This is a genomic window from Streptomyces sp. NPDC003379, assembly GCF_053589195.1.
Genome location: NZ_JBSFRK010000001.1, coordinates 1 through 57,289, shown reverse-complemented (window position 1 = coordinate 57,289; position 57,289 = coordinate 1). Strand labels below are relative to the sequence as shown.

Sequence of the window (57,289 nt, the reverse complement as noted above, 5' to 3'; positions counted from 1 at the left end):
TCTGCGGCAGCGGCACCAAGGGCGCCCACTCCGAGGTGATGGAGTTCGCCGAGAAGATCAAGTCCCCGGTGGGCCACGCGCTGCGGGGCAAGGAGTGGATCCAGTACGACAATCCGTTCGACGTCGGCATGAGCGGCCTGCTCGGCTACGGCGCCGCGTACGAGGCCACCCACGAGTGCGATCTGCTGATCCTGCTCGGCACGGACTTCCCGTACAACGCCTTCCTGCCGGACGATGTGAAGATCGCCCAGGTCGATGTGCGCCCCGAGAACCTCGGGCGCCGCTCGAAGCTCGACCTCGCGGTCTGGGGCGACGTACGCGAGACCTTGCGCTGTCTGACCCCGCGCGTCTCGCCCAAGACGAACCGCAAGTTCCTCGACAAAATGCTCAAGAAGCACGCGGACGCCCTCGAAGGCGTCGTCAAGGCGTACACCCGCAAGGTCGACAAGCACATCCCGATCCACCCGGAGTACGTCGCCTCGGTCCTCGACGAACTCGCGGCGGACGACGCCGTCTTCACCGTCGACACCGGCATGTGCAACGTCTGGGCGGCCCGCTATCTCACCCCCAACGGCAGGCGCCGCATCATCGGTTCGTTCAGCCACGGCTCGATGGCCAACGCCCTGCCGCAGGCGATCGGCGCCCAGTTCGCCGACCGCGGACGCCAGGTCGTCTCGATGTCGGGCGACGGCGGCTTCTCGATGCTGATGGGCGACTTCCTCAGCCTCGTCCAGCACGATCTGCCGGTGAAGGTCGTCCTCTTCAACAACTCCTCCCTCGGCATGGTGGAGTTGGAGATGATGGTGGCCGGGCTGCCCTCGTACGGCACGGCGAACCACAACCCCGACTTCGCCGCCGTCGCCCGCGCCGCCGGGGCGTACGGCGTCCGCGTGGAGAAGCCCAAGCAGCTCGCGGGCGCCCTGAGGGACGCCTTCGCGCACAAGGGTCCGGCCCTGGTCGACATCGTCACCGACCCGAACGCCCTCTCCATCCCGCCCAAGATCAGCTCGGACATGGTGACCGGTTTCGCGCTCTCCGCCAGCAAGATCGTGCTGGACGGCGGGGTGGGCAGGATGGTGCAGATGGCCCGCTCGAACCTGCGGAACGTGCCGAGGCCGTAACCCCGAGGCCGTAACCCTGACCCTGACCCGGGCCCCGGCACGCGGACGGGCTCAGGCGGGCCGCAGCCGCAGCGTCACGATCTGGAACGGCCGCAGCGCCAGCCGCAGACCGGCCTCGCCCGTCTCCGCCTCCCGGAGCGGCCGCTCCAAGAGGTCGGTCAGCTCGGCCCGCGCCACCGGGAACGACGTGCTGAGCGTGGCCGCGGCCCGGCCGCCGCGCGACTCGTAGAGCCGTACGACGACATCGCCGCTCCGGTCGTCGGCGAGCTTCACCGACTCGACGGTGACCGCCGGATGGTCGACGCTCACCAGCGGCGCGAGGACGGGCGCGTCGGCGACCCGCAGCGGCAGATTGAGTGCCAGCCCCTCCGCGACCGCGTCACCCGGCGTGCCGCCGGGCAGCAGCGCGTACGTAAAGCGGTGCGTGCCCCGGTCGGTCTCCGGGTCCGGGCTGTGCGGGGCCCGCAGCAGCGTCAGGCGCACCGTGGTGCCGAGGGCGCCGCCGTGCTCCTCGCGCGTCACGTCATGGCCGTACGTCGCGTCGTTGAGGACCGCGACGCCGTACCCCTCCTCGGCCACCCGCAGCCAGCGGTGCGCGCAGATCTCGTAACGCGCCGCGTCCCACCCGGTGTTGGCGTGCGTGGGCCGGTGCACATGGCCGAACTGGATTTCGGCGGCGGACCGTTCGGCGTGCACGTCCAGCGGGAAGGCGGCCTTGAGCACCTTCTCCGACTCCCGCCAGTCGACGTCCGTGACGACGTCGACGCGCCTGCCGCCCGCCGCGAGCCGGATCTCCTGGGTGATCCGCGACGCCCCGAACGCGCGCGTGACGCGCACCGCCACCCGCAGCGGGCCCTCCTCCACCAGCTCGACCGACTCGGCGTCCGTGAGGTCGGTGTGCCGGTGCCGGTAGTGCCGGTCGAGGTCCCAGGCGTCGTAGTGCGTGGGGTGGTCGGGGTGCAGCTGGAGGAGGTTGCCGGGGGCCGCGAGGACCTCGCGGCCCGCGTCCAGATCCTTCACGGAGGTCAGCAGCCCGGCGGCGTCGATGGTCACGCTCAGGTGCTCGTTGGTCAGCAGGATCGTGTCGCCGGTCGTGTGCGCGGCCACTCCCGGGCCCGGCGTCCCGGCACTGTCCAGGCTCCGCGTCCCGAGCGCGGGGACGTCGACGCGCACCAGCGTGCCGTCACCGCTGTCCACGACCTCGCTACGGGCGTACGGCGAGGCGTTCAGCACGGCGGGCCCGCCCGCGCCGAGAGAACGTACGGCCGACGTGGTCAGCCCGTCCAGCTCGGCCAGGACACGCTCGTACGTCTCCCGCGCCTCGCGGTGCACCCAGGCGATCGACGAGCCCGGCAGGATGTCGTGGAACTGGTGCAGCAGGACCGTCTTCCACAGGCGGTCCAGTGTGTCGTACGGATAGACGTACGCCGGATCGCGCACCGCCGCCGCCGTGCACCACAACTCCGCCTCCCGCAGGGCGTGTTCGCTGCGGCGGTTGCCGCGCTTGGTCGCCGCCTGGGTGGTGTACGTCGCACGGTGCAGCTCCAGATACAGCTCGCCGGACCAGACGGGGGCGTTGGCGCCGTACTCCTCTTCGGCCGCCGCGAAGAACGCCGAAGGCCGCTCGATCTCGACGCGCGGCGAGCCCTCCAGGGACTTCAGGCGCCGCGCCCGCTCCATCATCTCGCGGGTGGGCCCGCCCCCGCCGTCGCCCCAGCCGAACGGCACCAGGGAGCGGCTCGCCCGGCCCTTGTCGGCGAAGTTCCGCTCGGCATGGGCGAGTTCGGCCCCGTGGAACTGTGAGTTGTACGTGTCGACGGGCGGGAAGTGGGTGAAGACCCGGGTGCCGTCGATGCCCTCCCACCAGAAGGTGTGGTGCGGCATCTTGTTGGACTGGTTCCAGCTCAGCTTCTGGGTGAGGAACCACCTGATGCCCGCGAGCTTCGCCAACTGCGGGAAGGCCGCGGTGTATCCGAAGGAGTCCGGCAGCCAGATCTCCTCCGTCTCGACGCCGAGCTCCTCCCGGAAGAACCGCATGCCGTGCGTGATCTGCCGCGCGAGCGCCTCGCCGCCCGGCATGTTGGCGTCCGACTCGACCCACATCGAGCCCACCGGCGCCCAGGTGCCGTCCGCCACCGCCTTCTTGATCCGCTCCCAGATGTGCGGCTGGTGCTCCTTCACCCACGCGTACTGCTGGGCCTGCGAGCAGGCGAAGACCAGCTCCGGATACTCCTCGGCCAGAGCCGTCACATTGGCAAAGGTCCGCGACGCCTTGCGCACCGTCTCGCGCAGGGGCCACAGCCACGCCGAGTCGATGTGCGCGTGACCGGCCGCCGACACCCGGTGCGCGCTCGCGTGCGCGGGCTTCGCGAGGACTTCGGCGAGCGCCCCGCGCCCCGCGGCGGCCGTGCCCGGCACGTCGTGCAGATCGAGCGCGTCGAGCATGTCCTCAAGGGCCCGCAGGATCTCGTGGCGACGCGGACGGTCGGCGTCCAGTTCTGCCATGAGCTCGGACAGGACCTCGATGTCCAGGACCAACCGCCAGACGTCCTCATCGAGTACGGCGAGATCGGCAGACGCGAATCGGTAGATCGGCCCAGTACCCGCGGTCAGTACGTCGCCCAGCGGCGTCGGCACGAAGTCGTGCAGAACGGCGGGATTGGCCGCCGCTTCCAGGAGTAGGTGCACCGGCTCACCACCCCGCGCGGGGGAGGCCACCGGAATATGCCGATTGCGCGGGTGAACTCCTTTCAGCGGCACGCCCGCCGCGTCGTACACCAGACCCTCCGCCTGGAACCCCGGCCCGTCCCCCGTGAAGCCGGGGTCGACGACCACCTCGACCCGGCGGCCCCGCCACTCATCGGGCACCCGCCCCTGGAGGCGGAACCAGCTGGTCGACCAGGGACTTCCCCAGTCCGTGCCGGTCTCGAAGGGTTCGTACGACGCTTCCAGAGCGGCCGAGACGGGCACCGGCTCGCCCGGCGCGTGCCAGACGGAGAGCGCGAGCGGCGCCCTGTGCGGGTACTGGGCGGGGCGGATGAACTGGCGCAGCGCCCGTTCCAGGCGGCCTTCCACCAGCAGTCTGTCGTCGTGCACTCGGGCTCCTCGGAACGGTCGGTGGCGGGGGTCCACCGCTTCACTTCCCCCCAGGTCTTCGGCACACCCCTGGCATTGGTTGACGATTCGACAGGAGTGCCGTCTGTGGGCCGGGGCATGCATTCCGTGAAGTTGTTCGAGCAGGGAGGCAAGGTCATCGCTTTGTGGGCGGGGGTCATGACGAGGCAGTCACGTGGAGGCGGCCCCGGGGGAATCGGGGCCTCTTCGCAGAACGTACGAGACGAGATCGCCGAGGGGGCGCCGGCCGAACCGGACCGGGCCCAGCTCAGGCGCAGACTGGGGAGGGCCGATCTGTCGGCGGTGCCCGAGGTCAGGGGCGCCCTGAGGGAATTCTTGAGGCGCTGGGGAAAACCGGCACGGGCCGACATAGCCGAGCTGCTCACCAGCGAACTCGTCACCAACGCACTGGTGCACACCGACCACGACGCGATCGTCACCGCGACCCTCGGACCGCGCGGCCTGCGCGTCGAGGTGCGGGACTTCGTGGGGCGCCGCCCCCAGCCGCGCGTACCGAACGCCGACGACGGTACGAACGGCAGGGGCCTGATCCTGGTGCAGTCCCTCGCCGACGCGTGGGGCGTGCGCGCGCACGGGGTGGGAAAGGCGGTGTGGTTCGAGCTGAACGGCGGCGGCATGGCGTGAACGCTGCCGCCACCCCCGCCTGTCCGCGATGACGTGTCCGCAGCGATCAGCCGAACTGCTGCTCCAGGTTCTTCAGCTTCTGTTCCAGCGAGTCGAGCCGGGGCAGGGCCTGGGTGTCGTCCTCCGCCGTGAGGTCGACGGTGACGGGAGTGATCCGCTCGTCACCGTCGCTCCCCACGGCCTGGAGGGAGGGCCGGGCGCCCGACGGCAGCTGTTCCGACGCGGCTATGACAGGGTCCGCGCCGACCTGCGCGGACCCGGCGGCCGTGGAGACGGCCTGCACGTCGACCTGTCGGCCGCCCCGGTTGTAGCCCCGGTGGCCGCGGCTGATCGCCTTGAGCCGGGCGCGCTCCAGCTTCTCCCGGTCGCGCCGGTGCAGCCGGGTGCGCTCCTTCTCGCGGCGGTCCTCCCGCACCTCCTCGACGGCCTCGTCCAAAGTGCGTACGCCTTCGAGGAGCATCAGCGACCAGGCGCCGAAGGTCTCCCGGGGCGCGCGCAGCCACCGCACGATACGGATCTGCGGCAGCGGACGCGGCACCAGACCCTGCTCGCGCAGCGCCGCCCGGCGGGTCTGCTTCAGCGCGCGGTCGAAGAGGACCGCCGCCGACAGCGACATCCCGGCGAAGAACTGCGGGGCGCCCGCGTGGCCGAGGCCCCTGGGCGCGTGCACCCAGTTGAACCAGGCCGCGGCTCCGGCGAACGTCCACACGAGCAGGCGCGAGCCGAGCGCCGCGTCGCCGTGGCTGGCCTCGCGCACGGCGAGGACGGAGCAGAACATGGCGGCGCCGTCGAGGCCGAACGGGACGAGGTACTCCCAGCCGCCGGAGAGGCTGAGGTTCTGCCGGCCGAAGCCGACCAGGCCGTGGAAGGAGAGCGCGGCGGCGACCGCCGCACAGCAGAACAACAGCACGTAGGACGCGGTGCCGTAGATGGCTTCCTTGCGCCTGCGGCGCTCCTCGTTGCGTTCCCACGAATCGTCACCGGCGGCGGACTTCGCCGCCTTGGGGTGGCCTCGCTTGCCGCGCGTCAGCACCGCCACCGCCACCAGCACGCCCAGGAGCAGGACGCCGCCGGGGAGCAGCCAGTCCAGCGATATGTCGGTCAGTCTCATCGGGGGTCCCTTGCGTCGCGGTAGGGCGTTTCGGGCGCCATAGTGACCCGATCCGGACGGCCCTCAGGAGGGTTTCCGGGCAAGAGAACGCCAAGGGGGTGAGAGACAGCGCGCGGAACGCGTTTTTGCTCGAACTGACTGCGGGGGAATGGCTGTCGAGTTCGATTAACTGTGCACCGAAGGGGTGGTTCAGCCGGAAGTGGCGGCGGTGGCGCTCAGCCGTGCGACGCGTTCCGTGTCACAGGTGCGGGGGCAGGTGACGCAGGTGTCCTCGGGGCGCAGGGTGTAGAACATGCAGCAGCTCGCCCGGTCGCGGGTCGGCAGCGACTCGCCGTTCGGCCCCGTCAGCTCGCGGAAACCGGCCGTGCCCACGTACGGCTTCGTGGCGCCGGGCAGCAGCCGCTCCAGCTCCGTCATCGCGCGACGCTCCTCGCCGAGGAGGTGCGCGATGTACCAGAGGCCCTCGACGATCTCGTCGGTCGCCACGCTCCACAGGGCGCGCGAACGGCGCCGCATCCGGGGGCCGAAGCCCTCCAGGAGCGGGCCCAGATGGTCGGCGACCGCCGCCCGCACCTCCGCGCGCAGCGCCTCCTCGTCCGCCACGACGCGGGCGCCGGGCAGTGCGGCGGCCGGGTCGCCCGGCAGACAGGCGAAACCGTCCGCGCGTACGGCCATCCGGCCGAGGGTGCGCTGGAAGGAGACGTTCGCCACCGGGAAGCGGGGGACGCGGCGGTGCAGGAACCACGGGACCGTGATGAGCAGGGTGGCCGGCCAGGCGTAGCGGTGCAGTCCGAAGCTCGCCACCACGTCGGGGCGCGCCCGGGTGCCGTAGTCCTTCAGGACCTGCGCGTCGTCCCACGCGAGGAAAGCGTCGAGGTCGGCCCCGCCCTCCGCGAGCCGGTCGGCGGTGACCCAGCCGCTGTCCCGGGGGGTCTCTTCCCCGGCGCTCAGCTCGGTGATGCGCAGTCCTGGGAACACCTCGTTGAGGCGGGCGTAGGAGTCCGCTACGGCGCTGGAGACGCTCTGTGCGGGCGCGGCCAAGGTGGGGACGGACATGCGGGGACCACCGAATCGCGATCGATTGCAGGTAAGCCTTACCTTACCCGACGTGATCGAGGTTTCAACCGCGGTCCTGTCCGCCTATGGTGCCTCTCGTACCTTTCACAGCAGTCGCAAGCGGGGCGGAGCGGGCACGGGTGGACGTCGTGGGGCAGAGCGGAGGGCGTGCGGCGGAGCCCTCCGCCGGGGCGCCGCCCGTCCGGGTGCCGGAGCAGGCGCCGCGTCGGACGGTACGGCGGAACTCCGTACGCGGGCAGATCCTCGACGCGCTGCGGGCCGCGCTCGTGGGCGGCGAGCTCACGCCCGGCGAGGTGTACTCGGCGCCGGTGCTCGGCGAGCGCTTCGGCGTCTCCGCGACGCCCGTGCGCGAGGCGATGCAGCAGCTGGCGATCGAGGGCGCGGTGGAGGTCGTCCCCAACCGTGGCTTCCGGGTCGTCGAGCGGGGTGCGCGGGAGCTGGCGGAGCTTGCGGAGGTGCGGGCACTGATCGAGGTGCCGGTCATGCTGAGGCTCGCCCGTACGGTGCCGCCGGAGCGCTGGACCGAGCTGTCGCCGCTGGCCGAGGCGACGGTGCTGGCGGCGGCCGGCGGCGACCTCGCGCGCTACGCCGAGGCCGATCGCGCCTTTCACGGCGCGGTGCTCTCGCTCTCCGGCAACCGGCAGTTGGTGCGGGTCGCGGATGACCTGCACCGGCGGGCGCAGTGGCCCCTCGTCAGTGGTCCCGTCCCGGGCCGACGGGCGGATCTCGTCGCGGACGCGGCGGAGCATATGGCGCTCCTTCAGGCGCTGGTCGATCAGGACCTGCCGGTGGTCTCCGCGTTGGCCCGCGAACACTTCACGGGGGCCTGACCTTTTTGCGACATCCGGTGGGGGTGTCCTGGCCCGCCGCTACGCGGCGGATGTTTCCCACCCACCCGCCCGTTGCCCGGGTTGGGCCCGAGGCGGACGGGCCTAGGTCGCGGGTGTGAGGTGGGGCGAGAGCCAAGTGGGGACTCCGCCCAGGAGGCGGAAGAGGCGGGCGGCCTCGGCGCGGAGGCGGCCGGCCTCCGGCTCCGGCTCCGCGTCGGCGAGCGCGGCGAGCGCCGGCGCCGTGCCCACGAGGTAGCCCAGTTCCTCACGGAGCCGCAGCGACTCCGCGAAACCGTGCCGCGCCTCCGCCAACTCCCCGTCCCGCAGGGCGAGTCCGGCCAGGTGCCGCCAAGTGAAGGACAGGAGAAGGGAGTCGGCGCGCGCGGTGGCCCCCGCGTGCGCCCGCCGGTACGCCGCCTTCGCGGCCTGCGGCGAGTCGGCGACGTGCTCGGCGATCAGCCCCCGGCGGAAGTCGAGAAGGGGCCGGCCCGCCGCGTTGGGGGCGAGCAGCGCGGCCGCCCTGCCGAGCGCCGTACGTGCCTCGTCGGCCCGGTCGCGTACCCCCAACACCGTGGAGGCGTACGCGAGGTGGCCCCGCTCGCAGGCCGCCGCCCCGCGGTCGTCGTCGTCCTCGGCCAGCGCCTCCGCGGTCCGCAGCCCGTCCTCGGCCTCGGCCCAGCCGTCCCCGGTGAACAGGCAGCGCTCGACGAGCAGCGCCGCCCGCTGGAGCGCCGGCGCCGCCCCGGCCCGCGAGGCGAGCAGCGCGGCCGCGTCGGTCCAGCAGCCGCGCGAGCGCAGCCGCCATACCGCGGTCTGGAGTGGATCGTCCCCTGCAATCGTTCCGGTACCAGACATGGCGGTATGCGCCACGTTGCCCTCCCCGAGCACACCATTGAGCTGTTGAGTCGTGGGCGCATCTCAGCATGGATGGCGGTGTCCGGCCAAGAGGCTGGGTGAAAGAATTCACAAAGGGCGGGCCCGGGGAGGGCGCCCGGCCGACCGGTGTTCCGTCGGTCCCGTCCGGCCCCCGCCCGATTTCCTCAGCTCATCCGCAGCGCGAGGAAGAAGTCGAGCTTGTCCTCCAGGCGCGAGAGGTCACGGCTCGTCAACTGCTCGATACGGCCCACGCGGTAGCGCAACGTGTTGACGTGGAGGTGCAGCCGCGCCGCGCAGCGCGTCCACGAGCCGTCGCAGTCGAGGAACGCCTCCAGGGTCGGGATCAGCTCCGCCCGGTGGCGCTGGTCGTACTCCCGCAGCGGGTCCAGGAGACGGGCCGTGAACGCCCGGCGCACGTCGTCCGGCACGAACGGCAGCAGCAGGACGTGCGAGGCCAGCTCCTGGTGGCCGGCCGCGCAGACGCGGCCGGGGCGGGCGGCGGCGACCCGGCGGGCGTGCCGCGCCTCTTCGAGGGCGCCGCGCAGCCCCTCCGCCGAGTGGACGGACGCGCTGACGCCCAGCGTGAGGCGGCCGTCGCCGTCGAGACCCGCGGACAGCGGGTCGCGTACCGACTCCAGGAGCGCGTCGGCGAGCAGGCCCGTCTCCGAGCCGTCGTGCTCCGCCGAGACCGCGGGGAGCGGCAGCAGCGCGATGGCCTCGTCGCCGGTGTGGGCGACCGCGATCCGGTCGGAGGGCTCCGGTCCGGAGGAGAGGGGGTCGACGAGGATCTCCTCCAGGAGCGACTGGGCCACCGGGCCGCCCGCGATGTCGCCGCCCTCCCACTCCACGCGGGCCACCACGACCTGCCAGTGCGGGGCCGCGCCGAGCCCCGGCAGCAGCACGGGCGCCGCGACCCGCAGCCGCGCCGCGATCTCCGCCGGTGCCGCGCCGGTCTGCACCAGCTCCAGGACCTCCTGGGCCAGGCGGCGCCGCACCGTGCGGGCGGCGTCGCGGCGGTCCCGCTCCACCGCGATCAGCTGCGTGACGCCCTGGAGCAGGTCCAGCCGCTCCTCGGGCCAGTCGCCCGCGTCGGCCTCCACGGCGAGCACCCAGTCGGAGAGCAGCGTCTCGCGCACGTCGCGCGCGGCGCCGCCCGCTCCGCGGCCGCTGGGCCGAACGGGGAACAGCGAGTACGTCACCCCGTCCACCGCCACGCGGTGCGGGCCGCGCCGCCCGGTGCGCGTGGCCGCCAGGTGCTCCCCGGCCAGCCGCGCGCAGACGGGCCCGGACAGGGCCGTGCCGTCCGCGCCCGACCCGGCGATGGGGCGCCCGGCGGGGGAGAGCACCCAGGCCCGCAGGTCCAGGTCGGTGCCGAGCAGGTCGAGTACGACGTCGGGGCCGCCGCCCGCCGGGCCCGAGGTCATCAGGCGGCGGTGCCGGTCCACCACGGCCGCCAGGTCCCCGGCGCGCTCGCCGGAGACCTGACGTACGACGTGTTCGGTGATGGTCGCGAAGGCCACGGATTCGTTGACCGCGAAGAGCGGCAGACGGTGGCGGGCGCAGGCCTCGACGATGTCGGCGGGGACATCGCCCAGCTCGGCCTCACCGGCCGCCAGCGCCGCCACCCCCGCGCTCGCGAGGATGCGGACGAAGGGTTCGGTGTCCGAGGCGTCGCGGCGCCAGGCGAGCCCGGTGAGGACCAGCTCGCCGCCCGCCAGATAGCGGCTGGGGTCCCGCAGGTCCGTGGTCATCACACCGCGCACGGTGCGGTCCAGCTCGTCCTCGCCGCCGAGCAGCCGCAGGCCCAGCGCGTCGGTGTCCAGGAGTGCGCGCAGCCGCATGGTGTCGTCGCCGCCGATCTGTCTCGAAAGTGGTGTACAGGCAGGAGGGCTCTGCAGGGCCGGGGCCCTGTGCCGCCGGGTGTCCGCGGTTTCCGGGGGGATTCCGCGAGGTTACTGAGACCCGTTCTTCATACGAATCTACAAGACGCGCGGCTTGGCCAGCCAACTCCTTCATGGTTTCGGTGACTGACCCCATCGGAGGACCGGGCGGTGTACTTGCCCCACTCCGCGTTAACAGCAGATGAACGAGCAGTCGAGGGACGAACGGCCCGAGTGGCCGATACGGAATCCCTCGCAGCGAACGACCCTCGACACGAAGAAGAGAGCCTCATGGACTTCCTTCGCCCCGCCAGCTGGGAGGAGGCGCTCGCCGCCAAGGCCGAGCACCCCACGGCTGTGCCGATTGCGGGTGGCACCGACGTGATGGTCGAGATCAACTTCGACCACCGTCGTCCCGAGTACCTGCTCGACCTCAACCGCATCGGCGAGCTGCGCGACTGGGAGGTGGGCGAGGAGACGGTCCGGCTCGGTGCCTCCGTCCCGTACACGCAGATCATGGAGGAGCTGCGCACGGAGCTTCCCGGCCTGGCGCTCGCCTCGCACACGGTCGCGTCCCCGCAGATCCGCAACCGCGGCGGCGTCGGCGGCAACCTCGGCACGGCGTCCCCGGCCGGCGACGCCCACCCGGCGCTGCTCGCCGCCGACTGCGAGGTCGAGGCGGAGTCGGTGCGCGGCTCGCGCCTGATCCCGATCGACGACTTCTACACCGGCGTGAAGCGCAACGCGCTGGCCGCGGACGAGCTGATCAGGGCCGTCCACATCAAGAAGGCGGACGGCCCGCAGCAGTACTCCAAGGTCGGCACCCGCAACGCCATGGTCATCGCCGTGTGCGCCTTCGGCATCGCGCTGCACCCCGAGACCCGGACCGTGCGGACCGGCATCGGCTCCGCCGCGCCGACCCCGATCCGGGCGAAGACGGCCGAGGAGTTCCTGAACGCGGCCCTCGAAGAGGGCGGCTTCTGGGAGAGCAAGAAGATCATCACCCCCTCGATCGCCAAGCAGTTCGCGGAGCTCGCCTCCGGTGCCGCCAACCCGATCGACGATGTGCGCGGCACGGCGAGCTACCGCCGTCACGCCGTCGGCATCATGGCCCGCCGCACGCTCGGCTGGACCTGGGAGTCGTACCGCGGCAAGGGCCGCAGCATTGAGGGAGTCGCATAATGCGCGTGAACTTCACGGTCAACGGCCGTCAGCAGGAAGCGGACGACGTCTGGGAGGGCGAGTCCCTTCTGTATGTGCTGCGCGAGCGCATGGGCCTGCCGGGCTCCAAGAACGCCTGCGAGCAGGGTGAGTGCGGTTCCTGCACCGTCCGGCTCGACGGGGTGCCGGTCTGTTCGTGTCTGGTCGCGGCCGGTCAGGTGGAGGGCCGTGAGGTCACCACCGTCGAGGGCCTCGCCGACTACGCCAAGCACCGCGAGAGCGCCCACCCGGGCGGCGGCTGCGCCTCCGGCGCGTGCGGCACCTCGCTCCAGGACGCCCAGCAGTGGAAGGCCCAGGGGACGGACTCGCAGACCGGCGAGGGCGGCGAACTCTCCCCCATCCAGGAGGCGTTCATCGACGCCGGCGCCGTCCAGTGCGGCTTCTGCACCCCGGGTCTGCTCATCGCGGCCGACGAGATGCTGGAGCGCAACCCGCAGCCGACCGACGCGGACATCCGCGAGGCGCTCTCCGGCAACCTGTGCCGCTGCACCGGTTACGAGAAGATCCTGGACGCGGTGCGCCTCGCCGCCGCCCGCCAGGACCGTCAGGGACTCCAGGAAGGGGCGGTCTGACCATGGGCTCCACCCGTACGACCGGCGTACCCACCAAGCTCACCCAGGGTTCGCAGACCAAGGGCGGCATCGGCGAGTCGACGCTGCGGCCCGACGGCACCCTGAAGGTCACCGGCGAGTTCGCGTACTCCTCGGACATGTGGCACGAGGACATGCTGTGGGGCCAGACCCTGCGCTCCACGGTCGCGCACGCCGAGATCGTCTCGATCGACGTCTCCCAGGCCCTCGCGATGGACGGCGTCTACGCCGTCATGACCTACGACGACCTGCCGGCCGAGATGAAGAACTACGGCCTGGAGATCCAGGACACCCCGGTCCTCGCCCACGGCAAGGTCCGTCACCACGGTGAGCCGGTCGCCCTCGTGGCCGCCGACCACCCGGAGACCGCCCGCCGCGCCGCCGCGAAGATCGTCGTCGAGTACAGGGAGCTGCCCCTCATCACCGATGAGGCCTCGGCGACCGCCCCCGACGCCGTGCTCGTGCACGAGGGCCGCACCGACGACCACATGAAGCACGTACCGCACCCGAACATCGTGCACCGCCAGCCGATCATCCGCGGCAACGCGGACGAGGCGGCCAAGAAGGCCGACGTCATCGTCAAGGGCGAGTACACCTTCGGCATGCAGGACCAGGCATTCCTCGGCCCGGAGTCCGGCCTCGCCGTGCCCGCCGAGGACGGCGGTGTCGACCTCTACGTCGCCACCCAGTGGCTGCACTCGGACCTCGAACAGATCGCCCCCGTCCTCGGCCTGCCCGAGGAGAAGGTGCGCATGACGCTCTCCGGCGTCGGCGGTGCCTTCGGCGGCCGCGAGGACATCTCGATGCAGATCCACGCCTGCCTCCTGGCGCTGCGCACCGGCAAGCCGGTGAAGATCGTCTACAACCGGTTCGAGTCCTTCTTCGGCCATGTGCACCGCCACCCGGCGAAGCTCTACTACGAGCACGGCGCCACCAAGGACGGCAAGCTCACGCACATGAAGTGCCGGATCGTCCTGGACGGCGGCGCGTACGCGTCGGCCTCCCCGGCGGTCGTCGGCAACGCCTCGTCCCTGTCGGTCGGTCCGTACGTGATCGACGACGTCGAGATCGAGGCCATAGCCCTCTACAGCAACAACCCGCCCTGCGGCGCCATGCGCGGCTTCGGCGCGGTCCAGGCGTGCTTCGCGTACGAGGCCCAGATGGACAAGCTGGCCGCGAAGCTGGGCATGGACCCTGTCGAGCTGCGCCAGCTGAACGCCATGGAGCAGGGCACGCTCCTGCCGACCGGGCAGGTGGTCGACTCGCCCGCCCCGGTCGCCGAGATCCTGCGCCGCGTCAAGGCGCGTCCGCTGCCGCCCGAGCGCCAGTGGGAGTCCAGCGAGGGCTCCGACGTGCGCCAGCTGCCCGGCGGCCTCTCCAACACCACGCACGGCGAGGGCGTCGTACGCGGTGTGGGCTACGCGGTCGGCATCAAGAACGTCGGCTTCTCCGAGGGCTTCGACGACTACTCCACCGCCAAGGTGCGCATGGAGGTCATCAACGGCGAGCCCGTCGCGACCGTGCACACCGCGATGGCGGAGGTCGGCCAGGGCGGTGTCACGGTCCACGCGCAGATCGCGCGGACCGAGCTGGGCGTCGCCCAGGTGACGATCCACCCCGCCGACACCCAGGTGGGCAGCGCCGGTTCGTCGTCCGCGTCGCGTCAGACGTACGTCACCGGTGGCGCGGTCAAGAACTCCTGCGAGCTGGTGCGCGAGAAGGTCCTGGAGATCGGCCGCCGAAAGTTCGGCTCGTACCACCCGGCGTGGGCCACCGCCGAGCTGCTGCTCGAAGGCGGCAAGGTCGTCACCGACGGCGGCGAGGTCCTCGGCGACCTCGTGGACGTCCTGGAGGACGAGAGCGTCGAGATCGAGGCCGAGTGGCGCCACCGCCCCACCGAGCCCTTCGACCTGGTCACCGGGCAGGGCAACGGCCACGTCCAGTACTCCTTCGCCGCGCACCGCGCGGTCGTCGAGGTCGACACCGAGCTGGGCCTGGTCAAGGTCATCGAGCTGGCCGTCGCCCAGGACGTCGGCAAGGCGCTCAACCCGCTGTCCGTCCTCGGCCAGATCCAGGGTGGCACCACCCAGGGACTGGGCGTCGCGGTCATGGAGGAGATCATCGTCGACCCGAAGACCGCGAAGGTGAAGAACCCCTCCTTCACGGACTATCTGATCCCCACCATCCTCGACACGCCGACCATCCCCGTCGACATCCTCGAACTCGCCGACGAGCACGCCCCGTACGGGCTGCGCGGCATCGGCGAGGCCCCGACCCTGTCGTCGACCCCCGCGGTCCTCGCGGCCATCCGGAACGCGACCGGTCTCGAACTCAACAAGACGCCGGTACGGCCCGAACACCTCACCGGCACCTGAGCCCCGCGGGGGCCCCGGCCCCCGCGCGGTCCACCCCAGTTCTCCGAGCGGTGTGTGCCTCCCAGGAACGTCACACTTCCCTTCGCCCACACCGCTCGGTTCCCAACTCCCCCTCGTTCTGAGGGAGAAGTAGTCCGTCTCGGGCCGTCCCCCGGGTCGTGCAGCCCACGCACCATCCCAAATCCCGCAACTCCGCGGGTGCCCCTGTGAACCTTGGGAGTAGGCACCATGACCCAGTCGTCAGTGGAGCCCAAGACCACCGCAGAGGACGCGGGCCACGGCTCTCGCGTCCCGGCCGGCCGGTCTTGGCTCGATCGGTACTTTCACATATCCCGGAGAGGATCCACGGTCGCGCGCGAGGTGCGCGGCGGCGTCACCACCTTCATGGCGATGGCGTACATCCTCCTGCTCAACCCCCTGATCCTGTCCGGCAAGGACGCGGCGGGGGACACCATGGCCACCAAGGCCGTGATCACCGCGACCGCGTTCGCCGCGGCCCTCACCACGCTCCTCATGGGCTTCGTCGGCAAGGTGCCGCTCGCCCTCGCCGCCGGACTCTCCGTGTCCGGTGTGATCTCCTCGCAGGTCGCGCCCGAGATGACCTGGCCGCAGGCCATGGGCATGTGCGTGATGTACGGCGTGGTGATCATGCTCCTGGTGATCACCGGGCTCCGCGAGATGATCATGAACGCTATCCCGCTCGCCCTCAAGCACGGCATCACCATGGGCATCGGCCTGTTCATCGCCATCATCGGCCTGGTCAAGGGCGGCTTCGTCCACCCGGGCAAGGCGACCCCGCTCTCGCTCGGCCCGGCGGGTGAGCTCTCGGGCTGGCCCGTCCTGCTCTTCGCGGGCACCCTGCTCCTCATCTTCATGCTGCAGGCGCGCAACATCCCCGGCGCGATCCTGATCGGCATCGTCACCGGCACGATCGTCGCGGTCATCCTCAACGCCCTGGATGTCATCGACCCCAAGCAGTGGGCGAACGGCGCCCCCGAACTGCACGGCGGCGCGGTCTCGTCACCCGACTTCTCGCTCTTCGGAGACGTCGAGTTCGGCGGCTGGGACGAGGTCGGCGCGATGACCGTCGGCATGATCGTCTTCACGCTGGTGCTCGCCGGCTTCTTCGACGCGATGGCCACCATCATCGGCGTCGGCACCGAGGCCAACCTCGCCGACGACAAGGGCCGCATGCCGGGCCTGTCCAAGGCGCTGTTCATCGACGGCGCCGGCGGCGCCATCGGCGGTGTGGCGGGCGGCTCCGGCCAGACCGTCTTCGTCGAGTCCGCGACCGGCGTCGGCGAAGGCGCCCGCACCGGCCTCGCCTCGGTCATCACCGGCCTGTTCTTCGCGGCCTGCCTCTTCTTCACGCCGCTCACCGCGATCGTGCCGCAGGAGGTCGCCTCCGCCGCGCTCGTCGTCATCGGAGCGATGATGATGATGAACGCCCGGCACGTCGACTGGGCCGACCGCGCCACCGCCATCCCGGTCTTCCTGACCGTCGTGCTCATGCCCTTCACGTACACCATCACCACCGGTGTCGCGGCGGGCGTCATCTCCTGGGTCGCCATCAAGATCGCGCAGGGCAAGGCGCGCGAGATCGGCGCCTTCATGTGGGGCCTGACGGTGATCTTCATCGTCTACTTCGCCCTCAACCCCATCGAAGGATGGCTGGGCGTCCACTGAGGCGCTGAGCCCTCCGCACACCCGTAGAGCCTGAGGAGGCCGACATGCTGGACATCGCCGACGAGCTGAACCGGTGGGTCGAGCAGGGACGTGACTTCGCCGTCGCCACCGTGGTGGCGGTCGGCGGGAGCGCGCCCCGGCAACCCGGCGCCGCGCTCGCGGTCGACGCGGCCGGCACGGCCATCGGCTCGGTCTCCGGCGGATGTGTGGAGGGCGCCGTCTACGAACTGTGCCAACAGGCACTGGAGGACGGCGAGACCGTCCTCGAACGCTTCGGCTACAGCGACGAGGACGCCTTCGCCGTGGGCCTGACCTGCGGCGGAATCATCGACATCCTCGTCACCCCGGTCCGCGCGGACTCCGCGTCCCGGCCGGTGCTCGCCGCCGCACTCGCCGCCGCCTCCTCGGGGGAGGCCGCGGCGGTCGCCCGCATCACCTCCGGGCCCGCCGAACTCGTCGGCCGCGCCCTTCTCGTACGTCCTTCGGGCGTCTACGAGGGTGGGCTCGGCGGACATCCGGAGCTGGACCGCACAGTGGCGGGGGAGGCCCGCGCCCTGCTCGACGCGGGGCGCACCGCGACCGTGGAGATCGGCGAGGACGGCTCGCGGTGCGGCCGGCCGCTGGTGGTGCTCGTCGAGTCGAGCGTGCCGCCGCCCCGCATGATCGTGTTCGGGGCGATCGACTTCGCCTCCGCGCTGGTGCGGATGGGCAAGTTCCTCGGCTACCACGTGACCGTGTGCGACGCGCGGCCCGTCTTCGCGACGCCGGCCCGCTTCCCCGACGCCGACGAGATCGTCGTCGAGTGGCCCCACAAGTACTTGGAGAACACCGGCGTCGACGGCCGCACCGTGCTGTGCGTGCTGACGCACGACGCCAAGTTCGACGTGCCGCTGCTGCGCCTCGCGCTCCGGCTGCCCGTCGCCTACGTCGGCGCGATGGGTTCGCGCCGCACCCACGAGGACCGCAACAAGCGCCTGCGTGAAGTCGGCGTCACCGAGCTGGAACTGACGCGGCTCAGGTCACCCATCGGGCTCGACCTCGGCGCTCGTACGCCCGAGGAGACGGCCCTGTCCATCGCCGCGGAGATCGTCGCGGGCAGGCGGGGCGGCAGCGGGGTCTCCCTCACGGGGGCGCACACGCCGATCCACCATGACGGAACACGCGCTCCCTCTGGGCGGCTCGGGTCGGTGGCCTGACGTCCGGTGCGGACGGCGCTCAGCATGCTTCCGGCGCCGAGCTGAGGAGACGGTTCACGACCCGGGTGAACATTCGGCGGGCGGCCGCCGAGAGCAGGCCGTCGAGCAGGGTGGGCATCAGGCGCGGGCGCAACTCCTCGCGCCAGGCGATCCGGGAACCGGCGGGGCCGGGGCTCACCTCGATCTCCGCCCAGCCCGCGATGGCCGTACCCCGCTTCTCCAGGCGGCACCGCCCCGGGGCGGTGCCCTCCGGTGGCCGCCAGTCGACGACCTCCATGACGTCGTCGAAACCGAGGGGGCCGAGCCCGCTGCGGGCCACGAAGACCGTGCCCACGCGCGTGGGCGGGGCGGTGCGCACCGTGACGCGGGTCAGCGGGACGACCTCGCCGTGCCGCTCCCACGCGGTCAGGCGCCGCCATGCCTCGGCGGCGGGCAGGGACGTTTCCCCGGCGAATGCGAAGTGGGCCACGCCTCCGAGCCTAAGTCGTGTCCGGCCCAGGGGCTCAGCGGTAGATCTTGCCGGGCTCGGCCTTGCCCGGCGCGAGCAGCTGGGACACCGTCACGAAGACGTATCCCCGCTTCTTCAGCTCGGCGATGACGCCCGGCACGGCGGGCACCGTGCCCTTGTAGATGTCGTGCAGCAGGATGATGCCGTCCCGCTCCGTCTGGTCGATGACCCGCTTCTCGATCAGCTTGGAGTCATTGGTCGTGTAGTCCTTGGCCGTGACGGTCCACAGGACCTGCGAGAGGCCGAGCTCCTCGGAGATCTTGTTGACGTCGTCGTTGGTGCGGCCCTGCGGCGGGCGCATCAGCGTCGGCTTCTTGCCTATGAGCTTCTCTATCGCCTCGTTGGGCCGCTCCAGCTCCCGCCGCGCCTCGGCCGGGTCGATCTTCGTCAGGATCTTGTGCGACCAGGTGTGACTGGCGACCTCGTGCCCCTCGGCGTCCATCCGCTTCACGAGCTCGGGGTACTTCTCGATGTGGTTCTTGCCGAGCGTGAAGAAGGTGGCGGGCACCTTCCCCTTCTTGAGGATCTTGAGAAGTCCGGGCGTGTTCTCGCTGGGTCCCGCGTCGAAGGTCAGTGCCACGCACTTGGCCTTGCGGCAGTCGACCGTGCCGAACTCACCCTGATCCGCGGCCTTCGCCCCCGCGGCCGCCTTGCGGACGGCGCTGGGCGAGGTGGTGTCGAACTTGGCGCACCCGCTCAGGGCGAGGACGAGGGCCGCCCCCGCCGCGATGACGGATCCGGCGCGACCAGGCAACCTCTTCGGGGCGCGGGTCGTCTTGATGGCAGCGGTAGGGATGTTCACGGCGGGCATACAATCACTATACACACCGCGTATACAGCGAGTTTATAGAGGGCTGTGGGGAGGGCCTGTGTCCCGTCGCCTGTGCCGGTCGCCGAGGTAGTCGATCTCGGGGGAGAGCCGTTACGGCCGCCTACCGCTCGCAGGTCCGTAGTTGGCGGTCAGGGTTGCGGCGTACTCGTCCGGGACGGTCCGACCCGCGAAGGTCGGCGGGAGATGCGACTCCAGAGCGCCTGACACCTCCAGGAAGGGCCCGAACTGTGCGCGCCATTCATTGCGTGCGGCCACGTTGGGAAATCCCCCGAAAACTGCGACCTCGGGATCCCTTTCACCCCAACACCCCCATCTTCCGGAAGGCCCGGTCGCAGCAATGACGTTCGCAGAGATCGCAATAGACCCCATGGTGTCGCCGTCCGGCTCGTGACCGATCGCCGCCCAGTAGCCGTCCACGTCGGCCTCGACAGACAACGACAACGCTGGATACATCCGATACTCCGGAAGGTAGAACGCATCGCAATCCGGCTCAAGTACGAGCAGTTCGACGTGACTGTCGCCATGCCACCGAGCCATCGTGCAGAGCGCCGGCCAGAATTCCGGGGTGAGGACCGCATCGAACTCACAGAACAGCGAGCCCCCCACACTCTCATTGAAGACCCGGTCGGGCAGCCTGGCATCAAGATCGAAAGTGACTGCACTACGGGAGCGTACGTCCAGATAGTCGTTGCGATCCAGCACTATCGAACCAGCCTCTGTCATTGGTCCTTGCCCAGCCTGATCTTGATGTCGGCCTTCTTGGACCCAGGATTGTAGTAGTCAGCCGTCCATCCCTTGTAGCTGCTCGCCTCTGCCGATTTGTTCAGCATGCGGGCGCCGGGACTCGTGATGTCCTCATATTTCGATGCGGGCGGGCAGTTGCTGTTGTGAACGAATACCGGAGCCTTCCCCGCCAGCACGTAGTACGTGTGCTGCGCGGCCCCACTCTATCTGCGTATTCGCAGATCAGCGGTGGTTTCGGGTTCCGCTGGTGTCCGTGGTTGTGCGGGGGAATCCGTGGGTGTTGCCGTCGCTATTGCCGTTAGGAGTCGGGCGGCTGGCACTGGTGCCATTTCTCGCCTCGCCGGTCACCGCGCAGTTTGTCGGGCCACCGTGTACGCGGTTGGGCCGGTGAGCCCTCCATCTGCGCCGTCCCTCATGTCCAGGACATCGAAGCCGGCACCTTCCGCGTAGCGTTCCAGTTCGCGGGGGAACAGGACGCGCCTGCGGATCTCGTCTCGCGCCTCGTCGCCCGAGGGGAGCACCCAGTGCCGATGCATGGTGTTGATCTGGGTCCGCAAGTCCCAAGTGTGGCGGATGGCGACGGTGGCGGGGCCTCTCGGGGTGGCCACCGTGGCAGTGGTCGGCTCGCTCCGGGTGATTGAGGCGACGGGGGAACACAGCACGAGCAGCGCTCCTGGCTGGGCATGTGCCGCGAAGGTGGCGAAGACCTGGCTGATCGCCTCGTTGTCGTGTACGTAGGCGAGGCTGTTGCCCATGCAGGTCACCACGTCCATGCGCTTGCCGAGTCGCACTGCGCGCATATCGCCAGTGCGGATGTCCAGTCCCGGCCGGGCCTTGTGGGCGTAGTCGACCATGCCGGGCTGGAGGTCCACGCCGATGCACTCGAAGCGCTTGGCCAGGATTTCCAGGTCCCGGCCGGTACCGCATCCGAAGTCGACCCGCATCGTAAAGTGCCGAATCGCGGTACAGGAGGTTTGTGGCTTCCACGTGCTCGGCTTCCGTGTTGGGGCTGGTCACAGGCTTCGCAGTCCGACCTCCAGGGCGAGCACACCGCACAGCAGGTCGGGGACGACCGGCGCGGAGTCGGCGTTCCTCCCCGCCTTGGCGAGAGCCTTGCCGTCAACGTAGCCGAGGTCCACCAGGATGGACTCCTTCAGCCTGTCGTCCAGTACGGGCAAACCGTAGGGGCCGGTGTTGCGAGAAGCGGCTGTCGCCGCTGACCGTGACGTACGTCCACGCGGTCCTCAATTCCGCCCTGGAACACGCCGTCCGCGAGGACGAACTGACACGCAACGTCGCCCGGGACGTCAAGACCGCGACGCCCCGGCCAAGACGCTTCCAGCCCCTCACTGCGGCCGAGGCGCGGCAACTGCTTCAGGCGGCCAACAACGACCGGCTCCACGCCCTGTACGAACTCGCCCTGCGCACCGGACTCCGCAAGGGCGAACTTTTCGGCCTCCACTGGGAAGATCTCGACCTCGACGGCGGCACCGCCAGCATCCACCGCTCGCTCCAGCGGAGCCACAGCCAGGGTCTGACCGTCCTGCACACCCAGTCCTTGGCCTCCGAGCGCCGCATCGCCCTCCCTACCGAATGTTTCAGCTCCCTCAAGAATCCCCAGGAACGGCGGCAGGGAGAGCGCCAGGCGGCCGGAACGAGCTGGACGGACAACGGCCTCGTCTTCACCACCCCGAAGGGCAGGCCACTCGACCCCACCAACCTCACCCGCCGCTTCCGCCGCCTCCTCCACAGCGCGGAACTCCGGACGATCCGCTTCCACACTCAACCGCCACCCTGCTCCTGGAACAAGGCATCGACCTCGTCGTCATCAAGGAACTGCTCGGCCACGCCCACATCGGCGTCACCGCCGGCGTCTACGCCCACGTCCGACTCCGCCTCCAACGCCAAGCCATCGACACCCTGAGCGATGTACTGGCTGAGGGCGGCGACTCCGAAGAGCCGCCGCCCTCAGCGGTGGTCGTCCGCTGACGTTGCCGTCAGCGTTGCCGTCAAACGGCGTTATGCAGGACTCTGACCATCGGCTTCCACAGGAATACGGGCCACAGTCACTACGCCAGAGAACGAACTCTCCACCACAATGCGGTCACCGGGCGAATATACCCAGAGTTCCGGTACGGATTCCATGACGTCCGGCAGGTGAGAGATAGCAGATTCAAGCCCCATCTCTACACTCGGAACTGCCAGGCTCTCCCAGAAGAAGATTAGGCTGCTAGCTTTCGGGGCGAACTGTTGGATTACGGTGCTCAGCTCGATGGAACCCGACTCCATCGAGCTGAGCACCAAACCATCAGCCACCGCGCCCCAGACGATCGCACCGTCAGGGCTGCGCGGGTAATTGCCGAGGCTTTCACGCTCGTACTGGAGATGCTGATCCAGGTTCAGCAACTGCACACCCGGCCGCCCAACCCAAGTCAGCCGTCGGCCACCCTGCTGATCTGCACGAACCACTCGAACCATAGATCGGGGCAGGAGGTCCGGCCTGGTTCCGTATACACCGTCGAGCGTCACGAATTACCGCCAAGCATTCTCGCGAAATCGTCTTCTGTTCCATTCCATGGCACTGCCCATTTACGTGCAGAGTCACCCTTGCCGACTTCCACGTTGATATGGGGACCCTTCACCGGATCGTAATCCATCCTAAACCTCTTGAATTCGCCGTTCACCCGAGTGGTGAATCCCACTACCTTGCCGTAGGTCGTCGGCGCAGATTCGAGACGGCCGATGTACGGCTGCCGAGTAGCTGGATCAACCTCACCCAGCAGATCGAGCGCCTTGTTGCGAGCTTGTTCGAAGCTTTCAGAGCTAGGCAGGGTTATTTCCTTGCACGCTCCTCCGGAATTGTGAACAAGAACCGGAGTCTCACCCGCCAGCACATAGTACGTGTGGACGCCCTCGACGGTCAGGTTGTAGGTGCGCTGGTGGTCCTGGTACTGGCGAGCTGCCGTCACGACGACGCTGCGGCCGTCGTTCGTGCGAAGCGTCGTGCCCGGCTTGAGCTTTCCGGCTTCTACCCACGCCTTCTTGTTGGTCGACCAGAAGGGGTGCTCGTGTGTGGCCGTCAGCTTTTTGGTGCCGTCGGGTGTAGCGATGGTGAGCTCGGTGAACTGCTTGTCGTCATCGGTGACGATCGTCGCGGTGACTTCCCGTTTGCCGGTCTTCCCGGTTCTTGGGTCAGTTGCCAGGACCTTATCGCCGACCTTGACGTCCTCGATGTTCTTCTCTGCGCCGTCTGCCATACGGACTTCTGTGCCGGCGAGGAAGCATTTGCAGCCGGGGGGGAGTCCTTTCCCCGTCTTCTTTGATGCTTCTCCGCCCTCCTCTAGCGCTTTGATGCCCTTCTTGATCTGCTTCTTGAATGGCTTGAGAACCTTCAAGAACGGCAGATCCAAGAGCGTGCTGCCGCAAGCTACGCTGACTCCGGGATGGCGCCCGCATTCCTGCCATGACTGCACATCGGGGAGGATCGTCTCCTTCACTACTTCAGCTGCACCGCCGCCTGTGAAGAATTTCCGGAGATTGGGGTATATTCCTCTGTCCATAAAGCCGAATGGGTTGGGCATGCCAGCTTGAGTCATACGGCTGCTTCTGCTGGTTCTGTAGTGCACCGAGTTGTTTGCGCGCCCGCTGACGCGGTTCGACGAGACCACCTTGTTATAGGCGTTGATGCCGGCTTTGGCGGCCTGGTAGATGGCACAGGGAATGCAGCCGAAGAGACGCCCGGTCGGGTCACTGAAGGTGGCCGGGTTGCTGTTGCTGTAGGTGTAGCCGTTCATCTGCTGGGGGTCCGTCAGGTCCATGACGGGGTCGACAGACAGGAAGCGGCCGGTGGTCGGGTCGTATTCGCGGGCGCCGAGGTGGGTCAGTCCGGTGGAGGCTGTGTCGTCGGTGCCGCCGACGAAGCCCTTGGTGCCGGGCCAGGTCTTCGGGCTTTCGCCTCTTGGTCCGCCGAAGGGGAGGGCGCGGCGCTGGGCCAGCTTCAGATCAGCTGCGGCAATGGAGAGTTGTCCGGTGCCCTGGTGGTCCGCGGTGGTGAAGCTGATCGTTCCGTTGTCCTCCTTGACGGCCTGGTGGCCGCCGCCCAGGGGGGCGTAACGGGTGGCTTTGGCCTTCGTGGCGCCCTTGGGCAGGGTGACTTCGGTGTGGCCGAGGTAGAGAGTGGTCTCGGTCGGTGTGCGGCCGATCAGGCGGTTGCCCTCGGTGTCGTAGAGGTACTCGGTGACCTTGTCCTTGCCGCCCTGGACGGGTTCGCTGATCTTGGCCAGGTGGCCTTCGGCGTCCCAGGTGAGGGCCTGGGTGTCACCGCGCAGGGTACGGCTGGTGGTGTTGCCGGTGGGGTCGTAGCCGTAGGAGTCCTTGGTGGTGGTGCCTCCGGGCAGCTCTGTGGTGACCGAGGTCAGGGTGTGCGGCTGTGCGGTGCCCGGCTTGGGGTAGTCGTAGGTGCGTTCGGTGTTCTTGTTGCTGTCTCCGCCGACGTCATGGAGGGTTTCCGTGAGCCGGTTGCCGGCCTTGTCGTAGGTGTAGGAGTGCCAGTACGGGGCGGGTCCGCCGGTCTTGCCTGCGACCGGGGCGGTGGCGCATGTCTTGTCGCCCTGGGTCCAGGCTTCGGTCATCCGCCGCAGGTAGTCGTAGGTGAAGCACTGGGTGTCGGTGCCGGTGCGGGAGGCGTCCGAAACCGAGAGAATGTTGCCGGCTTCGTCGTAGCTGTAGGTGTTGTGCTGGTCGACTCCGCTTTGGTCCTGGCGGTCGACCCGGGACGTGGCCAGGCGCTGGGTTCCGTACTCGTAGCTGTAGCTGACCTTGGTCTTTTTGCCGTTGGTGCCGCCGAATTCATTCCATTGGGGTTTGCCGGTGAATGTGTAACCGGTGTCGGCTTTGAAGCCGTCGCCCAGAACGGATATGGGACGCAGTGTCTGCTTCTCGTAGGTGGTCGAGAAGCTGCCGGCGGGCAGGGAACCTGCTGCGGAGTAGCTCACGCCACCCACCAGCCCGGAGGGCAGATACGAGGTGCCGCTCTGATAGGTGCCGGCCAGCCCCTTCTCGCTGTCCGGGATGACTACGGCGGTCCTGGTCGGCCGGTACTGGGAGTCGTACTGGGTGACCTTTGAGGTGTAGGGGTTGCCGCCCACATAGCGGGTGGTCTCGGCCAGCTGGCCCTTGGCGCCGGAGATGGTGTCGTAGACCCACTTGGCGCGCAGGTCGCCCGTGGCGCTGCCTTCGCGTAGTTCGGTCTTGCGTCCCAGGTTGTCGTAGACGCTGGCCAGGGTGGTGCCGCGCTGGTCGGTGGTGGTGGTCAGCTGGCCCCGGTCGTCATAGAAGCTCTTGGTAGTGCCTCTGTCCGGGTCGCTGGCCTCTGTCTGGCGGCCCAACTGGTCGTACTTGTATGCCCAGCTGTTGCCCGCCGGGTCGGTGACCTTCTTCAGTTCGCCTGTGGGCGTGTAGGCGTAGGAAGTGGTGTCGTAGGCCGCGCTCGCGCTGCGGGTGTGGTGCTGGCGCAGCTCGGTCGCCTTGCCCTCGGCGTTGGTGAGGGTGGTGGTGGCGGTGTCGCCTTCGGGCGGAATGACGGTCGTACGGTCTCCGCCGTAGATGGTCTTGGTAGTGGCCAGGACCTTGCCGCCGTCACCGTTGCCGGCGACCAGTCGCTCTTCGACGGGGCGTTCCAGTCCGTCGTAGGTGATGTGGGTCTGGGACTCCACGCTCCAGGCGTTGTCCGGCTTGAACAGTTCGCGCTCGGCGGGCTTCAGCGCGTAGTAGGGGGCGAAGGCCTTGGCGGGCAGACCGCGTTCGTCGTAGAAGGTGTCAGTGAGAATGCGGCCGCCGTCGGGACCGGGAGCCTGTGTCTGACGCTCGCGCAGGAAACCGTCGTAGATCGTGTAGGAGGCGACCTGGCCGCCCTCGTTGTTCAGCGTCTGGGCGCGGACCGCGACAGGTTTGTTCTCCTCCATGAGGTAGGCGAATTCGTAGGTGGGTGTCTGGCTCGTCTTGCGGTCGGCCAGCCAGACTTTCGCGGAGCGGCCCAGCGCGTCGTACGTCATCGCGATGCGCTTGTTGTTGGTATCCACCCTGGTCATGGGCTGGCCGCGCAGGGGTTCCAGCTCGGTGACCGTGGTCTGCGCCGAGGCCGGGTCGGCTGCCTTGGCCGGCGGGCTGCTCTCGGTGACCTTTGTGGCGGTCCCGGTGGCCGGGCTGTAGGCGGTGGTGGTGGTGCGGCCGTCCTTGCGCGGGGTCCGTACGGGATCTGCGGTGCCGGTGACGGTGACGTCTGCCGTGAGGTCGGTGGTGGTCAGCTTGCGGCCGTAGCCGTCGAAGGTGGCGCCGGCTTCCAGGTAGGTGGCCTTGGCGCCGTCGTGCTTCTTCAGGGTCGCGGACGCGGTGGCATCGCCCTTGGTGGGCGCGGCCCCATATGCGCCGCCGTCGTAGGCGGTGCGGACATCAGAGATGACGTCCTTCGTCCGGTCGGGGGTGTCGGCGCACTTGACGGCGACACTCTCTTCCCGGGAAGGCAGCGTAAGGATGTTGTCGGCGGTGTTGGTGGCGTAGGTGGTGCGGGTGCACTGGTTGTCATCGGCCGTGCTGCTGTCGCCGAGGTCGTCGACCTGGGTGGGGCGGCCGGCGACGGTGTCGTAGTCCGTCGCGCTGGAGGTGACGCGCCAGTCGGTGCCCGCGCCGTCGTCCAGGGAGGTCCACTTCTTGGTGTGCGCGGTGCCGCTGAAGTTGGCGGTCACCGTGCCCCATTCACGGGTCTTCTTCGCGGTCTCGTGGTGCCAGGGCCGGTTCACCGTCTTGGCGAGGACCTTGCCGCCCGGTCCGGAATAGGTGACGGTCTTGTAGGAGAAGCCCTGTGCCGATTCGTGGTCGGTGATCGGGTCGCCTTCACCGCTGCCGAGGCTGACCGAGACGTTCTTTGTGCCGCCGGAAGAGTCCTTGCGGTCACCGTCCATGCCCCGCAGGAAGTAGGTGTCTTCCTGTGACTTGTACTGACCGTCGCCGCCCTGGCCGCCGGTCTTCGCTCGGACGTGGCCATAGCCGCGCCACTGGGACCAGCTCTTGAACTTCTTTCTGGTCAGACCGTCGTCATCGTCGTAGTGCCAGGCCGCGCCGCCCAGGTACTCGTACGCGGTCTTGCCGTCGGCTGCTCCCCCGGTCCGGTCCGTGGTGGTGGTGGAGGTGACCACGTACTTGTTGAACCAGTGGCGGTCCGGGTCGTCGCTGGCGTCTCCGCCGATGTACTGCGGGAAGCAGCGGGTGGCGTTCGTTTCCGGTGTCGGGAGGGCGTCGAAGTCGCAGGCCGGTGCGGAGTAGTTGACGGAGACCTGGCCGCCGGCTTCGTCGGAGACTCCGGAGAGGCGGGCCTTGATGTACGGCGCGTACCCGTCGCCCGTCTTGTCCAGCCGGTTGGCGAGCTGGGTGTAGGCGAAGGTGGTCTTCGGCACGGTGACCACGGGCTCGGCCGTGTGTCCGGTGCGCTGCACGGAGTCGAGCAGCAGCTGGTAATCGACGTCTGCCGTGCCCCATTTGTGGGCCAGCTTCCAGGAGTCGATCTTGCTGTAGGTGTCACCGTTCAGGACTTGGGTGGTGACGCCGGTCAGCCGCTTGCGGGTGAAGAACGAGGGGGACAAGCGCCCCTTGTCACAGTCCTCGCTCTCGGTGCAGTTCAAGTCCCAGGGCGTGTCGTACCAGTAGAAGGCGTCCTTGCCGATATCGCTGCAGTCGGTCTTGGAGTCCGGCAGGCAGCGTTCGGACGTGGTGAAGTCGACCTTCGCCAGGGGCTTCGTGCCGTACATCGAGGATGACTTCAGCCCGTACTCGATGTGATCCAGCACGCCGCCACGCACGTAGCGGGTGTTGTCCTTGGCCTTGAGGTTACGGCCGTAGGAGTTCTTCTCCTGGTCGTAGTAGTAGGCCATGGCGTTGCCGTGCGGATCGACGACGTAGTCGAGGTTCCACCGCCAGCCCTGCTGGCACCAGGAGTCGGCGAAGGTGTCCTTGTGGCACTCTTCACCCGTGTTGTTGCCGAAGACCGGCGTCGTCCACGCGGAGTTGGTGGCGGGCTTACCGTCCGTCCAGCCCGGCAGCCGGTTGTACCCGAAGTAGAACCGCACTCCGTGCGGGTCGGTCAGGCGCCAGTACTCGCCGTCGTTGTCCCCGTTGCCGCGTTCGGTGGAGGACATGCGGACGATGCGGGACCCGTCGTCCTGCTTGAACTTGTACTCCTGATCCGTCTTCTTGTTGCCGTCGGCGTCACCGGGCAGAGGGACCAGTTCACCGCCCTTGCCGTTGAACGTGATGAACGCGTTGTCATAGCCCCAGCACTGGTCACCGGGCTCGTTGCCGTTCGCGTCCTTCTCACCGTCGTCCGAGCACGGCTTGTAGCGGCGCTCGATGTAGCCGGACCACAGGTCGAAACCGTCGCCGGCCCAGGAGGACTGATTGTTCGTGCTGCCGGTGCGCCCGTCGATCGACCCGGAAGAATAGGACAGGCCCACCTGCGGCTGCAGGTCCCCTGGCACCTTGGGAACCGGCATGTCATACGCCCACGAGAAGTCACCCGTGTTGAGATTGGTGTCCCACGTGGCAGACGGCGAGAGCGAGGTCGCCTTGTAGTCGCCGCCCGCGCTCTTCTCGTCCGCGACCGCGGCCAGAACGGTGGGACCCATGGCCCGCAACGTCACCGCGTCCGCCGTCAGCGTCTGCTTTTCGGTGTTGTTGACGGTGCCGACGGGTTGCGGGGTACGGCACTGCTGCTTCTGCGGGGTCTTCAGTACGCAGGCCGGCAGCTTGACCAGGGTCAGCCGGGAGCCGTAGCCGCCTCCGAAGGCCTCCGCGAAGCCGGAGTAGTCAACCGCGGCCCGCACCTTGCCGGCCGCATCGCCCTTGGCATCTCCGGCCTCCAGCGAGAACAGCACGCCGCGCACACCGGCCCGCTCCGCCGTCCTGCGGTCCAGCACCCGCGCCGTGACATCGCCCCGCGCAGCCGGTGGCGTGGCCGCCTTGGCGCCGCGGCCGCCCCTCTTGGTGTCGGCAGCCTTCGGCGTGCCCACCGCCAGCGGCAGTCCCTTGGCCCTGACGGACACCCCGGCGGTCTTGGCCGCTGCACCGGGGATGTCGATCACGGCCGAACCAGGCTTCGGCCAGGCAGCCTTCGGCGCCTCCTTGGGCGTCTTCGGACCCTTGGACGCCAGGCGAGGTACGGCCTTTGCTCCTTCCCGGCCCTTGACCGGCTTCTCTGTCGAGGCCGTGGTTGGCAGGCCGTCGCCATCTGCCGCCGCCATCGGTGCGCCGGCGGCCTGCAGCAGTGTGCCCACCATCGCAGCCGACACTGCCAGGGCCGCTCTTCGCCGCAGTACGGCGAACCGGCGCGCTCTCGTTATGCCGTTCATCTTCAGCAATCAATCCTTTACGGCAACACCGGCCCGCACGGCTGTGCGGCAGGGCGTTGACAGGTCAGTAAGGAACACATGGCGGAGGTGTGCCGGGAAGGAGGAGGTCACTCCCCGGCACACCCAGGTCAGCTGTCGCCCGGTACGTCGGTGGGCAGACCGAAGGAGGAAGTGGCCAGCTTGTTGACCTGCTCGTCGGACAGAGCGCCCTGCAGCGTCCAGACGTCATCAACCGTGCCGGCGAAGTAGGACCCCGCAGCGTCGCCCCTGGCTCTGCCGACCTGCAGAGACTTGAGCGCCGAGAATGCCAGGGCGTTGTCGGCCCAAGAGATCAGGTCCTGGCAGGCGGTGTCATCCGCATCGCCGTCACCGTCCACGTCACCACAGGCGGATTCCTGCAGTCTCCCGTTGACGTAGAGGCGGACTTCCTTGGCGAAGCCGTCGTACACCACCGCAAGGTGGTTCCAATCAGTGACGGATTCGAACTCGGTATGCGTCACTCGGGTGACCGGAGCGTCCGCGCTGTCCTTGGCCGGGAGGGTGAGCTCCCAGCGGCCCAGCCCTTCCTCGGGATCCTTGGCATCGGGCACAAAGCGGACCTCGAAGGCGCTCCGCGTGATGCCCTCACCGCTGATCACGGCCATGTCGTGGTCCGGGGCGGCAGCCGCCTTGGCCCAGGCCGTGACGGTGAAGCTGGTCTTGGTGTCCATGGGCATCGTGGACGTGGCCGCATACGCATCGGTGCCGTTCAGCTCCAGCCCCTGCGCGTCGATCCAGGCGGCACCGAGCTTGGCGCCACCATTCAACTTCATCGGGCGCTTCTCCGCCGAGAGGTCCGGCGTCGTCGCGGGCGTCGTGCTGCTCGCCTCCTCGAAGTTCCAGCGGCCCTTGACCAGCGGACGCTGGCGGAACATCTGGCGGACTTCTTCGGACGAGACCGGCCGGTCCAGCAGGCGCACGTCGTCGATGCTGCCCGGGAAGTGGTTCTTGACCTGGCCGCTGTAGCTGCCCGCACCGAGATACATGGACTGATCGGCATAGAACGCACCGGACAGCGGCACCGATCCGGCCTTGCTCCCATTGACATACAGGGTCAGCGTGTCGGCGACGGTGTCATGCACACCTACTAGATGTGCCCATTCCCCCACATATGCCTTGTCTTCGTCCGGCTGCATGGCACGGATGGGGGTCGCATCTGCCGCGTCGGCGGAGTACTGGTTGACCGCCCACCGGTTATAGGTGGAGGAGTAGTACAACTCGAAGCCGGGACGCTCCTTGCCGGCCTGTGAGGCGATGACCGCCGCACCGTCCGGCTTCTTGTCCAGCTTGGCCCAGGCGGAAACAGTGAAGCTGCGCGAGGTGTTCACATGCGGGCCACTGGTCCGGCCGATCTTCGCGTAGGCGTCGGCGCCGTTGAACGCGACAGCCTTGCCCGCCACTCCGGGCACGCCCGTGGTGACGTCTCCCTTGTACTGGGCGGGCAGCACGCCGCCGTGACCGGTGATCTCGGTGGCATTCGCCGCCTCGTCCAGATCGAAGACAGCCAGAGCCGGACGGCCCGGATCGCCGATGGTGTCCCTGGCGTGCAGCTTGTCGACCTCGTCCTGCGCCAGCGGCTTGTCGAAGAGCTGCACCGCGTCTATCGCACCAGGAAAGAAGGCCGAGGGCGCACCGCTGTAGGAGGCGGCTCCGAGCTGCAGGCCCCGACGTGCCTCCCACGGCTTGTCATAGGCCATCTTGCCGACCAGCTTGCCGTCGACAAACAACTCCAGCACGTCACGCGAGGAGTCGTAGGAGCCGATCAGATGCGTCCACTTCCCGGCCGCTACACCGCCGGGCTTGTCCGCCATCGCACGAGCGATCCCCGCCTCCGCAGTATCGGACTTGTACTGGTTGAACGCCCAACGGTCGTAGGTCTTGGAGTAGTACAGCTCGAAACCAGGACTGTGGTTGCCCGGCTGGGTAGCGATGACCGCCGCACCCTCCGGCATCTTCGACAGCTTCACCCACGCCGACACCGCAAACCCGCGGCTGGTGTCGACCACCGGAATGTCGGTGGAGGCATAACCATCAGTACCGTTGAACGACACCGCTTTGTCCTGCACGCCTTCCGCGCCCGGAGTGGCCCCGCCATGCAGTTGGGCCGTGCGCGGTGGCGTCGACCCCTTGGCCTCGGGCGCGTCGGCGGTCTCGTCCAGCTGCCAGGTCGCTCGCTCCGGCTGACCGGCCTTGACCCGGTACTGATAGGTACGGATCTCACTGCCGTTGCCGGCGGAGTCGAAAGCACGGGCGGTGATGAAGTTCAACCCCGGCCTGCCGGGCAGCACCTTGGCGATCTTCGCTGCGCCACCGGACGTAGTGACCTTGTGTACCGGCGTCGGGTCGGTGTTGATGCCGTACCAGTACGACGTCACATCGCTGTTGGCGGCCTTCAGCTCAAACGAACCGTACTTGCCCACACCATCTAGCCACGGGTCCTGCGGATTCTCCGGGTCGGATTCCGGGTACTCGCCCGAGGACACGGCAGGGGCCTTGGGGACCTTGGTGTCGTAGACGAAGTAGCAGGCCGTCGGGCTTCCCGCGTAGGACCACGGTGAATACTGCGCACCGTCGTGCACGCGCGCGTACCAGTTGATCTCCTTGTTCTCGGGAATCGTTGAGGGCAGCTTGATGGTGAACTCGGAGCCGGAAGACTTTGCCGTGGTACGAGCCGGTTTCCAGCTGCCCCCGTCCCACTTGGCCTGTACCTGAAGTGAGACGGGGTCGCGGTCGGGGTCGCGTACCTCATTGACGGAGATATTGCCACGCGTGCGCACGCGCGCGGCGTTCCCGGAACTCTTGCAGGTGCCGCCGTACTGCATGGTGAGCTGGGAGGCCTTGAGCTGCGGAGGTGGACGGTTGTATGTCACCCGAAGAAACGCCTTGTCCGAGAACCGCTTCCAGCCGTACGCGTCCCCTTCATCCGCCGCCTGAAGGCCGAACGTCATGGTCTTGTCCCGGTTGTCGACGGCATCCTGGACGGCCGTCTTCACCGAAAACTCCGCATCCTTGGCAGAGCAGCCGTTGAATCCGTAGGCGAACGACTTCGATGACAGCTTCTTGTTCCAGAAACCCGACCGTGTCTGTGAGTTCCACGTCGTGGACGACGAAATGTCGTCGGTTCGCCACAGCTCCACGGTGCGGTCCGAGCAGGAGGCCGACCACGTGTTGCGGACGACGAACTCGGCCTTCACGATCGACTTGCCCGCGTACTTGGAGATCGGCATGCGATAGAATAGCCGCTTGGTGTCGTGCGGCTGGCAGTAATACCAGTTGCAGTATCCCAGGCCCGCATCGCGATCACCGTTGAACTTCCACTGCGGCGATCCTGCCCAGTACTTCGACGCCATCGTCCAAGCCGTGGCCCGCGGAGCGTCCCACTGCGGGTCGATGAACACCGGGTACGTGGTGTCCTTCCCCTTAAGGACATCAGCGTCAGGCGTCAGCACCAACTCCTTGCCGCCAGAGGGCACTTCCACCTCGACTGGGGCAAGCTTTCCGGACTCGCCCGCTGCAGGCTCTCCCCCGGCCACTGCCGAACCGCCCCCAGTGGCCGCCACTGCCTTCCGCGGCATCGCCCGTGCGCTCGGCGAGCTGGCCGAACCCGTGCTGGAGTCCCACATCATCGGCTTGGGCGCCTCGAAGACCACGCCCTTGGCCCCCTTGTCAACGGCCTGGAGTTCGCCTTGGGCGGTCTCCTTCACCTCCATACCATCGGCAGCTACCTTGAGCCGCAACTGCGTCAGCTCCGGGCTCTCGGCTGCCTTGGCCGACTTCACCACCAGCAGTTGCGTGAAGCCGTTCTCCTGAGCCCCCATCCGCAGATCCACACCCGGCAACACATCGGCATAGGTGGCCGTCGCGCCCTCGAGCCGCGGTGCGGGCAACTTGCCCGGCCAGGACAGTGCGAGCTCACGGCCGGCCTTCGTCATCCGCACCAACGGCGCATCGCCGCCCCCGGAGAACTCCAGACCCACCGTCGTCACCTTCGGCGCCACGGTTCCATCAGCAGACTTGGCGAGATCGGTGTCGACCGGCTTCCACCCCTTTCCCAGGCGGGCCCGGACCGGCCTCAAGTACTCCCGCCCCTCCAGGTTGCCGTCGGGAGTCGCATACACGTCGCTCGACTCACTGCGCTGAGAGAGCACCTCGACAGGCTTCCCCGTGCGCTTCGCCTCGATCAAGGCGGCCTCAGCGCTGGCCTCCCCGTCCGGGGCATCCTCGTCCTGGGTCTTCGCCGCTGCCGGCTCAGGTACGGACGCCACGGCCGCGGGCGCCGTCGGGACCAAGGTCGCAAACACCGCCACACCGACCAGACCTGCAAGTACCCCGGTCCCGCCGCTGCCGCGCGAACGCGTACGCCTCCACATATCCCACCCCGCCATGTCACATAGATGAAGATCCCTTCACAAGGGAACTGACACGTGACTGTATGCAGCAAATAAGTAGCGAGACAGGGGACTAGTCGCCTCTGAAGTGCGCAAATGCCTCACCGTGAATGTGGCATTGCCCATGGTTGTATCCGCCTGGGTGTCGACTTCGTAACTCTCCATGGCGCTATCCGCAGCTCCGACCACGAGTCAGAGGAACCCGATACCGCCGAGCAGGTGGGGGAGTGGGCAGACCCGTGGCCGCTTGCGCTCGCTGGGTCTGGTACCGGACCTGGTGCGTACCCCCGTCGCTCGTCGAGGAGTCGCGGGCCTTCCCGGAGGCCCCGAAGACGCTGTCCAAGTGGTACCTGAGCACCTCCAGCGCCGCCTCGGCGGAGACGTCGAGGCCGGGGGCCAGTTCGCCCTCGGTCCGGGCGCGGCCCAGCACGTCGGCCAGTTGCTGTTCGAAGCGGTTGGGGCCTTCGACGAACGGCTTCTCGGCCAGCTCGGGATCGGTCATCGCGAGCACCGCGTACGAGGTCCACACGAGGCGGAAGGCGCGGCTCTGCTCGGTGGTGGGCATCGACTCGGCGAGCAGCGCCTCGATGTAACGGCGTGTGGTCGTGGGGGTCGGCGATGTCCTGGTGCTGGATCCTGCTCATCAACGTCCCGATCGGCGCCCTGGCCATCACCGCGGCCCTGCCGTTCCTCGCCGCCGACGGGGAGCATGGGCGGGGCCAGCGCCTCGACGTGCCGGGCGCCGCGCTGGCGACGGCGGGCGTCGGCTCGCTCGCGTATGGCATCTCGCAGATCGAGGGCCGCGGCTGGTCCGGGCCGACGACCGCGGTGGCGCTCGCCGTCGGCGCCCTGGCCCTGGTGGCGTTCGTCGCTGTGGAGGCGCGCTTCGCGCGTGCCCCGCTGATGCCGCCCCGGCTGTTCCGGATCCGCGCCATCTCGTGGGCAATACGGCGATGCTGCTGGCCGGCGCCTGCTTCATCCCCATGTGGTACTTCCCGTTGCTCTACATGCAGAACGTGCTGCACTACCGGCCTCGGCTTCCTGCCGCACACCCTGGTGGGCATCGCGGGGGCGCGCCTCGCGCCACGGGTCATGGAGCGCATCGGCGCCCGGCGGCTCATCGTGCTCAGCGCGGCTGTCTCCGCGGCGGGCTTCCTGTGGCGGAGCCGCGCCACGCCCGACAGCGGCTACCTCATCGGGTTGCTCGGCCCCGCCGTCGTCATGTCCGCCGGGATGGGCCTGCTGATCACCCCGATCACCACCACGGTGACCTTCGGGGTCGGCGACGTCGACGCGGGCTCCGGGAGCACGCCCGCCGCGCTCTCCGGCGACTACGGCCGCGCGTTCCTGGCCATGGTGGTCATGGCGGCCATGCTCGTCGCGGTGGACGTGGGGGTGCTGGCGCTGCCCGTGGCGCGCGAGAGGGAGAGGGGCGGGGCCGGGGGGCCGGGCGTCCCTCGGCCGGGAAGTGAGCGCCCGTTGGCCCTGGAGATGAGTGCCCGTTGGCCCCGGAGGTGAGTGCCCGTTGGCCGGGAAGTGAGCATGGTGAGACGCTTTTCGGTAGGAGGCGCCATGCCGGATCCGGACAAGAACGCAGCCGACGACGGGGCCCTGCCCTACGTGCCCGCACGCGGGGGGATCCCGTCCCTGCGCCGTGCCGCCGCCGACTGCCGTGGCTGTCCGTTGTACGCGAACGCCACCCAGGTGGTGTTCGGTGCCGGTCCCGCCCGCGCCCGCCTCATGCTGGTCGGGGAGCAGCCCGGCGACCAGGAGGACCGGGACGGCGAGCCGTTCGTGGGTCCGGCCGGGCGCCTGCTCCGATCGGCGCTGGGCGAAGCCGGGATCGCAGAGGAACAGACGTACTTCACCAACGCGGTCAAGCACTTCAAGTTCGCGCCCGTCGCCGAGGGCCGCAAGCGCCGCATCCACAAGGCGCCGAACCTCCGGGAACTGACCGCCTGCCGCCCCTGGCTCGCGGCCGAGGTGCGGCGCGTGGACCCCGAGCTGGTCGTGGCACTGGGAGCGACGGCCGGGAAGTCCCTGTTGGGCAGCTCCTTCAAGGTGACCGAGTCGCGGGGTGCCCTTCTCTCCCTGGCGTCGGGCGCGGACCTGCCGCTGGCCGCCGAGGAGGAGAGCGACGGCGGCGGCCGCCACCTCCTCGCCACCGTGCACCCTTCGGCGGTCCTCCGCGCGAAGGACAGAGACGAGGCGTTCGGGGGACTCGTGTCCGACCTGCGGGTGGCCTCCCGCTTTCTGAGCACGGCCGACACGGTCGGCACGGACAGCACCGTCGGCACTACCTAGGAAGGGAGCTGGAATGTCGAATCCACAACAGCCCGAACTGCGGCGCAGCCGAAAAGGTGGCGCCACCCCGCAGGAGAGCGGTTCCACCAAGGCGTCACAGCCCGGAACCCCGCAGGGCAAGGGCAGCGGGCCGCACGGGACGGACCGCGGCGCCAAGGGCGGCGGAAAGGGCGGCGGCACGCCGCCGGAACAGCGGCCGGACCACCCGTGAAGCTGATCCCGCGGAGCAGATAGCGAGCGGTTGCCCGGCGGCGCCTTTCCCGGCGCCGCCGGGGATTGCTCCGTTTTCCGGCGGGGTGAATCGGCAGGCGTAATAGTCAGCTATTTTTCGGACGGGGCGGGTACAACACTGATATGGAATCCATGGAGTGGGAACTTGCTATCTCGCACACTGCCGCCCTGCTGATGTGGGTCGCCGGTGTCGTAGTGGTCGCGGTCCTTCTCGGCGCCTTTCTCCTGGGCCAGCGCGTCCGTGCGCGCGAGGCCAGCCCGCCGCGTCCGGAAGAACAACCCAAACGGCCTTACGACGGCCCGGTCAGGGAAGAGCGGGAGTACCGCGAGCCGGATGAAGTGCCTCAAGACGGCGGCCGGCTCCTTCCTCACGAGCTGAAAGAGGGGTACGGCCAGTCGAGCACGCACCGCTGCGACTCTCAGGACCCGGCCGATCACCGGAAAGGCGACGGCGGCAGTTTCGGCAGCGGCGGCCTAGGAAGCTGAACCCGGCCTCGGAAGCTGAACCGGCGCTTTTCCGGGCTTCCTTCAACCCCCCCACAAGAGGCCCTTTCGGGCCGCGCACACCTAATGGAGTGACATGACTACCGCGAGAGACATCATGACCGGAGGCGCGGAGTGCATCGGCGCCGAGGAAAGCGTCCTGCTCGCCGCCCGGAAGATGACCGAACTCGGTGTCGGCGCGCTGCCGATCTGCGGTACGGACAACAGGCTCAAGGGCATGCTCACCGACCGCGACATCGTCGTCAAAGTCCTCGGCAAGGGCAAGGACCCCGCGCAGACGAACGCGGGCGAACTCGCCCAGGGCGAGGCCGTCACCATCGGCGCGGACGACGACGCCGACGAGATCATGCGCACCATGACCACGCACAAGGTCCGCAGGCTGCCCGTCATCGACGGCCACGACCTCGTCGGCGTCGTCGCCCAGGCGGACGTCGCCCGCAGCCTCCCCGACCCACAGGTGGGCGACCTCCTCCAGGCCCTCTCCACCGACTGAGCGCCCCCAGCCCCCTCCTCGCAAGCGCGGGACCCGGTGAGACCGCCGGGTCCCGCGCTCTGTGCGCCGCCTTGTCACGGCGCGACGTACCGGGCCCGCCGCCCATGACCGCCCCCCTCACCCCGCGCGACTCACCCGAATGCCCTACACCACCGGGCCGTCACCGCGTGACTGACAGAGGCTGTTGCAGGACTGGACGGTGTCTCGGCGCCGTCGGAGCGGCCGGTGGTCGGCGCCGCACGCCGGCACCGCGTACGGAGGAGATCTGCATGACCACAGCTCTGTCGCGCACCTGGGAGCACGCCGTCGTGACCGGCGGCGGAGGCTTCGTCGGTTCCCATCTGTGCACCGCCCTGCTGGCCGCCGGAACCGCGGTGACCTGCGTGGACGACTTCAGCACCGGGCGGCCGGAGAACGTGTCGCCGCTGCTGGAGCGCCCCGGGTTCAAGCTGATACAGGCGAACGTCGCCGAAGGGATCGTCGTCGACAGGCCGCCCGATCTCGTCCTGCACTTCGCGTCCCCCGCGTCCCCGGCCGACTATCTGCGACTGCCCCTGCACACCCTGGAGACCGGCAGCCTGGGCACCCGCAACACCCTGCGCCTCGCCCATAGTTCGGGCGCCCGCTTCCTGCTCGCCTCGACCTCGGAGGTCTACGGGGACCCGCAGCAGAACCCGCAGGACGAGCGGTACTGGGGCCATGTGAACCCGGTCGGCCCGCGGAGCGTCTACGACGAGGCGAAACGATTCGGCGAGGCCCTGACCACGGCCCACGCCGACGCCGAGGGCACCGACACCGCCATCGTGCGGCTGTTCAACACCTACGGCCCCCGCATGCGCGGCCACGACGGCCGGGCCGTGCCGACCTTCGTACGACAGGCCCTGGCCGGGGAGCCCCTGACCGTCACCGGCGACGGCCGCCAGACCCGCTCGCTGTGCTACGTCGACGACACCGTGCGCGGCATCCTCGCGGCGGCCGCCCACGGAATGCGCGGCCCGGTCAACATCGGCAACCCCACCGAGATCACCATGCTCGAACTGGCGCGCCTGGTCATCGCCCTCACCGGATCCGACTCGGAGATCCGCTTCATCGACCGGCCCACGGACGACCCCGCCGTCCGCTGCCCCGACGTCACGCTGGCGCGCGACAAGCTCGGCTGGGAACCGCGCGTGGACGCCGAGGAAGGCCTGCGGCGCACGATCGACTGGTTCCGCGCCACGGCGGATCACTGACCCGGACCGCGACGGCCCCCGCCGGCACCCTCCCGCGGAATCCGCCCGCCCGCGCCCGGCCCCGTGCCCTGTACCGCCAACAGAACCTCGGATCCCTCATGCGCATCCTCGGAATCAACGCACTCTTCCACGACCCCGCCGCCGCCCTCGTGATCGACGGCCGGACGGTCGCCGCCGCGGAGGAGGAGCGGTTCTCCCGGCGCAAGCACGGGAAGCGACCCGTGCCGTTCTCGGCCTGGGAACTGCCCGAGCAGGCCGCCGCCTGGTGCCTGCGCAGGGCCGGCCTGCGGCCCCAGGACCTCGACGCCGTCACCTACTCCTACGACCCCGCACTCGCCCGGCCCGCCGGGGAGATGGGGCTCGACGACCCCTGGGACCACCTCCGGCAGACGTACGCCCGCGAGGCCCCCGGCTTCCTGAGGACCGCGCTGCCCGGCCTCGACCCCGGCATCGTCCGCTTCGTGCCGCACCACATGGCGCACGCCGCGTCGAGCGCCTTCGCCGCACCCGACGCCGAGGACTCCTCCGTCCTGGTCCTGGACGGCCGGGGCGAGCGCGCCTCGCACCTCGCCGCGCGGCGCGTGCGCGACAAGCTCGAACCGCTGTACGCACAGGACCTGCCGCACTCCCTGGGCCTGGTCTACGAGGAGCTGACCGGACACCTCGGATTCCTGCGCTCCTCCGACGAGTTCAAGGTGATGGCCCTCGCCTCCCACGGCACCCCCCGCATGCTCCCGGAGCTGCGCCGCCACGTGTATCCGACGGGCGACGGCGGCTTCCGCGCCACCGGGGTGCCCTGGCACGAGCTGTGTCCGCCGCGCGGCGCCGACGAGCCGTGGACGCAGGACCACGCGGACGTCGCCGCGAGCGCCCAGGCCGTACTGGAGGAGACGCTGCTCGACCTGGCGCGCTGGCTGCACGGCAAGACGCACCACCGGGTGCTCACGCTCGCCGGCGGCGTCGCCCTGAACTGCGTCGCCAACTCCCGAATAGCCCGCGAAGGACCCTTCTCCCGGGTCTGGGTGCAGCCCGCCGCCGGTGACGCGGGCACCGCCCTCGGCGGCGCGCTGCTGCTCTCCGCGGGACAGGGCGACGAGCCCGAGCCCATGACCGGCGCCGACCTGGGCCGCGACTGGTCGGACGCGGAACTCGGCGCCTGGCTGAAGACGGCGGCCGTGACGTTCGAACGGCCGCCGGACATCGCCGCGACCGTCGCGCGGGCGCTGGCGGAGAACCGGATCGTCGCGTGGTTCCAGGGCCGTTCCGAGTACGGCCCGAGGGCCCTGGGACACCGCTCGCTGATGGCCCATCCCGGGCACGCGGGCAACCTCGAACGGCTCAACGACGTCAAGGGCCGCGAGCAGTTCAGGCCCGTCGCGCCGATGGTGCTCGCCGACCGTGCCCCCGAGATCTTCGACGGGCCGATGCCCAGCCCGTACATGCTCTTCGTGCACGACGTGGCCGAGCCCTGGCGGGAGCGCATCCCGGCCGTCGTCCACGTCGACGGCACGGCCCGCATCCAGACCGTGGACCCGGCGCGCGAACCCCTCGTCGCCCGCATGCTCGGCGAGTTCGAGAAGCTCACCGGGCTGCCGGTCGTGGTCAACACCAGCCTGAACACGGCGGGCCGCCCCATGGTGGACGACCCGCGCGACGCGCTGGAGTGCTTCGGTTCCTCACCCGTCGACCTGCTGGCCATCGGCCCGTACGCGATCCGGCGCCAGGACCTCTTCCAGGCGTTCGAAGGAGGAGGAGTCCGATGACCGAGTACCTGATGGGCCTGGGCGACACCGTCAGCACCGAGGGCGCGTACGCGGTGGTGATACCGACGCTCGGCAGGCCCAGCCTCAACGCGACCCTGCGCGCGCTCGCCGACGCCGAGGGACCGAAGCCGGTCCGCGTGGTCCTCGTCGACGACCGGCCGGGAACGGACGGCACGACCACCCCGCTGCCGGTCGAGGTACCGGCCCTCCTGAGCCCCGTCACCATCGTGGTGAGCGGCGAGGCCCGCGGACCCGCCGCCGCGCGCAACACCGGCTGGCGGGCGGCCGGTCGCGTGCCGTGGATCGTCTTCCTCGACGACGACGTGGTGCCCGGCCCCACCTGGTGCGACGACCTCGCCCTCGACCTCGCCGCGACGGCCTGCGACGACGGCGCGGTCACCGCCCGCGTCCACGTCCCGCTCCCCGCCGGCCGCAGGCCCACGGACTGGGAACGCAACACCGCCGGGCTCGCCACCGCGCGGTGGATCACCGCCGACATGGCGTACCGGCGCGCGGCGCTTGAGGGCGTCGGGGGCTTCGACGAGCGGTTCCGGCGCGCCTTCAGGGAGGACGCCGACCTCGCACTGCGGGTCCTGGCGGCCGGCTGGGAGGTGACCGCGGGCACGCGCACCACGGCCCACCCGGTGCGGCCGGCCGGCCGCTGGATCTCCGTACGCCTCCAGGCGGGCAACGCCGACGACGTCCTCATGACGCGGCTGCACGGCCGCGACTGGTGGACCAGGGCGGCCGCGCCACGGGGGCGGCTGCCCCGCCACCTCGGGATCACGGGAGCGGCCGCCGGGGCGCTGGCCTGCGCCGCGCTGCGCAAGCCCGTCGCCGCCGGCCTCTGTGCGGCGGCCTGGCTGGTCGGCACCGCGGAATTCGCCGTGGCGAGGATGCTGCCGGGCCCACGGGACCGCGACGAAGTCGTCACCATGGCCCTGACCAGCGTGCTCATCCCGCCCGCGGCCGTCTGGCACTGGCTGCGCGGCCACGCGGCGCACCACGGGGCGGCGCCCCTCGACCCGTACGCGGCCGCGCGCGGGCGCCCGCTGGGCGTGCCGCCGCGGCCGGTCCGGGACGAACGGATCCGCCGATGAGCGGCCACCCCGCCCCGTCCCCGCCCGGGAGCCGGCCGCGCACCCTCGTCGTGCGCCTGGACAGCACGGGCGACGTGCTGCTGGCCGGCCCGGCCGTGCGCGCCGTGGCGGCCGGCTCGTCCTGCACCGCGCTGCTGTGCGGTCCGCAGGGCGCCGAGGCGGGGCGGCTCCTGCCCGACGTCGACGACGTACTGGTGTACGACGCCCCATGGGTGGGCTTGGAACCGGTGCCCGTGTCCCACGCGGCGACACGGCAGCTGCTGATTGAGCTGACGGAGGGCCGCTTCGACCGGGCCCTGGTGCTCGTCTCCCACCACCAGAGCCCGCTGCCCATCGCACTGCTGCTGAAGCTCGCCGGAGTCGGCTGGACCGCCGCCGACAGCGAGGACTACCCCGGCGCCCTCCTCGACCTGCGCCACCACCGGCAGCCCCACCGCCACGAGGCGCAGGCCGCCCTGGACCTGGCCGAGGCCTGCGGCTTCGCGCTGCCGCCGAGCGACGACGGGGCGCTGCGCGTGGAGGCGAGCCCCGACACCACCCCCCTCACCGGCGGCGACCCCTACGTCGTACTCCACCCCGGCGCCGCCGTCCCCGCGCGCGCCTGGAGCCCCGAGCGGGCCGAGCGCGCCGCGGCGGCCCTCAGCGCGGCCGGCCATCGGGTCGTGGTCACCGGAGGCCCCGGCGAACGTGACCTGACCGCGAAGGTCGCCGGACGGCACGCCCTCGACCTCGGCGGCGCCACCGATCTGCGGCGCCTTGCGGGCGTCATGTCCAGGGCGCGGGTGGTGGTGGCCGGCAACACCGGGCCCGCGCACCTCGCCGCCGCCGTGGGCACACCCGTCGTGTCCCTGTTCGCCCCGGTGGTGCCGGCCGAGCGCTGGGCCCCGTACGGCGTCCCGCATGTCCTGCTCGGCGACCAGCACGCGCAGTGCGCGGGCAGCCGGGCGCGGCAGTGCCCGCTGGCGGGCCACCCCTGCCTCGACGGAGTCGATGACGCCGAGGTGCTCGCCGCCGTGACGACGCTCACCGACCGTACGCACGGACGTACGGACGACCGTGCGGCCGGCGGGCGGACGGGCCGCGCGCAGTCGACGACATCCCCCACCGATCCGACGACCGCGCCGGGCGGCACGCCCGAAACGGAACGAGGAGCGATCGTATGAACATCCTGCTGTGGCACGTGCACGGCTCCTGGACGACCGCGTTCGTCCAGGGCCCACACACCTACCTCGTTCCCGTGACACCGGACCGCGGCCCGGACGGGCTCGGCCGGGCCCGTACGTTCCCCTGGCCCGCCTCCGTGCGCGAGCTGACCCCCGAGCAGCTGCGGGACGCCGAGGTGGACCTGGTCGTCCTCCAGCGTCCGCACGAACTGGAACTGGCCGAACGCTGGCTCGGCGGGCGCCGCCCCGGGCGGGAGGTGCCCACCGTGTACCTGGAGCACAACGCGCCGGACGGCGACGTCCCCGAGACCCGGCACCCGTGCGCCGACCGCGACGACCTGACGCTCGTACACGTCACCCACTTCAACCGGCTCTTCTGGGACTGCGGCAGCACCCGCACCGAGGTGATCGAGCACGGCATCGTCGACCCCGGGCACCAGTACACCGGACGCCTCGCGCGCGCCGCCGTCGTCGTCAACGAACCGGTGCGCCGCGGCCGTTACACCGGCACGGACCTGCTCCCCGCCCTGAGCGAGGCCGCCCCGCTCGACGTGTTCGGCATGCGCACCGAAGGACTCGCCGCGCACCTCGGCGTCCCCGAGGACCGGTGCCGCACCGCCGACCTGCCCCAGAGCGAACTGCACGCCGCGCTCGCCGAGCGCCGCCTCTATCTCCACCCGGTGCGGTGGACGTCGCTGGGCCTGTCCCTCCTGGAGGCCATGCACCTGGGCATGCCCGTCGTGGCGCTCGCCACCACGGAGGCGGTCGAGGCGATCCCGCCCGGCGCGGGCACGCTGTCCACCCGCCCCGACGTCCTCGCGCGGGCCGCCCGGCGCTATCTGGAGGAACCGGGGGCGGCGGCGGAGGACGGCGCCCGCGCCCGCCAGGCCGCTCTCGAACGGTATGGACTCAAGCGCTTCCTGCACGACTGGGAGCGCGTGCTGACGGAGGCGTGCTCATGACCTCATCACTTGGCCCCTTCGACCCCGGGACCCTCTCCGCGGGGCCCGTCTTCGGCCCCGGAAGGCTGTCGATCGCGCTCGTCTCCGAACACGCGAGTCCGCTCGCCGCACTGGGCGGAGTCGACGCGGGCGGCCAGAACGTGCACGTCGCCTGTCTCGCGGGCGCCCTCGCCGACCGCGGCCACCGCGTCACCGTCCACACCCGCCGCGACGCGGCCGACCTCCCCGAAACGGTGGCGCTACGGGACGGGGTGGACGTGCACCACGTGCCCGCGGGCCCGCCCGAGCAGATACCCAAGGACGAACTACTGCCCTATATGGGCGACTTCGGCCGCTACCTGACCCGCACCTGGCGCGGCCGCCCGCCCGACCTGGTCCACTCGCACTTCTGGATGTCGGGACTCGCCTCGCTGTGGGCGACACGTCAGCTGGGGCTGCCCCTGCTGCACACGTACCACGCGCTCGGCACCGTGAAGCGCCGCCACCAGCAGCAAGCCGACCCCAGCCCGCCCAAGCGGATCGCCCTGGAGACGGAGGTGGGCTTCGGCTGCGACCGGGTCATCGCCACCTGCCGGGACGAGGTCGTCGAACTCGGCCGGATGGGCATCCCCGCCGGCAAGGCGAGCGTCGTGCCGTGCGGGGTCGACACCGAACTGTTCACCCCGCGCGGGCCGGTCGCCGCGCGGGGCACCGAGCGTCACCAGGTGCTCCAGCTGGGCCGCCTCGTCCCGCGCAAGGGCGCGGCGGTCTCCATCGCCGCGCTCGCCCTCCTGCCCGAGACGGAGCTGGTCGTGGTCGGCGGGCCCCCTGCCGACCGGCTCGGCCAGGACCCGGAGGTCCGCCGGCTGCGCGCGCTCGCCCGCGAGGCGGGCGTCGCCGACCGGGTCCGCTTCACCGGCGGCGTGCCGAGCACCGATGTGCCGGCGCTGCTGCGCGCGGCCGACGTGGTGCTGTGCCCCGCGGACTACGAACCGTTCGGCATCGTCCCCCTGGAGGCGATGGCGTGCGGCAGACCGGTCGTCGCCAGCGCGGTCGGCGGCCAGCTGGACACGGTCGCCGACCCGGCCACCGGCCGCCTGGTTCCGCCCCGCGACCCCGAGGCCCTCGCCGCCGCCGTCGCCGAACTCCTCGCGGACCCCGCGACGCGCGAGGCGTGCGGCGAGGCGGGCCGCCGCCGCACCCTGCGCCGCTTCGGCTGGGCCCGGGTCGCGGCGGCCACCGAGGCGGCGTATTGCGAGGTCCTGGACCCGCGCCCGGTCGCCACCGGGGTGGGGGTGGTGTGACCCGGAAACGGCCTCCCGCGCCGGGCCACGGGCGTGCGGTCGGGGCGGTCGGGGCCCCGACCGGCAGGGCGCCCGTGGCCACGATCGCCGTAGGCGGGTCTCCCGCCCGGCCGTCCCCCGCGCGCCCCGACCCACCGCGGAGCACCGACATCCGAAGGAGGTAGGGCCCGCCGCCGCCCCAGTGACGCGGCCTGCCCGAACAGCATGAACGAATCCCCTGCACTCGATGGAGCGCATCTCCACTGCCGGTCCCTGGAGCAAGCGCTCCGCCGGCTGCGCCGGGACAGCCTCGGCCCGATCGCGGAGTGGGGCGGCCGGCTCGCCGCCGCGTTGCCCGCCGGGAGCCGTCTGCTGGCCGCCGGGAACGGTGGCAGCGCGGCCCAGGCCCAGCATCTGACCGCCGAACTGGTGGGCCGCTACCGGCAGGAGCGGCCGGCGTACTCGGCCATCTCCCTGCACGCCGAGACCTCCAGCATGACCGCCATCGGCAACGACTACGGCTTCGACCACGTGTTCGCCCGCCAGGTCTCCGCGCACGGCAGACCCGGCGACATCCTCATCCTGCTGTCCACGTCCGGCCGCAGCGCCAACCTGATCACCGCGGCGGTGGCGGGCCGGGCCGCGGGGCTGCGCGTCTGGGCGCTCACCGGGCCGGGCCCCAACCCGCTGGGCGAAGCGGCCGACGAGCGGCTGTACGTGGACGGGGACACCACGGCGACCGTGCAGGAGGCCCATCTCGTCGCCGTCCACCTGCTCTGCGAGGCCTTCGACGCGGCGCTCCCCGAGCCCCGGCCCGTCACCGCCACCATCGGCAGGGCCGAGCCCGCCGCGGTCCCCGTCCATGGGAGGACCCCGTGAACGGGCCCAAGCCGCTCGTCGTCGTCGGAGACGTCCTGCTCGACGAGGACATCGAAGGGGTCGCCACCCGGCTCTCCCCGGACGCCCCCGCCCCGGTCGTCGACGTCACCGGCGACCGGCGCCATCCCGGCGGCGCCGGACTCGCCGCGGCGCTCGCGGCCCGCGGCGGCCGCGAGGTGGTCCTCGTGACCGCACTCGGCGACGACCCCGCGAGTGAAGCCGTCCGCCGGGAACTCAAGGGCCGCGTACGCCTGGTGGAGCTGCCGCTGAACGGCACCCTGCCGGTGAAGACACGCGTCCTGGCGTCCGGCCGTCCCCTGGTGCGCATCGACCGGGGCGGCGGCACACCGGGCGAGCCCGACGCGGCGGTCCGCGACGCGCTGGCGCAGGCCCACGCCGTCCTCGTCGCCGACTACGGACGGCACACGGCGAGCGCCGTACGGGAGCATCTGGCGGCCGTCACCCCCCGTACGCCCCTGGTCTGGGACCCGCACCCCAAGGGCGACACCCCCGTCCCCGGGGCGCGGCTCGTCACCCCCAACGCGGCGGAGATCCGCGCCCTGTGCCCGCGCGACGGCGAGACACTGCGGTCGTACGCCGAGCGGGGCACGGAACTCGCCGACCGCTGGCGCGCCGCCGGTGTCGCCGTCACCCTCGGCGAGCGCGGCGTCCTGCTGACCAGGCCCGGGTCCGGTACGCCGATGCTCGTCCCGGCGCCCTACCACGCCACCGGCGACCCGTGCGGCGCGGGAGACTGCTTCGCCGCCACGACGGCCGCGGCGCTCGCGGACGGGGCGCTCCCCGAAGAGGCCCTGCAACGGGCGGTCGCCGAAGCGGCCGCGTTCGTGTCGGCGGGCGGCGCCACGAATCCGGGCCTGTGGCGGACGACGCCCGCCCCGGGCGGCGAGGAGATGCCGGGCACCGACGCGTTCGCCCTCGCGGAGCGGGTACGCGCGCGTGGCGGCACGGTCGTGGCGACCGGCGGCTGCTTCGACCTGCTCCACGCCGGGCACGTCGGGCTGCTGGAGAGCGCCCGGCGCATCGGCGACTGCCTGATCGTCTGCCTCAACTCCGACGCGTCACTGGCCCGCCGCAAGGGCCCCGGCCGGCCGCTCAACCACGAGGCGGACCGCGTACGTGTCCTTGAGGCGCTCGGCAGCGTCGACGCGGTCGCCGTCTTCGAGGAGGACACCCCGGGAGAGCTGCTGAGCAGGCTGCGGCCCGACGTGTGGGTCAAGGGCGGCGACTACTCCGTCCAGGACCTGCCGGAGGCGGAGACGTTGCGGGCGTGGGGTGGGCAGGCGGTCGTCCTGCCGTATCTGGACGGCCGCTCCACCACGCTGTTGGCTCGGCGGGCGGCGGTCGCCGCGGGGACGCGGCGCTGAGCCGGGGCCTCCTTGAGTGGCGCCCTGGGTCTTCTCGCCTGCGGCGGGCTTCTTGCGCGAGCGCGTCTGCCTGGTGGGAGTCGGTTTGCGGGTGCGGGTGTGTTTTTGGTTGCTCGCGCAGTTCCTCGCGCCCCTGGCCGGGTGCGTCCTGGGTGCCGTTTTCTCGCCTGGGCGGGCTTCCTGCGCGGTCGCGTCTGCCTGGGGGGAGTCGGTTTGCGGGTGCGGGTGTGTTTTTGGTTGCTCGCGCAGTTCCTCGCGTCCCTGGCGGGGTGCTTCTGGGGGTCGTTTTCTCGCCTGGGGCAAGTCCCTTTGCGGGTGCGGGAGTGTTTTGGTTGCTCGCGCCGTTCCCCGCGCCCCTGAGGGGCGCTCTTGGGATGCGGGGCGGGATCGGTCGGATGGGGGTGTTTCTAGGCGGCCGTGCTCAACGCCGGCTGGCTGGGGGCGTCCAGTTCCTCCTTGTGGAGGAGGACCGGCTTGGTGGTGCGGCGCTTGCGGAGGAGCAAGCCCGCTCCGATGGAGCCGGCGATGATCAGGCCGCCCGACACCAGGGCGCCACGGGCGCCGGCCAGTTCCATGAGGAGGCCCAGCGCGGGCGGGCCCGCGAGGCCCCAGCCCGTGCTGATGCTTCCCCAGACGCCCAGCACACGGCCCCGCAGATGGGCGGGCGGGTCCGTCTGGAGGACGGTCGTCCCCGCCGTGTCCGAGACGGACTCGACGACGGCCATGGGCAGGACCAGGACCAGCAGTACCGCGAAGGAGGGGGAGAATCCCGCCACCACCTGGAGCAGGGCACCCGCCGCGGCCAGCAGGCCCACGAGCCGCACCGACGGCCGGCGCAGCCTGGCGCCGAGGACCGCGCCGATGATGCCTCCGACGGCCAGGACCGTGGAGACCGTGCCGAACGAACCGGCGCCCCCGGCGAGCGGCCCCGTGACGAGCACGGCCAGGGTCAGCGTGTAGTTCCGTCCGAAGACCGCGCTGATGCCGGTGATGCCCGCGAGGGCCACGAGGCGCGGCCGCCGCATGAAGAACGCCAGGCCCTGCCGCACGGTCATGTCCTCACCGACGGTCTCGGGGCCGGGGACAGGGACGGAGCCGCGCTGCGCCGGGACCAGGGGCCGGTCGGCCACCGCACCGCGCAGCGCCCCGTACGCGGGACGCAGGAAGGGGATGACCGCGGCGACGAAGAGGAACGACACACCGTTGGCGGCGTACGCGGCGGCCGTGCCGAGGAAGCTGACCGTGACACCGCCGAGGGCGGCACCGGCGAGGCGGCCCGCACTGTGGACGAGCGAGCCCACGCCGATGGCGGAGGGCACGTCCTCCGGCGGCACGAGGTCGTTGCCCAGCAGGGCGCACGCGGGCCCGTCGACTGTGGCGATGACGCCGGTGACGGCGGCAAGCACCAGCAGGACGGTCAGGTCGAGCCGGCCGCAGGCCACGAGCGCGGCCGTTGTGAAGGCGATGGCGCCGAGGAGGGCCTGGCTGACCGTGGCGGTCACCTTGCGGGGCCACCGGTCGACGACGGCACCGCCCACGACGCTCATGAGCAGCGCGGGCGCGGCCTGCACGGACATGGAGAGGCCCGTGGCGGCGGCGGACCCGGTGATCTGCAGGACCAGCAGGTTCTGCACGGTCAGCTGCATCCACGTACCGGCGTTCGACACGAAGTTGGCGACCGACCACCAGCGCATGCTGCGGTACTTCAAGGACCGCCACGGCGAATGGGACCCGTCCGCGGGCGGCGCGGAGGCAGGGGGATGGACAGGAGAGGAGGACACAGAAGACACAGAAGACACAGGGGCACTCGGAGACTCGGAGGCAGCCCGAAGGGACTCAGGCGGGGGCATCGGCGGGAGCTCGGGACACCGGCGGCACTGCGCGGTCACTCCAGCGGATCTGTGGGGCGGCCGCGCGGCCGGAGAGACGTCTTCTGAGCGCGCTGAGGCGTACGGACGTTCCGGAGTGCGGCGTTGACCATGGTGGCAGATGGTGCTCGTGAGCCCCGGTGCCGTTCGGTCGGATACGGCGTCAGAAGAGTCCAAGTGCGCGTAGCGGAAAGCGATTTGGCGGTTCTGGTGTGCTTGCTCACACGGCTCGCGGGTGGGGTCCGTACGCGGCCGTGGAGCCCCGCGCGGTGACGCGGGCCACAGTCGTGGACGGGGGCGCCGCGCGGCCCGCCCGAGGTGCCGGGGAGGCCGCGCGGCGTCACAGTGGGAAGCGGAGCGGTCGCCGAGCGCGACCGCGGTCAACCGCACGAAGGAAGGGACAGGCATGGGTGGCGGAGCGCAGGTCGACCTCCATGGCAAGCGGGCGCTGGTGACCGGGGCGGCCCGGGGCCTCGGCGCCTCGATCGCGAGGGGACTGGCCCGGGCCGGGGCCTCGGTCCTCGTCGCCGACGTCCGGAAGGATCTCGCGCAGGAGCTCTGCGACGACCTCGGCCGCGACGGTCTCGACGCCCGCTTCGTGGAGATGGACGTACGGGACGCCGCCGCGGTCGCCGCCGTCTTCCGGGACCTGGAGGCGGCCGGGGAGTCGGTCGACATCCTGGTCAACAACGCCGCCGTCGACGTCTCCAAGCCCATCGAGCACCTCACGGCCTCCGAGGTGACGCGGGTCGTCGAGACCAACCTGCTCGGGCCCATGTACCTGTGCCTGGAGACCTACCGGCGCATGATCGCCCGCGGTGGCGGCCACATCGTGAACATCCTGTCCACCGCCGCGAACCGCACCTGGACCGAGGCGGGCCCCTACGCGGCGGGCAAGTCGGGTCTGCGCGCGTTCACCCACACGCTGTTCAAGGAGGCGCAGCGCGACTGCGTGGGAATCGGCGTCACCGGCATCATCGCGGGTGGCATGGAGACCCCGTTCATCCTGGAGCGCTTCCCGGACGCCGACGTGTCCATGTTGCAGAGCCCGGACATCGTGGCCGACACGGTGCTGTACGCGCTGTCGGTCCCGGCGGGCAGCGCCGTGGGCGAGCTGGTCGTCGTGCCGCGCAAGGAGCCGTCCTGGCCGTGACAAGGAAGGTCGTCCCATGACGCCGACGATGTTCTCCATGGCGCCCATACCCCCGCCCCCGTGGGAGAGGGCCGCGGTGACCGCGGGCGCGGGCTTCCTCGGATCGCATCTGTGCGAACGACTGCTCGGCGCGGGGGTGGAAGTCGACTGCGTCGACGCCGTGCCGCGCGCCTCGGCCCGTGACATCGAGCATCTCGCGGACCGTCCCGGCTTCCGCTATCTGGAGCAGGACATCGCGCACCCCGACTGCCGCGATGCCCTCGCGGGGCCGTACGACCTCGTCGTGCACCTCGCGTGCCTCACCCCGGCGGCCGCCTCCGCGCGGCGCGGGCCGCCTCCTGTGGAGACGGCGCCCGACGCCGACAGCCCTGGCACCCGCAACGCCCTCGCCGTCGCCGACCGGGACGGCGCGCGGTTCCTGCTCGCCTCCACCTGCCACGTCGGCGCCCGTCCCGTGGGCGCCCGCCCCACGGCGTACGACGAGTCCCGGCGCTTCTCGGAGGCGCTGACCACCGCGTTCGTGAGCGCGAAGGAGGCCGACGCGGGCATCGTGCGCCTGTTTCCGACGTACGGCCCCCGCATGGGACCCGACGACGGCCCGCTGATCCCGACGCTCGTCCGGCAGGCACTGAGCGGCGAGTCGGTGACCGTCCCCGGCGACGGCAGCTATGCCCCCTCGCTCTGCTACGTCGACGACACGGTCGACGGCGTGCTCCTCGTGGCCGCGAGCCGGTCCGTGCGGCCGGTCGACATCGGCGGCGAACCGGCGGCGACCGTCGAGGAGATCGCCCGCCGGGTGATCGCCCTGACCGGCTCGGACGCCCGCCTGGAGTTCGCGGGGGCTGAGTTCGCCGGGGCACTCGACGACGGCCCCGAGCCGCCCCGCCCCGACACCGGTTTCGCCCACGAGATCTTCGGCTGGACGCCCAAGGTCGCCCTGGACGACGGACTCAAGCGCACCATCGCCGACTTCCTCGACCGGCCCGGGCGGATCAGGTCCGAGGCATGATCAGCGACGAGGGAGGTATACACCGGAGGGACAGTGGCCGGAGGAAAGGGGCCCGATGAAGGCACTCGTCGTCTGCCTGGACGGTATGACAGGCGTCCTGCTGGCCGGACCGGCCGTCCGGGCGGTCGCCACCCGGGCCGATCAGGTGACGCTGATGTGCGGGCCGCGCGGCGCCCCCGCCGCGAGGCTGCTGCCCGACGTCGACGACGTGCTCGTGTGGGAGGCGCCGTGGGCGGGCCTCCGTCCGCCGACGGTGGACGAGGCGGACGTCGAAGGCCTTCTGCACCGGCTGAGGGACACGGCGTACGACGTCGCGCTCGTCTGCACCTCCTTCGGGCAGAGCCCGCTGCCCGCCGCGCTCCTGCTGCGCATGGCGTACGTACGTCATATCGGCGCCGACAGCGCCGACGACTCCGGCAGCCTCATCGACGCCCCCCACCGGCGGCTTCCCGGCCGCCACGACGCCGAGGCGGCGCTCGACGCGGCCGCGGCCCTCGGGTTCCTGCCCAGAACCGGCGACGACGGCCGCCTCCGCGTCCTGCCGTCCCCCGACACGACCGGCCTCACCGGCAACGGCCCGTACGTCGTCCTGCATCCGGGGGCAGGTACACCGGCACGCTCCTGGGGCGCGGACCGCGCTGCCGAGGCGGTCGCCCTGCTCGCCGACGCCGGACACCGTGTCATCGTCACCGGCGGGCCCGACGAGGCCGCCCTGACGCACCACGTGAGCGGCGACACGGCCGTCGACCTCGGCGGGCGCACGGACCTGCGGACCCTGGCCGGTGTGCTGCGCGCGGCCGATGTCGTCATCGCGGGGAACACCGGCCCGGCCCACCTCGCCGCCGCGACCGGCACCCCCGTCGTCTCCGTGTTCTCCCCGGTCGTCCCGGTGGAACGCCGGGGTCCCTACGGAGTGCCCGTCGTCCTCCTCGGCGACCAGCACAGCCCCTGTGCGGGCACCCGCGCCCGCCACTGCCCGGTGCCCGGCCACCCCTGCCTGACCGAGGTCACCGCCCAGGACGTCGTGCGCGGCGTGCAGAAACTCCTGAAGGACGGTGCGTGACGAAGGGGGTCGTGACGAAGGTTGTGACGGAGGAGGACGCCCGACTACCCGCCGTGGGCGGCCGTAGCCGCCGCCTCCGCGGGCCGACGGCCCAGGTGGTACACGTTGAACGCCTTGCGGATCACCGGCTGGGCGACATTGCGCACCGGTACGCCGCCGCTGGTCATGCCGTGCTCGGTGCCCGCGTGCGCGTGGCCGTGGACGGCCAGGTCCGCGCCCGCCGCGTCGACCGCCTCCGCAAGCAGGTAGCTGCCGAGAAACGGGTAGATCTCCAGGGGTTCCCCCGCGAGGGTGTCCGGCACGGGCGCGAAGTGCGTGAGCGCCACCCTCGTGTCGCAGCCCTGCCCGGCCAGCTCGTCCAGCGAGGTCCGCAGGCCCTCGGCGCAGCGGCGGGTGTAGCGGATGAACTCCTTCATCAGCGGCTCGCCGAACTCGCTGCCGCTGCGGCCGACGAACCCGCCGCCGAACCCCTTCGTGCCCGCGATGCCTACGCGCGCCCCGTCGACCTCGACGACCGTGCCCTGCTTCTCCAGCACCCGTACGCCCGCTTCGCGCAGGACGGCGGTGACCTCCTCGGGCCGCTCGTCGTGATGGTCGTGGTTGCCGAGTACGGCCACCACCGGCACCGGCAGTCCCGCCACTTCGTCGGCGACCACCCGGGCCTCCTCCACCGTGCCGTGGCGGGTGAGGTCCCCGGCGAGCAGCAGCAGGTCCGCACAGTCGTCGAGCGTCTCGAAGGCGGGCCGGAACACTCCCTTGCTGTCGAGGCCCATGTGGATGTCCCCCACGGCGGCGATGCGGATCATGAGACTTCCTCCGGGTGGTCCGGGGCCGCCGCTTCGGCCACCACGATGTCGAAGTGGACCGTGAGCCCGGCCAGTTGCTCGTTCACCGTGCGCAGCAGCTCCTCGCGGCAGTGCGAGGTGGGCACGGTCCCGACGACGGTCACGGACGATCCGCGGTGCTCCACGCGGATGCCCAGTTCGCCCAGCTCCTCCGCGGCGAGCCGCTCCTTCAGATGGGCGATGCGGTACTCGGCGTTGGCTTGGTCGTTCATCGGTCTCCTCCTCGCGGTGCGATGACTTCCAGGCGTTCCAGCAGATAGAGGAAGGCGGCGGGCATCGGCGCGTCCCCGCACTCGCCGCGCACCGCCTCCCAGTCGACCATCTCGCGCAGCTGCCGTGCGATCGGCAGCACGGCGCCGAAGTCGCAGTGGTGCTCGGAGAAGGCGGCGAGCAGGGCCCGCATCAGGTCGGTCGGCGACAGGACCGGCATGTGCACCGAGTCCACCGGCAGCAGCGTGGCGCGGCCCAACAGCTCCGTGGTGACCGGCTGGTTGGCCAGTTCGAAGATGAGGTCGATGTCCTGGCCGAGGCACTTCGCCTTGAGCAGCCAGTCCTCGGGCGGCGCGTACACCGGCAGGCCGGCCTCCTCCAGGGTCGCCGCGACCGCTTCGGCGTCCTCGGGCCTGATGCAGAAGTCGGCGTCGTGCTGGAGGTTCCCGGCCCCGCCGTGCGCGTACACGGCGACGCTGCCGGCGAGCGCGAAGTCGTGTTCGCGCCTCTTGAGGATGGCGGCGACCTGCTTGGTCGCCTCCAGGATGGCCTGGTTGAGGTCGGGCGGAAGCTCCTCCGCGCGCACCTCGTGGTGTGAGGATCCCCCGGCCGGTCCGCCCGTGACCCGCCCGCCCGTGACCTGCCCGCCCGCCGGACGCAGCTCGGTGACCGGCTTCCGCGCGTCGCGAGTCGTGTCGGGAGTCGTGTCGGGAGTGGTGCCGGGGGTGGTGTCTTCTGCGTTCGGCGTCACCTGCTGCTCCGTTTCCGGACGCCGGCTGCTGCACTGAGCGTGCAGGTCGGCGGTCTCCGACGATCCCTGCTCCAGGCAGCTCCGGTACCCGGACCGCCGGGTTCGACGCTTCTATGGATGTCGCTTAGGTGGATTTCCCTTATACCGCAGGGCCAAGTGCGCCACCTCTTCGCGCCGCACGGCTCAGGGGCGCCGCCAGTCGTCGCTCTGGAGATGGGATCCGGCCTGGGGGCCCATCCGCACCATGCCGCCGTCGGCGACCCAGGACGCGCCGGTCACGTACGAGGAGTCGGGGCCGGCGAGGAAGGCGATGACGGCGGCGATCTCCCGGGCGTCACCGGGCCGGCCCAGCGGGATGCCCGGGCGGGGCTCGCTGTGGACGTCCGTGTTCTCCTGCCCGGTCATGGGGGTGGCGATCTCGCCGGGTGCGACGGAGTTGACGGTGATGCCGTGCTCCGCCAGCTCCAGGGCCATCACCTGGGTCAGCAGCCCGAGGCCGCCCTTGGCGGCACAGTAGGGGGCCGCGCCCACGCGGGGCTGGTGCTCATGGACCGAGGTCACGTTGACGATGCGGCCGCCGTCACCCTGTTGGATCATCCGGCGCGCGGCGCGCTGGCCGCACAGGAACGGACCCACGAGGTCGGTGTCCACGACGCGCCGCACATCGTCGAGCCCCAGTTCGAGATAGGGGGTCGCGGTGCCCGTACCGGCGTTGTTGACCAGGACGTCGATGCGGCCGAGCCGCTCGGCGAGGTCGTCGACGACATCCGCGGCATCCGGCAGCCGGGTCAGGTCCATCCGGGCGACGGCCGCGCGCCGCCCGTGCCGGCCCACCTCCTCGGCCGTCCGCTCGGCGCCTTCCTTGTCGCTGTGCCAGGTGATCCCGATGTCCATCCCGGCCTGGGCGAGACGGACGGCGGTGGCCCGGCCGATGCCGGAGTCCGAGCCGGTGATGACGGCCACTTTGGCGGTGGAGTCGCTCGGGACGGTCATGGAACCTCCTTGGGTGCGGCGCCGCGTTCCGGCACGGGACCTGGGCGGGCCGGGGCGGTCGGGTGGAGTCGTCGTACGGATCACTCATGGCCCTGCGTCCAGGTTCGGCCATGACGCCTCACGGGTCTCCCCGAGAGCGCGCCGCAACCGTGGCGCACGGCCCCGCATTCGGCCCGGTGGAAAGGTGAGTCCGCCGAAGTCGTGGGAACTTGAATCCCATGACTGCTTCCCAGCACCCGGAACCGGACCCGGAGCCGGATCCCGACCCCCGGAGCGCCGCGGGACTCGGACCCGGCGGGGGCGTGCCACCGGGGGAGACCCCGCCCGCCGAGAGCAGCATGTCGGGAGCGGGGCCCGCGGAGACCCACAATCCGCCGAAAGGGTGGGCGAAGGGACCGCTGGCCCTGATCATCGGCTTCGCGGTGCTGATCGCGGCGTTCTTCCTGGTCTACGCCCTGGTCCTGCTGCTGTGACGCGGGGCGGGAGTGACGATGAGAAGGGCGACCCCGAAGACTCGGTGAGGACTGGAGAGACGACATGAGCGAAGACACCCCGTCCCAGGCGGAAGGCGACCGCGACACCACCGGCGACGAGGCGGACGCGCCGCCGCGCACCACCCCCTCGCAGGCCGAAGGCGACGACGACACGGCAGCGGACGACACGGACGGCTGAACCCGGGCGGGCAAGTCGACGACGCGCACCGCTCGACAAGCAGGTAGACCAGACAGAAGGACACGCCAGGCACATCAGGCATATCGGGCCCGTCAGGGCCGAAGGAGTCGACAGGACGTGACGGACGTATCGAGCAAGGGCCCCGCCTCGGGCGACGGCCGCGAGACGCTCACCAACCGGCAGGGCCACCAGGTCTACGACAACCAGAACCAGCGCACCGTCGGCGCCCGTGGCCCGGCGACCCTGGAGAACTACCAGTTCCTCGAGAAGATCAGCCACTTCGACCGCGAGCGCATCCCCGAGCGCGTCGTGCACGCCCGCGGCGTGACCGCGTACGGCTACTTCGAGGCCTACGGAACCTTCGGTGACGAGCCCATCGGCCGTCTCACCCGCGCCAAGCTCTTCCAGGAGCGCGGCAAGCGCACGGATGTCGCCGTGCGCTTCTCCACGGTGATCGGCGGCCGCGACTCCTCGGAGGCGGCCCGCGACCCGCGCGGCTTCGCGGTGAAGTTCTACACCGAGGACGGCAACTGGGACCTGGTCGGCAACAACCTGGGTGTGTTCTTCATCCGGGACGCGATCAAGTTCCCCGACGTCATCCACGCGCTCAAGCCGGACCCCGTGACTTTTGAGCAGCAGCCCCGACGGATCTTCGACTTCATGTCGCAGACGCCCGAGTCCATGCACATGCTGGTCAACCTCTTCAGCCCGCGCGGCATCCCGGCGGACTACCGCCATATGCAGGGGTTCGGCGTCAACACGTACAAGTGGGTCAACGACCAGGGGGAGTCCCTCCTGGTGAAGTACCACTGGATGCCCAAACAGGGCGCCCGCAGCATGACCGAGGAGGACGCGGCCAACGTACAGGCCGATGGCCTCGGCCACGCCACCAAGGATCTGTACGAGGCGGTCGCGCGCGGCGAGCACCCGGAGTGGGAGCTGCTCGTCCAGGTGATGGACGACCACGACCACCCCGAGCTGGACTTCGACCCCCTCGACGACACGAAGACCTGGCCCGAGCAGGACTTCCCGCCGAAGGCCGTGGGCCGGATGGTGCTCGACCGGATGCCGGAGAACTACTTCGCGGAGAACGAGCAGATCTCCTTCGGCACCGGTGTGCTGGTGGACGGCCTCGACTTCTCCGACGACAAGATGCTCGTCGGCCGCACCTTCTCCTACAGCGACACCCAGCGCCACCGCGTCGGCCCCAACTACCTGCAACTCCCCGTCAATCAGGCCAAGAACGCCGACGTGCGCACCAACCAGCGCGACGGCCAGATGACCTACCACGTCGACGGCGGCGGCGAGAACCCCATCGTCAACTACGAGCCGTCCATCACCGGCGGCCTGCGGGAAGGGCAGTACCCGACCCACGACGAGCAGGGGCCGGAGATCCACGGCAGGCTCACGCGCAAGCGCATCCCGCGCACCAACGACTACATCCAGGCCGGGCAGCGCTACTGCCTGATGGAGCAGTGGGAGCGGGACGACCTCGTGCACAACCTCGTCGACCTGCTCTCCCAGTGCGACCGGGAGGTCCAGGAGAGGATGGTCTGGCACTTCCTCCTCGCGGAGAACGAGCTGGGCCTCAAGATCGGCGAAGGGCTCGGCATCGGCGCGAAGGACGTCGCCGGACTCCAGCCGCTGGCCAGCCAGGACCTGACCGAGGAGGACCGCAAGCGGCTCGCCGACCTGGGAGACAACCCGCCGCGTGACGTCAGCGGGCTGACCATGACGCACTGCGTCCCCAACGAGCGGCACGTCGTGACGCGCTGAGACGGGTGACCTCCGCGGCCGGCCTCGTGCCGAGGCCGGC

Annotated in this window: 46 protein-coding genes and 2 pseudogenes (1 of these 48 cut by a window edge); 28 read left to right on the top strand and 20 right to left on the bottom strand. The window is 70.6% G+C overall.

Going from position 1 to position 57,289, the window contains the following annotated elements; translation table 11 throughout:
- On the top strand, positions 1-1,121 hold the 3' portion of the coding sequence (locus tag ACWDVB_RS00240) for a pyruvate dehydrogenase (protein ID WP_451513273.1). The gene continues 622 nt to the left of window position 1, outside the view; only the last 1,121 of its 1,743 coding nucleotides appear in the window; the start codon falls outside the window, past its left edge; the stop codon is at positions 1,119-1,121.
- A 51-nt stretch (positions 1,122-1,172) separates the two neighbouring features.
- On the opposite strand, the gene ACWDVB_RS00235 is transcribed toward ACWDVB_RS00240, so the two are convergent.
- A complete protein-coding gene (locus ACWDVB_RS00235) occupies positions 1,173-4,217 on the bottom strand; it encodes an alpha-mannosidase (RefSeq protein ID WP_451513272.1) in 3,045 nt (1,014 codons plus the stop codon).
- Positions 4,218-4,394: 177 nt separating this feature from the next.
- On the opposite strand from ACWDVB_RS00235, the gene ACWDVB_RS00230 reads away from it, so the two are divergent.
- The gene (locus tag ACWDVB_RS00230) at positions 4,395-4,880 is read left to right on the top strand and encodes an ATP-binding protein (RefSeq protein WP_451513271.1); all 486 of its coding nucleotides are present in this window, start codon (positions 4,395-4,397) and stop codon (positions 4,878-4,880) included.
- A gap of 46 nt (positions 4,881-4,926) precedes the next feature.
- Here ACWDVB_RS00230 and ACWDVB_RS00225 read toward each other — a convergent pair whose 3' ends face one another.
- Positions 4,927-5,991 (bottom strand): DUF2637 domain-containing protein, encoded by a 1,065-nt coding sequence (locus ACWDVB_RS00225; RefSeq protein WP_451513270.1) that lies wholly within the window; start codon positions 5,989-5,991, stop codon positions 4,927-4,929.
- 189 nt (positions 5,992-6,180) lie between these two features.
- The gene (locus tag ACWDVB_RS00220; RefSeq protein WP_451513269.1) at positions 6,181-7,047 is read right to left on the bottom strand and encodes a (2Fe-2S)-binding protein; all 867 of its coding nucleotides are present in this window, start codon (positions 7,045-7,047) and stop codon (positions 6,181-6,183) included.
- A gap of 86 nt (positions 7,048-7,133) precedes the next feature.
- Between ACWDVB_RS00220 and ACWDVB_RS00215 the strand changes: the two genes are divergently transcribed.
- The gene (locus tag ACWDVB_RS00215) at positions 7,134-7,898 is read left to right on the top strand and encodes a GntR family transcriptional regulator (RefSeq protein WP_451513268.1); all 765 of its coding nucleotides are present in this window, start codon (positions 7,134-7,136) and stop codon (positions 7,896-7,898) included.
- A gap of 102 nt (positions 7,899-8,000) precedes the next feature.
- Here ACWDVB_RS00215 and ACWDVB_RS00210 read toward each other — a convergent pair whose 3' ends face one another.
- Complete coding sequence (locus ACWDVB_RS00210; RefSeq protein WP_451513267.1) at positions 8,001-8,753, bottom strand: hypothetical protein; 753 nt, start codon at positions 8,751-8,753, stop codon at positions 8,001-8,003.
- 185 nt (positions 8,754-8,938) lie between these two features.
- Positions 8,939-10,615 carry a PucR family transcriptional regulator gene (locus tag ACWDVB_RS00205; RefSeq protein ID WP_451513266.1) on the bottom strand — a complete coding sequence of 559 codons (1,677 nt, stop codon included), beginning with the start codon at positions 10,613-10,615 and terminating at the stop codon, positions 8,939-8,941.
- 330 nt (positions 10,616-10,945) lie between these two features.
- Between ACWDVB_RS00205 and ACWDVB_RS00200 the strand changes: the two genes are divergently transcribed.
- From ACWDVB_RS00200 to ACWDVB_RS00180, 5 genes are all read left to right on the top strand, one after another.
- Positions 10,946-11,836, top strand: coding sequence for an FAD binding domain-containing protein (locus tag ACWDVB_RS00200; protein ID WP_451513265.1), 891 nt, complete (start codon positions 10,946-10,948; stop codon positions 11,834-11,836).
- Positions 11,836-12,447, top strand: coding sequence for a (2Fe-2S)-binding protein (locus ACWDVB_RS00195; protein ID WP_451513264.1), 612 nt, complete (start codon positions 11,836-11,838; stop codon positions 12,445-12,447). Before ACWDVB_RS00200 ends, ACWDVB_RS00195 begins: the two co-directional genes overlap by 1 nt.
- Before the next feature lie 2 nt (positions 12,448-12,449).
- A complete protein-coding gene (gene pucD / locus ACWDVB_RS00190) occupies positions 12,450-14,840 on the top strand; it encodes a xanthine dehydrogenase subunit D (protein ID WP_451513263.1) in 2,391 nt (796 codons plus the stop codon).
- Between the two features lie 228 nt (positions 14,841-15,068).
- A complete protein-coding gene (locus tag ACWDVB_RS00185) occupies positions 15,069-16,526 on the top strand; it encodes an NCS2 family permease (protein ID WP_451513262.1) in 1,458 nt (485 codons plus the stop codon).
- 44 nt (positions 16,527-16,570) lie between these two features.
- Positions 16,571-17,722 carry an XdhC family protein gene (locus ACWDVB_RS00180; RefSeq protein ID WP_451513261.1) on the top strand — a complete coding sequence of 384 codons (1,152 nt, stop codon included), beginning with the start codon at positions 16,571-16,573 and terminating at the stop codon, positions 17,720-17,722.
- A gap of 19 nt (positions 17,723-17,741) precedes the next feature.
- Here ACWDVB_RS00180 and ACWDVB_RS00175 read toward each other — a convergent pair whose 3' ends face one another.
- The 6 genes and pseudogenes from ACWDVB_RS00175 to ACWDVB_RS00150 form a co-directional block, all read right to left on the bottom strand.
- Positions 17,742-18,191 carry an SRPBCC family protein gene (locus ACWDVB_RS00175; protein ID WP_451513260.1) on the bottom strand — a complete coding sequence of 150 codons (450 nt, stop codon included), beginning with the start codon at positions 18,189-18,191 and terminating at the stop codon, positions 17,742-17,744.
- Positions 18,192-18,225: 34 nt separating this feature from the next.
- Positions 18,226-19,041 carry a polysaccharide deacetylase family protein gene (locus ACWDVB_RS00170; RefSeq protein WP_451513259.1) on the bottom strand — a complete coding sequence of 272 codons (816 nt, stop codon included), beginning with the start codon at positions 19,039-19,041 and terminating at the stop codon, positions 18,226-18,228.
- 111 nt (positions 19,042-19,152) lie between these two features.
- Positions 19,153-19,785 carry a hypothetical protein gene (locus tag ACWDVB_RS00165; protein WP_451513258.1) on the bottom strand — a complete coding sequence of 211 codons (633 nt, stop codon included), beginning with the start codon at positions 19,783-19,785 and terminating at the stop codon, positions 19,153-19,155.
- Positions 19,782-19,982 (bottom strand): hypothetical protein, encoded by a 201-nt coding sequence (locus ACWDVB_RS00160; protein WP_451513257.1) that lies wholly within the window; start codon positions 19,980-19,982, stop codon positions 19,782-19,784. The genes ACWDVB_RS00165 and ACWDVB_RS00160 overlap by 4 nt, the downstream gene beginning before the upstream one ends.
- 168 nt (positions 19,983-20,150) lie before the next feature.
- Positions 20,151-20,823, bottom strand: a pseudogene (locus ACWDVB_RS00155) (class I SAM-dependent methyltransferase).
- Positions 20,820-20,984 (bottom strand): hypothetical protein, encoded by a 165-nt coding sequence (locus tag ACWDVB_RS00150; RefSeq protein ID WP_451513528.1) that lies wholly within the window; start codon positions 20,982-20,984, stop codon positions 20,820-20,822. The pseudogene ACWDVB_RS00155 and the gene ACWDVB_RS00150 overlap by 4 nt, the downstream one beginning before the upstream one ends.
- 8 nt (positions 20,985-20,992) lie before the next feature.
- On the opposite strand from ACWDVB_RS00150, the pseudogene ACWDVB_RS00145 reads away from it, so the two are divergent.
- Positions 20,993-21,795 (top strand): annotated as a pseudogene (locus ACWDVB_RS00145) (tyrosine-type recombinase/integrase); the annotation flags it as partial.
- A 30-nt stretch (positions 21,796-21,825) separates the two neighbouring features.
- Here the strand turns inward: ACWDVB_RS00145 and ACWDVB_RS00140 are convergent.
- From ACWDVB_RS00140 to ACWDVB_RS00125, 4 genes are all read right to left on the bottom strand, one after another.
- A complete protein-coding gene (locus ACWDVB_RS00140; protein WP_451513256.1) occupies positions 21,826-22,218 on the bottom strand; it encodes a hypothetical protein in 393 nt (130 codons plus the stop codon).
- Positions 22,219-22,331: 113 nt separating this feature from the next.
- Entirely contained in the window at positions 22,332-29,132 is a 6,801-nt protein-coding gene (locus ACWDVB_RS00135; RefSeq protein WP_451513255.1) for a polymorphic toxin-type HINT domain-containing protein, read from the bottom strand.
- A 200-nt stretch (positions 29,133-29,332) separates the two neighbouring features.
- A complete protein-coding gene (locus ACWDVB_RS00130; RefSeq protein ID WP_451513254.1) occupies positions 29,333-33,628 on the bottom strand; it encodes a LamG-like jellyroll fold domain-containing protein in 4,296 nt (1,431 codons plus the stop codon).
- Between the two features lie 172 nt (positions 33,629-33,800).
- Positions 33,801-34,211 carry a TetR family transcriptional regulator C-terminal domain-containing protein gene (locus ACWDVB_RS00125; RefSeq protein ID WP_451513515.1) on the bottom strand — a complete coding sequence of 137 codons (411 nt, stop codon included), beginning with the start codon at positions 34,209-34,211 and terminating at the stop codon, positions 33,801-33,803.
- Between the two features lie 38 nt (positions 34,212-34,249).
- On the opposite strand from ACWDVB_RS00125, the gene ACWDVB_RS00120 reads away from it, so the two are divergent.
- The 13 genes from ACWDVB_RS00120 (at position 34,250) to rfaE2 (ending at position 46,909) form a co-directional block, all read left to right on the top strand.
- On the top strand, positions 34,250-35,149 hold the full coding sequence (locus tag ACWDVB_RS00120) for a hypothetical protein (RefSeq protein ID WP_451513253.1): 900 nt from the start codon (positions 34,250-34,252) through the stop codon (positions 35,147-35,149).
- Positions 35,150-35,203: 54 nt separating this feature from the next.
- The gene (locus tag ACWDVB_RS00115) at positions 35,204-35,935 is read left to right on the top strand and encodes a UdgX family uracil-DNA binding protein (RefSeq protein ID WP_451513252.1); all 732 of its coding nucleotides are present in this window, start codon (positions 35,204-35,206) and stop codon (positions 35,933-35,935) included.
- A gap of 13 nt (positions 35,936-35,948) precedes the next feature.
- Positions 35,949-36,146: a hypothetical protein gene (locus ACWDVB_RS00110; protein ID WP_451513251.1), complete on the top strand. Its 198-nt coding sequence runs from the start codon at positions 35,949-35,951 to the stop codon at positions 36,144-36,146.
- Between the two features lie 143 nt (positions 36,147-36,289).
- Complete coding sequence (locus ACWDVB_RS00105) at positions 36,290-36,652, top strand: DUF6479 family protein (RefSeq protein WP_451513250.1); 363 nt, start codon at positions 36,290-36,292, stop codon at positions 36,650-36,652.
- A 94-nt stretch (positions 36,653-36,746) separates the two neighbouring features.
- A complete protein-coding gene (locus tag ACWDVB_RS00100) occupies positions 36,747-37,163 on the top strand; it encodes a CBS domain-containing protein (protein WP_451513249.1) in 417 nt (138 codons plus the stop codon).
- A gap of 269 nt (positions 37,164-37,432) precedes the next feature.
- A complete protein-coding gene (locus tag ACWDVB_RS00095; protein ID WP_451513248.1) occupies positions 37,433-38,395 on the top strand; it encodes an NAD-dependent epimerase/dehydratase family protein in 963 nt (320 codons plus the stop codon).
- A gap of 98 nt (positions 38,396-38,493) precedes the next feature.
- Positions 38,494-40,158, top strand: coding sequence for a carbamoyltransferase family protein (locus ACWDVB_RS00090; protein ID WP_451513247.1), 1,665 nt, complete (start codon positions 38,494-38,496; stop codon positions 40,156-40,158).
- Positions 40,155-41,258, top strand: a complete 1,104-nt coding sequence (locus ACWDVB_RS00085; RefSeq protein ID WP_451513246.1) for a glycosyltransferase family 2 protein — start codon at positions 40,155-40,157, stop codon at positions 41,256-41,258. The genes ACWDVB_RS00090 and ACWDVB_RS00085 overlap by 4 nt, the downstream gene beginning before the upstream one ends.
- A complete protein-coding gene (locus ACWDVB_RS00080; protein ID WP_451513245.1) occupies positions 41,255-42,421 on the top strand; it encodes a glycosyltransferase family 9 protein in 1,167 nt (388 codons plus the stop codon). Before ACWDVB_RS00085 ends, ACWDVB_RS00080 begins: the two co-directional genes overlap by 4 nt.
- On the top strand, positions 42,418-43,383 hold the full coding sequence (locus ACWDVB_RS00075) for a glycosyltransferase (RefSeq protein WP_451513244.1): 966 nt from the start codon (positions 42,418-42,420) through the stop codon (positions 43,381-43,383). The genes ACWDVB_RS00080 and ACWDVB_RS00075 overlap by 4 nt, the downstream gene beginning before the upstream one ends.
- Positions 43,380-44,666 (top strand): glycosyltransferase, encoded by a 1,287-nt coding sequence (locus ACWDVB_RS00070; RefSeq protein ID WP_451513243.1) that lies wholly within the window; start codon positions 43,380-43,382, stop codon positions 44,664-44,666. The genes ACWDVB_RS00075 and ACWDVB_RS00070 overlap by 4 nt, the downstream gene beginning before the upstream one ends.
- A 204-nt stretch (positions 44,667-44,870) precedes the next feature.
- A complete protein-coding gene (locus tag ACWDVB_RS00065; RefSeq protein ID WP_451513242.1) occupies positions 44,871-45,524 on the top strand; it encodes a D-sedoheptulose-7-phosphate isomerase in 654 nt (217 codons plus the stop codon).
- Complete coding sequence (gene rfaE2 / locus ACWDVB_RS00060) at positions 45,521-46,909, top strand: D-glycero-beta-D-manno-heptose 1-phosphate adenylyltransferase (protein WP_451513241.1); 1,389 nt, start codon at positions 45,521-45,523, stop codon at positions 46,907-46,909. Before ACWDVB_RS00065 ends, rfaE2 begins: the two co-directional genes overlap by 4 nt.
- A gap of 407 nt (positions 46,910-47,316) precedes the next feature.
- On the opposite strand, the gene ACWDVB_RS00055 is transcribed toward rfaE2, so the two are convergent.
- Positions 47,317-48,603: an MFS transporter gene (locus ACWDVB_RS00055; protein WP_451513514.1), complete on the bottom strand. Its 1,287-nt coding sequence runs from the start codon at positions 48,601-48,603 to the stop codon at positions 47,317-47,319.
- Between the two features lie 580 nt (positions 48,604-49,183).
- On the opposite strand from ACWDVB_RS00055, the gene ACWDVB_RS00050 reads away from it, so the two are divergent.
- The 3 genes from ACWDVB_RS00050 to ACWDVB_RS00040 are packed head-to-tail and all read left to right on the top strand — an operon-like array spanning position 49,184 to position 52,002.
- A complete protein-coding gene (locus ACWDVB_RS00050; protein WP_451513240.1) occupies positions 49,184-49,930 on the top strand; it encodes an SDR family oxidoreductase in 747 nt (248 codons plus the stop codon).
- 16 nt (positions 49,931-49,946) lie between these two features.
- Positions 49,947-50,939, top strand: a complete 993-nt coding sequence (locus tag ACWDVB_RS00045; protein WP_451513239.1) for an NAD-dependent epimerase/dehydratase family protein — start codon at positions 49,947-49,949, stop codon at positions 50,937-50,939.
- A gap of 55 nt (positions 50,940-50,994) precedes the next feature.
- On the top strand, positions 50,995-52,002 hold the full coding sequence (locus tag ACWDVB_RS00040; protein ID WP_451513238.1) for a glycosyltransferase family 9 protein: 1,008 nt from the start codon (positions 50,995-50,997) through the stop codon (positions 52,000-52,002).
- Positions 52,003-52,046: 44 nt separating this feature from the next.
- On the opposite strand, the gene ACWDVB_RS00035 is transcribed toward ACWDVB_RS00040, so the two are convergent.
- The 4 genes from ACWDVB_RS00035 to ACWDVB_RS00020 form a co-directional block, all read right to left on the bottom strand.
- Positions 52,047-52,808, bottom strand: coding sequence for a metallophosphoesterase family protein (locus ACWDVB_RS00035; RefSeq protein WP_451513237.1), 762 nt, complete (start codon positions 52,806-52,808; stop codon positions 52,047-52,049).
- The gene (locus tag ACWDVB_RS00030) at positions 52,805-53,059 is read right to left on the bottom strand and encodes a hypothetical protein (protein ID WP_451513236.1); all 255 of its coding nucleotides are present in this window, start codon (positions 53,057-53,059) and stop codon (positions 52,805-52,807) included. The genes ACWDVB_RS00035 and ACWDVB_RS00030 overlap by 4 nt, the downstream gene beginning before the upstream one ends.
- Positions 53,056-53,808, bottom strand: coding sequence for a hypothetical protein (locus ACWDVB_RS00025; RefSeq protein ID WP_451513235.1), 753 nt, complete (start codon positions 53,806-53,808; stop codon positions 53,056-53,058). Before ACWDVB_RS00025 ends, ACWDVB_RS00030 begins: the two co-directional genes overlap by 4 nt.
- Before the next feature lie 183 nt (positions 53,809-53,991).
- On the bottom strand, positions 53,992-54,801 hold the full coding sequence (locus ACWDVB_RS00020; protein WP_451513234.1) for an SDR family oxidoreductase: 810 nt from the start codon (positions 54,799-54,801) through the stop codon (positions 53,992-53,994).
- Between the two features lie 218 nt (positions 54,802-55,019).
- Between ACWDVB_RS00020 and ACWDVB_RS00015 the strand changes: the two genes are divergently transcribed.
- The 3 genes from ACWDVB_RS00015 (at position 55,020) to ACWDVB_RS00005 (ending at position 57,249) form a co-directional block, all read left to right on the top strand.
- Positions 55,020-55,274, top strand: coding sequence for a DUF6480 family protein (locus tag ACWDVB_RS00015; RefSeq protein ID WP_451513233.1), 255 nt, complete (start codon positions 55,020-55,022; stop codon positions 55,272-55,274).
- Between the two features lie 64 nt (positions 55,275-55,338).
- The gene (locus ACWDVB_RS00010) at positions 55,339-55,473 is read left to right on the top strand and encodes a hypothetical protein (protein WP_451513232.1); all 135 of its coding nucleotides are present in this window, start codon (positions 55,339-55,341) and stop codon (positions 55,471-55,473) included.
- 117 nt (positions 55,474-55,590) lie between these two features.
- Positions 55,591-57,249, top strand: a complete 1,659-nt coding sequence (locus ACWDVB_RS00005) for a catalase (RefSeq protein ID WP_451513231.1) — start codon at positions 55,591-55,593, stop codon at positions 57,247-57,249.
- The last annotated feature ends 40 nt before the right edge of the window (positions 57,250-57,289 follow it).

Bases quoted from the DNA above. Each gene is read 5' to 3' on its own strand.
- ACWDVB_RS00085 (WP_451513246.1), top strand. From the start codon at position 40,155: ATGACCGAGTACCTGATGGGCCTGGGCGACACCGTCAGCACCGAGGGC.
- ACWDVB_RS00210 (WP_451513267.1), bottom strand. From the start codon at position 8,753: ATGTCTGGTACCGGAACGATTGCAGGGGACGATCCACTCCAGACCGCG.
- ACWDVB_RS00230 (WP_451513271.1), top strand. From the start codon at position 4,395: ATGACGAGGCAGTCACGTGGAGGCGGCCCCGGGGGAATCGGGGCCTCT.
- ACWDVB_RS00180 (WP_451513261.1), top strand. From the start codon at position 16,571: ATGCTGGACATCGCCGACGAGCTGAACCGGTGGGTCGAGCAGGGACGT.
- ACWDVB_RS00065 (WP_451513242.1), top strand. From the start codon at position 44,871: ATGAACGAATCCCCTGCACTCGATGGAGCGCATCTCCACTGCCGGTCC.
- ACWDVB_RS00120 (WP_451513253.1), top strand. From the start codon at position 34,250: ATGTCCTGGTGCTGGATCCTGCTCATCAACGTCCCGATCGGCGCCCTG.
- ACWDVB_RS00110 (WP_451513251.1), top strand. From the start codon at position 35,949: ATGTCGAATCCACAACAGCCCGAACTGCGGCGCAGCCGAAAAGGTGGC.
- ACWDVB_RS00195 (WP_451513264.1), top strand. From the start codon at position 11,836: ATGCGCGTGAACTTCACGGTCAACGGCCGTCAGCAGGAAGCGGACGAC.
- ACWDVB_RS00170 (WP_451513259.1), bottom strand. From the start codon at position 19,041: ATGCCCGCCGTGAACATCCCTACCGCTGCCATCAAGACGACCCGCGCC.
- ACWDVB_RS00105 (WP_451513250.1), top strand. From the start codon at position 36,290: ATGGAATCCATGGAGTGGGAACTTGCTATCTCGCACACTGCCGCCCTG.
- ACWDVB_RS00040 (WP_451513238.1), top strand. From the start codon at position 50,995: ATGAAGGCACTCGTCGTCTGCCTGGACGGTATGACAGGCGTCCTGCTG.
- ACWDVB_RS00050 (WP_451513240.1), top strand. From the start codon at position 49,184: ATGGGTGGCGGAGCGCAGGTCGACCTCCATGGCAAGCGGGCGCTGGTG.
- ACWDVB_RS00095 (WP_451513248.1), top strand. From the start codon at position 37,433: ATGACCACAGCTCTGTCGCGCACCTGGGAGCACGCCGTCGTGACCGGC.
- ACWDVB_RS00130 (WP_451513254.1), bottom strand. From the start codon at position 33,628: ATGGCGGGGTGGGATATGTGGAGGCGTACGCGTTCGCGCGGCAGCGGC.
- ACWDVB_RS00205 (WP_451513266.1), bottom strand. From the start codon at position 10,615: ATGCGGCTGCGCGCACTCCTGGACACCGACGCGCTGGGCCTGCGGCTG.
- ACWDVB_RS00100 (WP_451513249.1), top strand. From the start codon at position 36,747: ATGACTACCGCGAGAGACATCATGACCGGAGGCGCGGAGTGCATCGGC.
- ACWDVB_RS00020 (WP_451513234.1), bottom strand. From the start codon at position 54,801: ATGACCGTCCCGAGCGACTCCACCGCCAAAGTGGCCGTCATCACCGGC.
- ACWDVB_RS00200 (WP_451513265.1), top strand. From the start codon at position 10,946: ATGGACTTCCTTCGCCCCGCCAGCTGGGAGGAGGCGCTCGCCGCCAAG.
- ACWDVB_RS00010 (WP_451513232.1), top strand. From the start codon at position 55,339: ATGAGCGAAGACACCCCGTCCCAGGCGGAAGGCGACCGCGACACCACC.
- ACWDVB_RS00035 (WP_451513237.1), bottom strand. From the start codon at position 52,808: ATGATCCGCATCGCCGCCGTGGGGGACATCCACATGGGCCTCGACAGC.
- ACWDVB_RS00030 (WP_451513236.1), bottom strand. From the start codon at position 53,059: ATGAACGACCAAGCCAACGCCGAGTACCGCATCGCCCATCTGAAGGAG.
- ACWDVB_RS00215 (WP_451513268.1), top strand. From the start codon at position 7,134: ATGGTGCCTCTCGTACCTTTCACAGCAGTCGCAAGCGGGGCGGAGCGG.
- pucD (WP_451513263.1), top strand. From the start codon at position 12,450: ATGGGCTCCACCCGTACGACCGGCGTACCCACCAAGCTCACCCAGGGT.
- ACWDVB_RS00080 (WP_451513245.1), top strand. From the start codon at position 41,255: ATGAGCGGCCACCCCGCCCCGTCCCCGCCCGGGAGCCGGCCGCGCACC.
- ACWDVB_RS00045 (WP_451513239.1), top strand. From the start codon at position 49,947: ATGACGCCGACGATGTTCTCCATGGCGCCCATACCCCCGCCCCCGTGG.
- ACWDVB_RS00165 (WP_451513258.1), bottom strand. From the start codon at position 19,785: ATGACAGAGGCTGGTTCGATAGTGCTGGATCGCAACGACTATCTGGAC.
- ACWDVB_RS00075 (WP_451513244.1), top strand. From the start codon at position 42,418: ATGAACATCCTGCTGTGGCACGTGCACGGCTCCTGGACGACCGCGTTC.
- ACWDVB_RS00090 (WP_451513247.1), top strand. From the start codon at position 38,494: ATGCGCATCCTCGGAATCAACGCACTCTTCCACGACCCCGCCGCCGCC.
- ACWDVB_RS00135 (WP_451513255.1), bottom strand. From the start codon at position 29,132: ATGGTGGGCACACTGCTGCAGGCCGCCGGCGCACCGATGGCGGCGGCA.
- ACWDVB_RS00015 (WP_451513233.1), top strand. From the start codon at position 55,020: ATGACTGCTTCCCAGCACCCGGAACCGGACCCGGAGCCGGATCCCGAC.
- ACWDVB_RS00220 (WP_451513269.1), bottom strand. From the start codon at position 7,047: ATGTCCGTCCCCACCTTGGCCGCGCCCGCACAGAGCGTCTCCAGCGCC.
- ACWDVB_RS00185 (WP_451513262.1), top strand. From the start codon at position 15,069: ATGACCCAGTCGTCAGTGGAGCCCAAGACCACCGCAGAGGACGCGGGC.
- ACWDVB_RS00070 (WP_451513243.1), top strand. From the start codon at position 43,380: ATGACCTCATCACTTGGCCCCTTCGACCCCGGGACCCTCTCCGCGGGG.
- ACWDVB_RS00225 (WP_451513270.1), bottom strand. From the start codon at position 5,991: ATGAGACTGACCGACATATCGCTGGACTGGCTGCTCCCCGGCGGCGTC.
- ACWDVB_RS00115 (WP_451513252.1), top strand. From the start codon at position 35,204: ATGCCGGATCCGGACAAGAACGCAGCCGACGACGGGGCCCTGCCCTAC.
- ACWDVB_RS00055 (WP_451513514.1), bottom strand. From the start codon at position 48,603: ATGCGCTGGTGGTCGGTCGCCAACTTCGTGTCGAACGCCGGTACGTGG.